We start from the raw sequence: 57671 nt of genomic DNA on the forward strand, positions 1-57671 counted from the left end.
CTGACCACAGAAGAGTACCAGACAGGGGCCACCGTGACCGAGCCGGCGGCGGCCCCGCCGCATGACCTCGCATGACTTCGCGGAATGCTTGGGCTGCTCAGGCGTTGCATCGTAGAGACGTCACCGGCGACGCATCCGCTCAGGCGCCGGTGGCAGCGATCCCGTTGGATCCCCTCGTTTCGATGGCCCGCCGCGGGCGCCGTCCGACTACCAAGGAGAAACCATGTCTGCACCGCGAACCCGCATCGGCTCATCGGACCTCGAGGTCTTCCCGCTGTCGCTCGGCGGCAATGTGTTCGGCTGGACGGCCGACGAACAACACTCCTTCGCGGTGCTCGACGGCTACGCGGATGCCGGCGGCAACTTCATCGACACCGCCGACGGCTACTCGGCCTGGGTGCCAGGCAATCACGGCGGCGAGAGCGAGCGCGTGATCGGACGCTGGCTGGCGCATCGCTCCGACCGCGACCAGTTCGTGATCGCGACGAAGGTGAGCACGCATCCCGAGTTCAAGGGCCTCGCTCCTGCCAACATCAAGGCTGCGGCGGATGCCTCGCTCGGCCGTCTGCAGGTCGACCACCTCGACCTGTACTACGCCCACTTCGACGACACGACCATTCCGATCGCCGACACCGTCGGCGCCCTGTCGGAGCTCGTGGACGCCGGCAAGGTGCGCGCGATCGGCATCTCGAACTACAGCCCTGAGCGCATCGACGAGTGGTTCGACGCGACGGAGCGCAACGGGCTGCACCGCGCGGTCGCCCTGCAGCCGCACTACAACCTGGTCGAGCGCGACTTCGAGAGCGGGCTGCGGGAGCGTGCGAAGCGCTTCGGCCTCGGTGTTGTTCCCTACTACGCACTCGCGAGCGGATTCCTCACGGGCAAGTACCGCGAGGGCGTCGATGTCGACAGCCCGCGGGCGGGCGGCGCCGCGAAGTACCTCGACGAGCGGGGCAGCCGCGTGCTCGCGACGCTCGACGAGGTGGCAGAGGCGCACGGGGCATCCGTCGCCGCGGTGGCTCTCGCCTGGTTGCGCGAGCAGCCGACCGTGGTGGCACCGCTGGCGAGCGCACGCACCGTCGAGCAACTGCCCTCGCTGATCGAGTCGGTCGCGCTGCAGCTGACCGACGACGAGGTGGCCGCGCTGAGCGAGGCATCCGCCGTCGAGGAGGACGCCGCAGCCTAGCGCCCGGCTTCGCGTCCGTCGGTGACGGGCCCGGCCTGACCGGTGCCCGTCCCGGCTGCCGCTGCGCCGAGATTGCGCTTCTGCCACGGCCAGGCGCCGGAGATCTCGAGCTCGAGCGACCAGCTCAGGAACGTTCGGATGAGCACGATGCCCGCGAGCACCGCGACCGACTCGAGCGTCGGCGTTATGGCGACCGTGCGGATGATGTCGGCCGCCACGAGCAGTTCGAGCCCGAGCAGGATCGCGCGGCCCAGCTGCCGGCGGAAGGTGCGATAGACGTCTGGATCGCGCCGTCGCAGTCCGGGAACGGTCAGCGCTCCCGCGGCGACGGCCCCGATCACGATGACCGCGACTCCGACCGCATCGATCACTTTTCCGACGGTCTCGATGATCTCCGCGAACAGCACAGGCACCTCGTTCCGCTCTGCGCCGCGGCCTCGTGCGCTGGCCGAACACCAATCGCGGTGGTTGCGGACTCTACCGTGCTGGCCGGCCTGCCGTGGTGAGGCGCACCCACCCGACTCATGACCGCCGGCCGGATCGGCGTCTAGGTGCGGAGCACGACGTTGAGCGGCGGCTCGCCTGCGAGCATCCGCTCGATCTGACGGCGTAGCAGCCGGGCCATGCGCGGCATCATTGCGCTGGTGGCACCGCCGACGTGCGGCGAGATGAGCACGTTCGGCAACGCATACAGCGGATGCCCCTGCGGCAGTGGCTCGGGATCCGTCACGTCGAGCGCGAACCGCAAGCGGCCGGCCGCCGCATGCTTCAGCACGGCGTCCGTGTCGGCGACCGCGCCACGCGCCACGTTCACCACGAGGGCGCCGGCGGGGAGTGCGGAGAGGAACTCGTCGTCGACGAGGTGACGCGTGGCATCCGTCAGCGGGGTGCCGATCACGACGATGTCGGCATCGGGCAGCAGCTGCGGCAACTCGTCGATGCCGTGGATGCGCAGGTCGCCCTCGTCACGGGCGCGAGAGGCGACGCGCGTGATCTCGACCTCGAACCCGGCAAGGCGTTCTTCGACGGCCTTTCCGACACCGCCGTAGCCCACGATCAGCACCCGGCGGTCGGCGACGCTCTCGTATCGAGCGGGCGCCCACTCGCCTCGCTCGGAGGCGCGCACGAAGTCAGGAATGCCGCGCTGCGCCGCCAGCATGAGCGCGAGCGCCAGCTCGGCCGTCGACGTCTCGTGAACGCTCGAGGCGTTGGCGAACACCATCCCGGCCGGCAGCGCGGCCGCAACGCCGTCGTAGCCGATCGACTGGCTCTGCACGAGTCGCGCCCGAACGCCGGCCAGGCCGCCGAGCACCTTGGGACCGCCCATGTACGGGGGCACCACGATGTCGAATTCGTCGCGCGGCGGCGGCGACTTCAGGTCCCACTGCACGAATTCGACGTTCTGCGGCGCCGCCCCCGGGAGCGACTCGTATGCCTCAAGCAGGGCGGATCCGGGGATGCTCACGACGATGCTCACGGATTCGACCCTATTCGGTGGCGCAGCGCGGCATCGACCTTGTGCCGTGCAGGCGCGACGTGCGGCGGAAACCGCCGGGCAACGTGCGCGCAATGTCGCGGGCATACCGTCTGGACGTGGGCGACCTTTTCGACGGATACACGGCGGTGAAGCGCCGCAGCGCTGCCTCCGCGTGGGACGAGATGTTCGCCGACCCGGATGCCTCGCCCGGCCTCCCCCGCGACACCTATGCGGACGTGCACTCCGCGCTGGCCCGCATGACGCAGGACGAGCTGCGCGGGCGCACCGAATCCCTCGCAAGCTCGTACCTCGCACAGGGCGTCACGTTCGACTTCGCGGGCGAGGAGCGCCCATTCCCGCTGGATGCCGTTCCGCGCGTCATCGACGCCGACGAATGGCGACTGGTCGAGGCCGGCGTGAAGCAGCGGGTTCGGGCCCTCGAAGCGTTCCTCGACGACGCGTACGGCGAGCAGCGGTGCGTTCGCGACGGGGTGGTGCCTGCATCCGTCATCGGATCCTCGACGAACTTCCATCGCCAGGCGTATGGCATCAGAAGCGCAAACGGCGTACGCATCCAGGTGTCGGGCATCGACCTCATCCGCGACGAGAACGGCGTCATGCGCGTGCTCGAAGACAACGTGCGCGTTCCGAGCGGCGTGAGCTACGTCATCTCCAACCGCAGGGTGATGGCGCAGACTCTGCCCGAGCTGTTCGTGAGCATGCGCGTGCGACCCGTGGGGGAGTATCCATATCGGCTCCTGGGTGCCTTGCGCGCTGCGGCACCCGCCGGCGCCGTCGACCCGACGATCGTGGTGCTCACGCCCGGTGTGCACAACTCCGCCTACTACGAGCACGCGCTGCTCGCCCGTCTGATGGGCGTCGAGCTCGTCGAGGGCCGCGACCTGTTCTGCGCCGACGGCTACGTCTGGATGCGCACGACGAACGGCCGCGCGAGGGTCGACGTCATCTACCGCAGGGTGGACGACGAATACCTCGACCCGCTGCAGTTCAGGGCCGACTCGGTGCTCGGGGCACCCGGGCTGCTCGCAGCCGCGCGCAGGGGCAACGTCACGATCGCGAACGCAGTGGGAAACGGTGTCGCAGACGACAAGCTGACCTACACCTACCTGCCCGAACTGATCAGGTACTACCTCGCCGAGGATGCCCTGCTCCCCAACGTGCACACCTGGCGCCTCGAAGACCCGGATTCTCTCGAAGAGGTGCTCGACCGCCTCGACGAGCTCGTGGTGAAGCCCGTTGACGGCTCGGGCGGCAAGGGCCTGGTCGTCGGGCCGGATGCCTCGGCATCCGAACTCGCCGACCTGCGCGATCGGCTGCGTCGCCACCCGCGCGGCTGGATCGCCCAGCCCGTCGTTCAACTCTCGACGATCCCGACGCTCGTCGACGACGGCATCCGCCCGCGGCACTCGGACCTGAGGCCGTTCGCGGTGAACGACGGAACGGATGTCTGGGTGCTGCCAGGCGGCCTCACCCGCGTCGCGCTTCCCGCAGGCCAACTCGTCGTGAACTCCTCCCAGGGCGGGGGATCGAAGGACACGTGGGTTCTCGACCATCCGGACGAGACACGTGGAGCATCTCGCCTTGGCTTCCTCGACGAAGCCCACCGGGTTCCCGACCTCGTGGCAGCGCAGACGGCGCCGGGAGGCGAGCCCCGGCCGCAACTCGGCGTCTCGCAGTACGACCAGGAGCAGCAACAGCAGCAGACGCGATCATCGGATGCCCAGAGCCGCCCGGGCGCGGCGCCTCGGCCCGCCGCCACGACCGTGGTTCCGAACTCGCCTCTGCGGAGCTCCCGTACCGACGAGGAAGCGGGGGAATGATGCTGAGCCGGATAGCGGAATCCCTGTTCTGGATCGGCCGCTATCTCGAGCGCGCGGACGGCACGGCGCGCATCCTCGACGCCCACCTTCAGCTGCTGCTCGAAGACCCCTGGATCGACGAAGACAATGCGTGCAGATCGCTGCTCGCCGTGATGGGCGCAGAGGCGCCCGAGGCGGGGCTGTCGGTCGGCCGAGCGGATGCGCTGCGGCTTCTCGCCGTCGATCGGTCAGGGCCGTCGTCGATCGCCTTCAGCCTCTGGTCGGCACGCGAGAACGCCCGTCGTGCCCGTGAGATCGTCTCGACCGAGCTCTGGGAGACGCTGAACACGACTGCTGCCGGCATGCCGCGACGCGTCACTCCCGAAAAGGTGCACGGATTCCTGCACTGGGTGCGCGACAGGGTGGCGCTCGCCGTCGGTGTGAACGAGTCGCTCATGGGGCGCGACGACGCCTGGCACTTCTACCGACTGGGCCGCAATCTGGAGCGGGCCGACATGACGGCCCGACTGCTGGAGACGCGCTCCCTCACACAGGCGATCGGGCTGAGCTGGACGACCATCCTGCGCTCGTGCAGTGCGTACGAGGCCTACCTGCGCACCTACCGGGGCGTGGCATCCGCTCGCAACGCCGCGGAGTTCCTGCTGCTCGACAGGCTGTTCCCGCGCTCGATCATGTACTCCGTCTCGCATGCGCTCTACGCGGTGCGCGACCTCGAGCCCCCGACCGCCCGCGCCGGCGTGCCCGGCCGCGCAACTCTGCTGCTCGGACAGGTGATCAGCGGGCTCGAATACCGATCGATCGGAGAGATCGTGGACGACCTACCGGCGAACATGGCGGCCGTGCAGCGTGCGACGAGCGCGACGAGCGAGGCGATCCGCAGCAGGTACTTCCCGGCCAACGCGCTGCCGGTCTGGGTGGGGGAGTCCTCGTGAAGCGGCTGAAGGTGGTGCACACCACCGGGTTCAGGTACGCAGGCGACGTGACGGCGTCGTACAACGAAGCACGCATGCTTCCCATCGGCGGCGACGGGCAACTGGTGCTCTCTGCCCAGCTGGATGTGACGCCTGGCGGCAAGCAGTTCGGATACGTCGACTACTGGGGCACGCAGGTGACCGCATTCGAGGTCATCACGCCGCATGACGAACTCACGCTCACGGCGACGAGCTTCGTCGAGGTCGCCCCGCGCATGCGACCGGCCTCTCCGGCAGACTGGCGCACCGTCGCCCGTGCTGGTGCGATGGCGGTGGCGTACGCCGAACAGACCAGGCAGACCCCGCGTACGCTGCCAGACGACGACCTGCTGGAGCTGGCGCGGGAGGTGACGAAGCGCACCCATGCACCTGATCCCGCGGCGCTGCTCATCTGCGACAGCATCAGCGAGGCGATGGAGTACCTGCCCGGCTCGACCGGTGTGTACTCGACGGCGGCCGAGGCGTGGGAGAAACGCAGCGGTGTCTGCCAGGACATCGCTCACGTCGCGCTCGGGGCCCTGCGATCGGTCGGCATTCCGGCCCGCTACGTCTCCGGGTACCTGCACCCGGATCCCGACCCGGTGATCGGCAAGACGGTCACCGGCGAGTCTCACGCATGGGTGGAGTGGTTCTGCGGCTCCTGGCGCGGCTACGACCCCACGAACCGCATCGAGATCGGCGACCGCCACGTGCTCGTCGGCAGGGGCAGGGACTACGACGATGTCGCGCCGATCAGGGGTGTCTACGCCGGCCCGAGCGAGTCGGAGCAGTTCGTGTCGGTGGAGATCACGCGCGTGAGTTGAGGCGCTCCGGGCGCTCGATTCTCGGTCGATTGTCGTTCACCGTGCGGCTCCGAGGCCGCGGGGCTTCGTCACGTGACACGACGTCAACGATATCGAAATCACAGACCGTCGCGAAGCACCAGTCCCAAAAAGGTTGACAACGCCGAGGGGCGCTCGTAATACTGGGCTCCACCGGAAAGCGTTTACCGAACAGTCTTGCGCCTTTCCGGCGGAATGTCGAAGAGGACGAGGGGGTGACGGTGATGTCGCGCATCGAGACGAGAAGAACTCATCCCCTCCCAACCCGTGGCGTGCAGTCCCTCTCTGGCGCGACGACGGTGTGGGCCCTTCGCATCGGCGAGACGGTCACCTGGATCGCGAAGGTCAATCTCGCCTGGATGCTCGTCACGGTCTTGGGTGGGGTCGTGCTCGGCTTCGCGCCCGCGGCGTTCGCCACTGCCGAGCTGTGCCGCAGCCGGCTCCGCAGCGGACACGACGCGCGGCTCAGGGACTTCATCACCGCAGGCCGTCGCCAGTTCTGGCGGGCCAACGCGATTCTGCTGCCCGTTGTCGTCGTCGACGTGCTCCTCGCGACCGCCCTCACGCTTGCGGCACAGTCCGGTTCGGTCCTCGCGGCGATGGCTGTCGGAATCGTCGTGCTGATCGCGGTGCTCGCCACCGTGCTGCTGCCGGTGCTCTACGCCAACTACGACATCCCTCTGGCTCGGTACGTGCCGACCGCCACGCGCTTCGTGCTCGCCAACCCGGTGTCCATGCTTCTGCTCGCGCTCACCTGCGCGGCGGTCGCACTGGCATCCGCGCTCCTGCCCGCACTCGTTCCGTTCGTGTCGGTCGGGGCATGGATGCAGTTCAGCTCAGCGCTGTGCCTTTCGTTCTTCCACGCCAACGACCAACGTGTCGCCGCCACTGCCGAGGAGGACGGCGGCAGCTGACCCTGCGCGACCGACGACCGGCGCATCCCACACCAACCTCGAAAGACAAAGGAGTTTTCGTGTCCATCACTTTGAAACGATTCATGACGGGAACCGTCGTCGTGAGCCTGGCAGCGCTCGCGCTCGTCGGGTGCACGTCGCAGCCGAAGGCATCCGACAGTTCCACGTCGGCCAAGCTCGACACGCTCACCATCCAGGCACCCTACTTGTCCGCCGAGCCACCCACTGCAGACAATCCGATCGGGCAGCAGCTGAACAAGCTCCTCGGTACGAACGTCGAGGTCAACTGGGTGCCCAATTCGTCGTACGCGGACAAGACCAACATCACTCTTGCGGGAAGCGACATCCCGGATGCCATGGTCATCCAGGGCAAGGACCCGGGCTTCGTCAAGAACGCCAATGCAGGAGCGTTCTGGGATCTGACCGGCTACCTGAAGGACTACCCCAACCTCGTCTCCACCAGCCCTGCCATCGAGAAGGCGGCGAGCGTGAACGGAAAGATCTTCGGCATCTACCGGCCGCGGGATCAGATGCGCACGGCGGTGATCATCCGCAAGGACTGGCTCCAGAAGCTCGGGCTCTCGCTGCCCAAGACCACCGACGACCTGTACAAGATCGCCAAGGCGTTCACCGAGGACGACCCCGACGGCGACGGCAAGAAGGACACCTACGGGCTCATCGTGCCGAAGTGGCCAGGCTCGGTCGGCTCGAACAGCCCGTGGGACGCCATCGAGACGTGGTACGGCTCGGGCAACGTGTGGACGCAGCAGAACGGCAAGCTCGAGCAGAGCTTCACGACGCCCGCGTGGAAGAAGGCGCTCGCCTTCGAGAAGAAGATCGTCTCGAACGGCTACATCAACCCGGACTACGCCACCATGGACTCCGTCGACTGGAACACGCCGTTCATCAACGGCCAGGGCGGCATCATCATCGACACCTACTCCAGGGTGCGGCAGATCAACTCCCTGTTCGAGAAGTCCGACCCGAACGACTACCAGAAGTACGTGGCCTGGACCGGGAACCTCGAAGGCCCTGACGGCAAGCTGCATGCGTTGCCCACGGCCGGTTACTCCGGCTTCATCGCAATCCCGAAGTCGTCGGTGAAGACGGAGGCGAAGCTGCGTCAGGTGCTGTCGGTGCTGAACAAGCTGAACACGAAGCAGGCGCAGATCCTGATCAACAACGGCATCGAGGGCAAGAACTTCACCGTGGTCGACGGCCGCGCCCAGGCGATCACGCCGCCCACCACGGAGTCGACGGCCCTCACGAACGACGTCGCGTCGTACTCCCAGCTCGGCATCTCGGTGAACGGCAACAAGTTCTACCTGCCCGCACAGCCGAACGCCTACGACCAGGCGCAGTACGACGCCCAGCTGAAGACGATCGCGGCAGACACCAAGTCCGCAGTGTTCAACCCGGCAGCCGCCTACGTCTCGAACACCTACGTGCTCAACGGAGCCACGCTCGACAACGTCATCTCGGACGCCCGCATCAAGTACGACGCAGGGCAGCTCGACGACGCCGGGCTCGCGGCAGCGCTGCAGCAGTGGAAGAGCAGCGGAGGTGCGCAGGTGACCGCCGAGATCAACAAGCTCTACAAGGCGGACAAGAACAAGTAGTCGCTGTGGAGGGCGGATGTCTTTCATCCGCCCTCCACGCCCGAACCGTAAGCAGGTGCAGTGATGTCGACGCCGACCGTCACGCAGAACGCCCCGATAGCAGAGCTCGTCACCGAGACGGAACTGGTCGAGGTCGCCTCCCGTCGGGGACGCAGGAACAAGCTGTGGGCCCGCATCGTCCGCTACCGCTGGCTGTATCTCTTGCTGCTGCCGGGCGTCATCTACTTCGCGCTGTTCAAGTACGCACCCATGTACGGCGCGATCATCGCGTTCAAGGACTACGTGCCGTTCCTCGGCATCGGCGGCAGCCAATGGGTCGGGCTGGCGCAGTTCGAGCAGTTCTTCAACAATCCGGACTTCGTGCGGCTGCTCGGCAACACGCTGATCCTCGCCGCGCTCAGCCTCGTGATCGCGTTTCCGGTCACGATCGTGATGGCGCTCATGCTGAACGAGATGCGCCTCATGGTGCTCAAACGCACGGTGCAGACGCTCATCTACATTCCGCACTTCCTCGCGTGGACGGTCGTGGCATCCCTCACGTACCTGCTCTTCGCACAAGGGGCAGGACCGTTGTTCGGCTTTCTGAACGGCGTCTTCGGCACGCACGTCGACTTTCTCACCGACCCGGCCTGGTTCCGGCCGCTCATCGTGCTGCAGGACATCTGGAAGAACACCGGATGGGGAACGATCATCTTCCTTGCCGCGCTGGCCACTGTTGACCAGGAGCAGTACGAGGCAGCCATCATCGACGGGGCCGGCCGGTTCCATCGGGTGTGGCACGTGACCCTGCCCTCCATTCGCCCAACGATCATCGTGATGCTGATCCTGCAGATGGGGCAGATCCTCAATACCGGGTTCGAGCAGATCTACCTCATGACCAACTCCCTCAACCGGCAGGTGGCCGACGTCTTCGACACCTACGTCTACTTCGTCGGCATCACGCAGGGCGCTTACAGCTACTCGACTGCCGTCGGTCTGTTCAAGGCGGTCGTCGGGGTCGTGCTCATCCTCGGCGCCAACTGGCTCGCCAAGCGCTTCAACCAGCAGGGGATCTTCTGATGACGCAGACATCGCAGCTGCCCGCCGTGCGGGGCACGCTTCGCAGGGAGAGCCGGATGCGCGGCGACCGCTTCAACACGCGCGCCGGCCGCGCGTTCGACATCCTCAACGTGGTCTTCCTCGCGGCCGTGGGGCTGCTCGCGCTTGCCCCGTTCCTGTTCGTGCTCGCGAGGTCATTCGCCTCGGAGACGGAGCTGACGCAGCGGCCCTTCTTCTTCTGGCCCGACCACGTCGACTTCTCCGCCTACGCCGCGATCTTCCAGACCCCGTCGTTCACGCGCGCCGTCATCACGACTGTGCTCGTCACCGCGGTGGGCACGGTGATCCAGCTGCTGCTCACAGTCACGATGGCGTACCCCCTGGCGAAGAAGGACCTCCCGGGACGCAACATCGTGCTCACCGCGGTCGTCGTCACGCTGGTGTTCTCAGGCGGCATGATCCCGACGTTCCTCATCGTGAAGCAGCTCGGTCTGCTCAACACGTACTGGGCTCTGATCCTGCCGCTGGCCATCAACCCCTTCAGCCTCATCATCGTGAAGAACTTCTTCCAGAACCTGCCTGACGAGCTGGAGGAGTCAGCAAAGGTCGACGGCGCGACGGAGCTCCAGGTGCTGTGGCGCATCGTGTTGCCTCTGTCGAAGCCGATCCTCGCCACGTTCGCGTTGTTCTACGCCGTAGGCATTTGGAACGACTTCATGTCGCCGCTCCTCTACCTCAACAACAGCTCCATGTGGACGCTCCAGATGTTCCTGCAGCAGGTGACCGCGGCGACCGATCTGACGACAGCGCAGCAGGCCGATCCGTCGTACATCCCGCCGTCGCAGGGCATCAAATACGCGGTGATCGTGGTCGCCACCATTCCGGTGCTGATTTTCTACCCGTTCCTGCAGAAGCACTTCGCGAAGGGCATGCTCATCGGGGCGGTGAAGGGATGACCATCCACCTCGCAGGCGACTCGACTGTCGCCCCGGCCAAGCCGGAAGAGCACCCGCTGAGCGGTTGGGGGCACTACCTGCGCGATCAGGTGGCCGAGCATGTGGCCAACCACGCCGTCGGAGGCGCGACGACCGAGTCGTTCATCACCGAGGGAAGATGGGCCGAACTCATCGGCGACCTGCAAGCCGACGACACCGTGATCATCCAATTCGGCCACAACGACCAGAAGGCCAGGCCGCTCGCGGATGCCATGGCCGCGTACCGCGAGCGGCTCGCCGGGTTCATCGCCGACGTTCGCCGTCGGGGTGCGACACCCGTGCTGGCGACATCGCCGGAGCGCAGACTCTTCTCCGACGAAGGCTTGCGGTGGTCGCATGGACCATTCCCGCAGATCGTGCGCGATCTCGGTCGCGCCGAGGACGTGCCGGTCATCGACCTGAACGCGTTCACGCGCTGGTTCTACACCTGGCTGGGCCGGGACGACGCGAGGTGCCTCTTCGTGCATTTCGAGCCGGGGGAGTCCGAGCATTGGCCCCACGGTGTGCACGACGACACGCACTTCAACGACCACGGGGCGAGAGCGCTCGCCGCGTTCGTCGCTCATTCGCTGGATGCCATGCGGCGGGTCGGCGAAGAGCTCGAACCGGCAGGACGATGGGGCGTGCAACCGTGACGCTGCTCTACAGCAACACGCTGCGCACGCCGTCCGACATCTCGGGCTGGATCGCGGAAGGGCCCATGCGTGCCACGGAGGGCGGAGAAGGGCTCGAACTGGAGAGCACCGCAGACGAGGAGGTCGTCGGCGACCATGCGCACTTCACGCTGTGGTGCCCGACCGAGTTCCCCGACGGCATCCGGATCTCGTGGTCGTTCCGGCCCCTGACCGACGAGGGCCTGGCGATGGTGTTCTTCGCGGCCTCCGGAATCGGTGCCGATCTGTTCGCGCCGGAGCTCGCCGCTCGCACGGGGCACTACCCGCAGTACCACTCGGGAGACATCAGCACCCTGCACGCCTCGTACTACCGGCGCAAGTGGCCGACCGAGCGCCGCTTCACGACCTGCAACCTGCGCAAATCGCCAGGGTTCCTGCTCGTGGCGCAGGGCGCGGACCCCTTGCCGGCCATCGCCGATGTGGATGGCTTCTACCGAGTGCACGTCGAGAAGGACGGCCCGTCCGTTCGATTCGGCGTCGACGACCTGACCCTGTTCGCCTGGTGCGACGAGAGCGACGAGGTTCTCGGCGCCGGACGCATCGGGTTCCGCCAGATGGCGCCGCTGCGTGCCGCATACCGAGATCTCGAGGTGACTTCACTGCATGACTGACACGATGAACGACGCGACCGCCGCAATCGAGGAGACGGGGTCCGACGGACTCCGCGTCTCCTGGCTGGGCGGTACGCCGCCGACGGCGCTGGAGACAGCCGCGGCGTTCGGTGCTCCGCTGCCCAGGGGATGGGCGGCATCCGTCGACGAGCTTGCGATCTTCGACACGTGCTCCCACCAGGTGGCGGCGCAGCTCTGGCCGATGGCGACGTGGCCGGACGGGTCGGTGAAGTGGGCGGGTGTCGCGACCGCCGAGCCGCGCGACGGGTACCGGGTGGTGCAGGCATCCGTCCTCTCGGCGCCCGTCGAGTCGGCGCCCGCCGATCGCTCAGGCGCGACGGATGCGGTTCCGGACGTCGTGCGGGTGGCCCGCGCCGACGACGGCGTGCGTGTCGACACCGGCGCAGTGACCCTCGTCGTGCCCGTCTCCGGCCCTGCCCTCATGAAGGACGTGCGGATCGCCGGCCGTCAGGTGGTCGGCGACGTGCGGCTGGTGAGCGTTCTGCAGACCACGCAGCCCGAGGCTGAGACCCATCGCGAACGCATCGGTTTCGAGAGCGACGTGACGGCGGTCGAGGTCGAGCAGCACGGGCCGGTGCGCGCCGTCGTGCGCGTCGAGGGCAGCCATCGCGCGGTCGGGGACGACCGCAGCTGGCTGCCGTTCACCGTGCGGCTGTACTTCACGGCCGGACGCCCGGGCATCCGTATCGTGCACTCGTTCGTCTGGGACGGGGATGCCGAGAACGACTTTCTAGCCGGCCTCGGCCTGAGGGTCGCAGTGCCCTTACGGGCCGCGTTGCACAACAGGCACGTGCGCATCGCGGGCGCCGACGGCGGCGTCTTCGCCGAGGCGGTACGCGGGGTGACGGGGCTGCGCCGCGATCCGGGTGAGGCGGTTCGCACCGCCCAGGTGCGTGGCATCCCGACGCCGCCGGTCGAGGAGTGGGCGCCTGAGGTCTCCAGGCGGCTCGAGCTCATTCCGGCATGGAACGACGTCACGCTGGCCCAGACCACCCCCGACGGCTTCACGCTGCGCAAGCGCACGGCCGCGGGGCGCGGCTGGGTCGGGATCACCGCAGGAACCCGCGCGGGCGGATACGCGTACCTGGGCGACATCGCAGGCGGCGTCGGCGTCGGCGTGCGCGACTTCTGGCAGTCCTACCCGGCGCAGCTGGACGTTCGGGGCGCCGCCTCCGACGAGGCATCGGTTACCGCGTGGCTGCACTCCCCGGAGGCGGAGCCGATGGACATGCGGTTCTACCACGACGGACTCGGCCAGGACGACTACGAGACCCAGCTCGAGGGCCTGGAGATCACGTACGAGGACTACGAGCCGGGCTTCGGCGACGCCCACGGCATCGGCAGGACGCATGAGCTGTGGCTGCGCCCGTACGAGGCGACACCCGCGACACCGGTATTCGCAGAGCACGCCCGGCTCGTGGCAGACCCGCCGCAGCTTTCGGTCGCGCCGGCGAGCATCCGTGCTGCCCGCGTGTTCGGCGACTGGTCGCTCCCCGACCGGAGCACGGCTCAGAAGGCGCGGCTCGAAGACCAGCTCGATGCGCTGTTCGCGTTCTACCGCGACCAGGTCGATCAGCGCAGGTGGTACGGGTTCTGGAACTTCGGCGACATCATGCACACGTACGACCCGGACCGGCACGTCTGGCGGTACGACGTCGGTGGCTACGCCTGGGACAACTCCGAGCTCTCGCCCGATCTGTGGCTCTGGTACGCATTTCTGCGCACCGGACGCAAAGACGTGTTCCGCATGGCCGAGGCCATGACGCGGCATACGGGGGAGGTGGACACGTACCACCTCGGGCGGTTCAAGGGCCTCGGATCGAGGCACAACGTTCAGCACTGGGGATGCAGTGCGAAGCAGCTGCGCATCAGCAATCCCGCGTACCGCCGCTTCTTCTACTACCTCACAACGGACGAGCGCACGGGCGACCTGCTGCACGAGCTGCGTGACAGCGACCGCACCTTCCTCGCGCTGGACCCGACGCGCAAGGTGCGCACGGATGCCGCCACCTACCGTCCTGACCAGCACGCGCTCGCCATCGGGCTCGGCACGGACTGGGGAGCCCTCGCCGCGACCTGGCTCACCGAGTGGGAACGGTTCGGCGATGCCTGGTCGCGCGATCGGCTCTTGGGCACGATGGCCGATATCGGGGAGCTCGACTACGGCTTCCTCACCGGCGAAGCGCTCTACGACATCACGACGGGCCGTTTCGACACGAGCCGCTCACGCATCGCCGTGTCGCATCTGAGCGCCGTCTTCGGTCTGGTCGAGATGTGCAGCGAGCTCATCGACCTCGTCGACGTTCCCGGCTTCCAGGATGCCTGGCTGCAGTACTGCCGCCTCTTCCTGGCGACCGAGGAGGAGCAGGTGGCCGAGGTCGGGCAGGTGCTCACGGGCACCAACCTCACCCAGGCGCACAGCAGGCTCCTCGCCTACGCCGCGCACCACTCGGGTGACGACGAGCTCGCACGACGCGTGTGGCGCGCGTTCGATGCGAGCGGCGAGTTCCTGGCGCGCGGCGACTTCCACGACGCGGACGCCGCGTTGCACGTGCACGAAGTGCTTCCTCCCGAGGTGCTCGCCCCCGTGCAGGAGGCCGACGGCGTCTCCACCAACGCCGCCGCGCAGTTCGGGCTGGCGGCCATTCAGAACCTGGCGTTGGTCGGGGATGCCGTCCCCGCCGTCGACCCATCCCGCCCCTGATCGCCTGCTCCGGCAATCGGAGCGGCTCGGCAACACCACCACATTCAAAGGAGAAAGTGCTCTTGAGAAGCGCCAAACGGATAGCAATCGCCGGCACGTGCGTCGCCGGACTTCTACTCACCCCCCTCGCGGCGCATGCCGCCGCGGCGACCCCTGCCGGCCTGCCACAGGATTCCGCCCTGTCCGTGCTGAAGGTCCTGTCGAATACGGCGTCGCCCGGGTCCCACGCGTACTACATCTCGCCGACGGGTGACGACAGCAATGCGGGAACGAAGGATGCTCCGTTCAAGACCCTGATGCGGGCGCAGGCAGCGGCGTCTCCCGGCGACGTCGTCTACATCCGGGGAGGCGTGTACAACGACTTCACGATTCCCGAGACGGACAACCCGTTCGAGGACGTGTACCACTACGTGAATCCCATCTATAAGAGCGGTATCACCTACGAGGCGTACCCAGGCGACCCGCGGCCGGTGTTCGACTTCAGCAACGTTCCGACGGATCAGCGGGTCGCTGCCTTCTACATTCAGACGAACGTCACCGACGTCAACTTCGTGGGGTTCGATGTGACCGGAGTGAAGGTGGGCGCGCAGAAGCAGTCGGAAGCGTTCCGCATCTCCGGAGGCGCCAACTTCGTCGACATGGCCGCATACGGCAACCAGGCCAATGGTTTCTACTTCACGATGGACGGCACGGGGGTCGTGCTCAACAGCGACTCGCACGACAACATCGGACCGACGGCAACTGCGGCGGGCAACACGGACGGGTTCGGTGCGCACGCCAAGAACGTGTGGTTCATCGGCGACCGCTCCTGGCACAACAGCGACGACGGGTTCGACAGCATCACCTCGCACGGCCGGGTCGCCTACATCGACGACTGGTCGTTCGGGCAGCACGGAAATCAGAACGGCATCGGAGACCAGAACGGATTCAAGGTCGGCGGATACGCCTACGCGACGAGCGGCCTTCCCGATCCGATTCCGCTGCACACGGTCATCGATTCCCTCGCGGCCGACAACGGCGCCAACAACTTCTACGCGAATCACCAGCCCGCCCAGTCGGCGTACTGGACCAACAACACCGGTTACCAGGCCGGCTACGGCGCCGACTTCAACATGCTGGAGCGCGTGAGCCCGACGAGCCCGGACAACATCGCCGGGTTCCGCGAGGTGTTGCGCAACAATCTGGCGTTCGCGGGAACCCTGACGCTGAACGACAACACTCCGGCGGCGAACGAGACGAACAACTCGTGGAACGCCGGCGGGCCTGCACTCAGCGCGGCGGACTTCGAGAGCGTCGACATGCAGCAACTCACGGCGCCGAGAAAGGCGGACGGCAGCCTTCCCGACGTCGACTTCCTGAAGCCCGTCGACGGCAGCGCCGCCCAGAAGGCCGGCATGGGCTATCTCGCCGACAAGGGCGACGTCTACGCAACGCTCCAGAAGCTCGTCGCGGAATACGCGCAGTCCGGTGACATCGACAACCAGGGCATCGCCGACAGCCTCACCGCGAAGCTCCAGAGCCACGAGCTCGGTGCGTTCACGAACGAGCTCGGCGCGCAATCCACGAAGCATGTCAGCGCGTACGCAGCGGAGACGCTCGTTCTGGTGGCGGCCGCGCTCACCGCGTAGCGCTTCCATCCTCCCGCCCAGCCCTGTTCATGACTGCGGTCGGCGACCGAGAACCATGGTCGCCGACCGCAGTCATGAACGCGGTTCGTACCTCGTCGTCGGCTGGGTGGCGGTGACGAGTGCTCGCAGGTTCGCCAGCGAGCCACCGATCGCGCCGGCGGCGCGCGCCTGCACGAGAACGTTGCCCAGCGCGGTCGCCTCCACCGGCCCCGCGATCACGGGAACGCCCGCGCGGTCCGCGGTGGCCCGGCAGAGGAGCTCGTTCCTCGCACCGCCACCCACGATGTTGATGGCCGCAAGCGGTGTGCCTGCGAGAGCGGATGCCTGCGCAGCGGCGCGCGCGAAGGCATCTGCGAGCGACTCGACGATGCTGCGCACGAACTCGGGCCTGCTGAAGGGCACATCGCCGCCGGCTTCGCGGCAGAGCTCGGCGACGCGGGCGGGCATGTCGCCAGGCGGCATGAGCCGCGGATCGTCGATGTCGAACAGCGTGAATCGCACATCGGGGGCGGCGGCCGCCCGCAGCAGCTCGGTGAGATCGGCGTCGCGCCAGGCGCGCAGGCACTCGTTGAGCACCCAGAGGCCCATCACGTTGTGCAGCAGGCGCGTGGTTCCGTCGACGCCGCGCTCGTTCGTGAAGCCGGCATCCCTCGCCTGGGAAGTGAGAACGGGCGTCGGCGTCTCCACGCCAACAAGTCCCCACGTGCCGCACGAGACGAACACCGAGCCGTCCGTCGAGAACGGGGTCGCGACCACTGCGGATGCCGTGTCGTGCGATCCGACCGCGACGACCGGGGTCGAGGCGGGAAGGCCGGTCCGGGCCGCTGCCTCAGGCGTCAACGTGCCGATGACCGATCCAGGGCGCACGAGGGGCGGCAGGATGCCTGCAGGCAGCCCGATCCGCCGCGCGAGTTCGGTGTCCCAGCGCGGCGCAGGTTCCGCCGCAGGCACGAGACCCGTCGTGGACGCGTTGGTCTCTTCGGCCACCCGGATGCCCGTGAGCCAGTACGAGAAGAGGTCAGGGATCAAGAGGATGCCTTCGGTGGTGTTCCGCGCCACCTCGTCCGCAGCCAGCTGGTACAGCGTGTTGAACGGCAGGAACTGCAGCCCATTGCGTGCGTACAACTCCTCGAACGGAACGACGGAGTGCACCGCTTGCACGCCCGACTCGTTGCGCGCATCCCGGTAGTGGAACGGCTCGGCCGCGAGCTCCCCGTCGCGCAGAATGCCGTAGTCAACGGCCCAGGAGTCGATGCCGATCGACGCGATGCGTTCTCCGGCCCGCGCGGCGCGAGCGCCGGCATCCTTCAGGCCGTTCAACACGGATTCGCGCAGCGTGGCGATGTCCCAGTGCAGACCGTCCTCGCGCTGCACAGGCTCGTTCGGGAACCGGGCGACCTCTTCGAGCTCCAGCCGGCCTGACGCCGCATCGGTCGGTGCGGCCACCCGAGCGAGCATCACGCGCCCGCTCGTGGCTCCCAGGTCGATCGCCGCGACGACGATCGGCTCTCCGGGATGCCCGGCACCGCCATCCGCGCTCATCGCAGGAACGCGGCCGCCACCCCGGCGTCGACGGGGATGTGCAGACCGGTCGTGTGGTCGAGGTCGCTCGCGCACAGCACGTAGACGGCGTTGGCGACGTTCTCGGGCAGCACCTCGCGCCCCAGAAGCGTGCGCTGCGCGTAGTACTCGCCGAGCTTCTCCTCCGGCACGCCATAGACGGCGGCACGCTTGGCGCCCCAGCCACCGGCGAAGATGCCCGAGCCGCGCACGACGCCGTCCGGGTTGATGCCGTTGACCTTGATGCCGTGCTCGCCCAACTCGGCCGCGAGCAGCCGAACCTGGTGCGCCTGATCTGCCTTCGTCGCCGAGTACGCGATGTTGTTCGGGCCGGCGAACACGCTGTTCTTCGACGAGATGTAGACGATGTCGCCGCCGAGTCCCTGGTCGATCATGACCTTCGCCGCCGCACGGGAGACGAGGAATGACCCCTTCGCCATGACGTTGTGCTGCAGATCCCAGTCCGCGACCGTCGTCTCGAGCAGCGACTTCGACAGCGAGAGGCCCGCATTGTTGACCACGAGGTCGAGCCCGCCGAATGCCAGCATGGCCGCGTCGACAGCCGCCTGGACCGCAGCCTCGTCGGTGACGTCGGCCTGCACGCCCACCGCAACATCCGTCGATCCGATCTCGGCCGCCGCAGCGCTCGCCTTCCCGAGGTCGAGGTCGGCGATCACGACGCACGCGCCCTCCGCCGCCAGCCGCTCGGCCGTGGCCTTTCCGATGCCGGATGCCGCACCGGTCACCAGTGCGATTCGCGTGGCGAGCGGCTTCGGCTTGGGTCGGCGCTGCAGCTTGGCCTCCTCGAGCGCCCAATACTCGATGCGGAACTTCTCCGACTCGTCGATGGGAGCGTAGGAGGAGATGGCCTCGGCGCCGCGCATCACGTTGATGGCGTTGACGTAGAACTCGCCTGCCACACGCGCCGTCTGCTTGTCGGCCCCGTAGCTGAACATGCCTACGCCGGGAATGAGCACGATGGCCGGGTCGGCGCCGCGCATCGCGGGCGGCTCCTCGCCCCTGGCACGGGCGGCCGCCGCGCCGCGCTCGTAGTACGCCGTGTTGTCCGCGCGGTACTCCTCGTGCAGCTCGCGCAGGCGGGCGATCGAGTCCTCGACGGAGGCATCGGCGGGCAGGTCGAGCACGAGAGGCTTCACCTTCGTGCGCAGGAAATGATCCGGGCAGCTCGTGCCGAGTGCGGCCAGTCGCGGATGCTCCGTGCTCGCGGTGAAATCGAGCACGGCGTCGCTGTCGGTGAAGTGCCCGACCACTGGGTGGTCCGTCGACGCCAGCCCACGCAGCACGGGCGCCAGCGCTGCCGCCTTCGCACGGCGCTCGGCCGGGGCAAGGGCCTCGTAACCGGGAAGGACGCCGCCGAACGGCTCGCCGCGTCCGTGCTCGGCGATGTAGGCAGCGGCGGTTTCGATGATCCAGAGCGAGTTCGCCTCTGCCTCCTCGGACGTGGCTCCCCACGCGGTGATGCCGTGCCCGCCGAGGATGCAGCCGATCGCATCCGGGTTGCCGCGCTTCACCGCCGCGATGTCCAGCCCGAGCTGGAAGCCGGGGCGGCGCCACGGGACCCACACGACGCGGCCGCCGAAGGCATCCTGCGTGAGGCGCTCTCCATCGGCCGCCGTGGCGAAGGCGATGCCGGAGTCCGGATGCAGGTGGTCGACGTGTGCGGCATCCACCAGCGCGTGCATGGCCGTGTCGATCGACGGCGCAGCGCCTCCCTTGCCGTGCAGGCAGTAGTCGAAGGCCGCCACCATGTCGTCTTCGCGGTCTTCGCCTGGGTAGACGCCGGTCAGTGCACGAAGGCGGTCGAGCCGAAGTACCGCCAGGCCCTTCTCGGTCAGCGTTCCCAGGTCTCCGCCCGACCCCTTCACCCACAGCAGCTCGACCTCTGCGCCCGTGACCGGGTCGGTCTCCGCACCCTTGGCGGACGTGTTGCCGCCCGCGTAGTTGGTGTTGCGCGGGTCTGCGCCGAGCCGGTTGCTCCGGGCGATGAGGTCGGCGACGGCTTGGTTGGTCATGTTCTTCTCCAGAAGCGGGATTCGAGTTGCGGCTGGGCGCGCTCAGACGGGTGCTGTCGAGCCGGGTCAGCGAGGCCGCGCGAGTGCGTTGATGCGCTCGGCGAAGCGGTCGAGTGAAGCGGATGCCGCTGCCTCGGAAGGGCGATTGAGGTGGCCGTGCTGCGTTCCCGGCTCTGTCGAGGCGTCGACCTCGACGCCTGCAGAGCGCAAGGATGCCGCGAACGCCTCCCCGGAGACGCGCAGCTCGTCGACCTCGTCGTTGATCATGATGGTCGGAGGGAATGACCGCAGTTGTTCGACGCCTGCCAGACCGGGCACCGCGTAAACCGGGAGGTCCTCGCCGGGTGCGGCATCCAGGGGCGCGCCGAGGTAGTTCTGGTACATGCGAGCGACGGCCGCTGCGAAGAACTTGTTCGCCTCCGGCTTTGCATCCAGCGCTGCGCGCAACTCTGCATCCGGCTGCCGCTGCACAGCCAGCAGCGTCGGGTAGGCGAGCACGACGAGGGCGGGAACCGTTCCACCTTTGTGCACCAGCCGCAGCGCCGTACCGGTGGCGATATTGCCACCCGCACTCGCGCCGCCCAGCGCCCATGGACCGTCGGCAAGCCCGGATTCCACCGCCCAACGGAACGCGTGTACTGCTTCATCCACCGGCACCGGGTAGTGCACGCCCTCAGCCGCAGCGGCAGGCACGTCGCCGTTCGCTGGAGCTGTGGGGTCCTGAAGTGTCGGGGCCAGCCGGTAATCCACCGACACCACGCTGATGCCGCGGCGCGCGAACTCGGTCGACACCCAGTCGCCCTCCGGCATGTCGAGGCTGCCGCCGTGGAAGCCGCCGCCGTGCAACCACACGAGGCCGGGACCGATGGGTCGCGCTGCCCGGTAGATGCGAAGCCGCAGCGGACCGTGCGGGCCTTCGAGCGCCCGATCCTCGACGGCCGGGTCGGATGCGAGGGCATCCCCGCCCTGCACACTCGCGGACATCGAACTCACGCTCCCCATCCCGCCTGGGTTCCCCCGACCCGCTCCTCCTCGATGCGTTCCTGGTATCCGGATGCCGCGTACGCCGCCATCGGGTCGGCAGGAAGTCCGCGGGACTCCCGCCACTCGGCCAGTGCGGGGCGCACATCCGTGTAGAAGGCATCCATCACGATGCCGTTCGCCCCGAGCACGTCGCCGGCGTTCTGGGCAGCGGTGAGCGCGGCCCTGTCGACCAGCAGCGCCCTTGCGGTCATCTCCTGCACGTTGAGCACCGACCTGATCTGACCGGGAACCTTCTTCTCGATGTTGTGGCACTGGTCGAGCATGAATGCCACGTCCGGGTTGGCGTAGCCACCGCCGCGGATCACCTCGAGGAGGATGCGGAACAGCTGGAACGGATCCGCCGCCCCGACGATGAGGTCGTCGTCGGCGTAGAAGCGAGAGTTGAAGTCGAAGGACCCGAGCTTTCCGAGCCGCAGCAGCTGCATGACGATGAACTCGATGTTGGTGCCGGGCGCGTGATGGCCCGTGTCAAGGCAGACGACCGCGCGGTCGCCCAGCGCACTCACCTGGGCGTACGAGGTGCCCCAGTCGGGAACATCCGTGTGGTAGAACGCGGGCTCGAAGAACTTGTACTCGAGAACCAGCCGCTGCCCTTCGCCGATTCGCTCGTAGATCTTCGACAGCGAGTCGTGCAGGCGGTCCTGACGTGCCCGCATGTCGTCCTGCCCCGGGTAGTTCGTGCCGTCGGCCAGCCAGATCTTGAGGTCGCGGCTGCCCGTCTCGTTCATGATGTCGATGCACTCGAAGTGGTGATCGATCGCCTTCTGCCTGATCGCCGGGTCGGAGTGCGTGACCGAGCCGAGCTTGTAGTCGTCGTCCTGGAACGTGTTCGAGTTGACCGTGCCGAGCGTTACGCCGTTGTCTTCGGCGTGCTTCTTCAGATCCGCGTACGACGGCACCTTGTCCCAGGGGATGTGGAGCGCCACGGAGGGCGCCAGGCCGGTATGCTTGTGCACCTGTGCGGCATCCGAGATCTTCTCGAACGGGTCGCGCGGTGTGCCAGGCGAGCCGAAGACCTTGAACCGGGTGCCGGAGTTGCCGAACGCCCAGCTGGGCAGTTCGATTGCCTGGCGGGCGAGGAGGTCGAGAGTCTCTGACGCGAGGGTCATGCTGATGTTGCCTTTCTTGCGGTGCCCACGACGTCGTGGGTCGTCGTGCTATTTCGAAGTCGTGTTCGTCGGTTGCTCTTGTGCGGTCAGTAGGTCTTCGAGGTTGAACACCTCGGTCAGGCGCTCGGATGCCTGATCCGCGCGCCCCTCGAGTGCGACGAAGAAGCGCGCCATGTCCGCCTCCCAGCGAGCCGCCACCGGTGACTCGGCGAGGTAGCGCTCGCTCGCCTCGATGTCGTCCGTTTCGAAGTATCCGACGAGTTCACCGTCATCGGCGAGGAACAGCGAGTAATTGCGCCTTCCGGATGCCTCTATCTCGCGCAGCATCTCGGGCCACACGGTTGCATGCCGGCTGCGGTACTCGTCGAGCAGCTCCGGCCGCACCTTGAGGCGGAAGCACACACGGTGCGTCGACGTCATCGGCAGTCCCTTTCGTACCGTTGAATCGTTTCATAAACACGCTATGCTCGCAAGCGAATCACGCGTCGGAAAGCGTTATCCTTCAGGCGAGCCCAGGCGGCGCCTAGTCGATTCGCTTTACGCAAAGGGCCAAGCGGTTGTGGGACTGGCAACACGTTGCCGTTGTCGGCAGCGCGAGAGCGCGATGCAACGCCGCCGGCTTCCCATCGCGTGAGATGATTCGTTTCACCCACGAGCGTGGCGCACCGCCGGAGGACTGGAGGCGCGCAGCGCCTGGCGCATCAGGAGGGTTTCCATGGTCAGTGTGCGCGACGTCGCCATCGCGGCCGGCGTCTCTGTCGGCACCGTCTCGAACGTCCTCAACCGGCCGGATCGAGTCGCCGCGGCCACGGTCGAGCGTGTGAACGCGGCGATCGCAGAGCTCGGCTTCGTGCGCAACGACGCGGCACGGCAGCTGCGCGCGGGACGCAGCAGGAGCATCGGACTCATCGTGCTCGACGTGGGCAACCCGTTCTTCACGGATGTCGCACGGGGTGCAGAGCAACGCGCCGCAGAAGACGGCTTCTCCGTGCTCCTGGGCAACAGCGATGAATCGTCGTTGCGCGAGAGCGGATACCTCGACCTGTTCGAGGAGCAGAGGGTGCACGGTGTGCTGATCAGCCCGGTGACCGACGACCTCCCGAGGTTGCGGAAGACGAGAGATCGCGGCATCCCCGTCGTGCTCGTCGACCGGGAGGCCGCTGACCGGAGCTTCTCGTCGGTCGCCGTCGACGACGTGGCGGGCGGCCGCACCGCAATGGAGCACTTGATCGAGACCGGTCGACGACGGATCGCCTTCGTCGGCGGTCCTTCATCCATCAGGCAGGTGGCCGACCGCCTCTCCGGCGCGCGAATCGCTGCATCCGAACGAGCAGGGGTTGCCCTCGAGTACGTCCCGACGTCGTCGCTCACCGTTCGGGCCGGGGCCGAGGCTGCCGCGGAACTGATGTCGCGGGATCCGGCAAGCCGTCCGGACGCGATTCTGGCCGCGAACGACCTGGTCTCGATCGGGGCGCTTCAGGCGGCGATCGCTGCCGGGAGGCGGCCGCCAGAGGACCTGGCCATCATCGGGTACGACGACATCGACTTCGCGGCTGCCGCTACCGTGCCGTTGAGCTCGATGCGGCAGCCTGCGGCCCTCATCGGTCACACTGCACTCGAGCTGCTGCTCGGCGAGGCCGAGCAGGGCGAAGGCTTCGAGCCGAAGCAGATCGTGTATCAACCCGAGCTCGTCGTTCGACAGTCGACGGCTGGTTGATGTTCGGCGCCGCGTCTGCGCCCGTAACCGTTGCCGAAGATCCGTGGAGGTTCCGTGGAGCACCATGAGCTGGCGACCCCTTCGCTCGCACGTCGACGTCAAGGAGCGGTTGCCTGATGCAGCTCGACCCGCGTCGTCAGGCGGCCGGTAGTGCCACCTTCGTCGCCGTTCGTCCACCGCTGAGCGCCTGATCCTCGGCGCCAGGCAGTCGTAGGACGCCGTCCACGCCGTCCGGCAGCTCCGCCTCGACCGTGAGTTCGCCGTCGTTCACCTTCCACCGCACCGACACCCGGCCGTGCGGGGTCTCCAGGGCGGTGTCCGCGTGCGTCAGTCCGCCGCCTGGCTGAGGTGCGACGAGAACGGATGCGTACCCAGGCTCGAGCGGTGCGATTCCGCCGACGACGCGGTGCATCCAATCCGCCACGGCGCCGAGCGCGTAGTGGTTGAAGCTCGTCATCTGACCCGGGTTGATCGTGCCGTCGGGCAGCATGGAGTCCCAACGCTCCCACACGGTGGTCGCACCCATGGTGACCGGGTAGAGCCACGAGGGACATTCCCGCTCGAGCAGCAGGCGGTACGCGGCGTCCACGTGTCCGGTCTTGGTGAGAGCATCCGTGATGAACGGCGTGCCCGCGAAGCCGGTCGAGACGCGATACCCGGCCTCCTCGGCGAGCTGCGCGAGTCGGCGGCCTGCGAACTGCTCGTGCTCTGGACTGAGCAGCCCGAACACGATGGCGAGCGAGTAGACGGTGGTGCAGTCGCTCTTCACCGTGCCGTCGGCATCCACGTAGTTGGCATTGAACGCCCGGCAGAGTTCCGTCGCGATGGCGTCGAATTCGGCCTGCTCGTCGGCGAGTCCCAGCAGCTCGGCGACGTCGGCGACGATGCGTGCCGAGCGGTAGATGGAGGCCGTTGCGACCACGCCTTTGTCGGCCTTGGCGAGCGCGGGGTCGTCCGGCGGAGCATCCGGGTCGAGCCAGTCTCCGAATTGGAAGCTGGTGTCCCAAACTCCGGAAGGCGAGAGCAGACCTTGCACGTGCCGAACGTGCGAGGCCATGGAGCCGAACTGGCGCCGTAGAACGTCGGTGTCGCCATACGCCTGGTACAGGGTCCACGGCACCCAGACCGCGGCATCGCTCCAGATCGCGGTCGAGTCGATGGGCCTGCCGAGATCGCTCGAGCCCTCGCTATCGATGTACTTCAAGACGTCGGGAACGACGAACCCGACGATGCCGTCGTGATGCTGCTGCTCCAGGTCGAGGTCGACGAGCCAGTCGGATAGGAACGAGTCGACGTCGAACAGGAACGCGGCAGTGGGGGCGAAGGCAGCGATGTCGCCGGTCCAGCCGAGTCTCTCGTCGCGCTGCGGGCAATCCGTCGGCACGTCGACGAAGTTCCCTCGCATGCCCCACACGACGTTCTCGTGGAACCGGTTGAGCAGGGGGTCCGACGTCGTCATGGTGCCGATGCGCGTCAGCTCGGACCCGATGACGACGGCCGTCGCGGCAGCAGGGTCGAACTCACCTGGCCAGCCGCTGATCTCCGCATAACGGAAGCCGTGGAACGTGAACGTCGGTTCGAACTCGTCGTCGCCGCCGCTCAGGATGAAGCGGTCCGTGGCCTTCGCGGTGCGCAGCGGTCGCGTGCCGAGCTCGCGGTACTCCAGAACCTCCGCGTGCCGCACTGTGATCTCGGTTCCGGCGGGCCCTTGTACTCGGATCCGCAGCCATCCCACGAGGTTCTGTCCGAAGTCGAGGAGTGTCTTGCCCGTCGGGGACGTGATCACCTCGGACACCGGAAGGGTGTTCCACCGTGTGACGCGCGAACCGATGTATGGGGCGAGTGTGCCCGTGTCGAACTCGACGGTGTGCACGCCACGCCACTGCTCGGAAGAGAAGCCGGGAAGCAGCCAGGCGTCGTCGATTCGGCGCGCATCGATCGTCTCGCCGTCGTAGAGGTCGTCGGCAAGGATGGCACTCGGCCCGCTCTTCCAGTCGTCGTCGGTGCCCACGAGTTGGCGAGAGCCGTCGGCGAACTCGATCTCGAGCTGGGCGAAAGCCGCCAGTTCCGGGCCGTAGAACGAGCTCTTGCCCGTCCAGCCCAGGCGGCCGCCGAACCAGCCTTTGCCGAGAGCGAGTCCGAGAACGCTGCGCTCATCCAACAGGTCGGTCACGTCGTACGTGGCGTAGCGCAGGCGCCACTCGTAGCTGCTCCACCCGGGGGTCAGCACGTCGTCCGAGACCGGGTTGCCGTTCAGCCACGCCTCCACGATCCCGTGAGCGGTCAGGCTGAGGGTGGCGCGGGCGACGGCGCCATGCCCTTTCTCGAGCTCGAACTCGCCGCGCAACAGCGGCGCAGAATCGAACGAGGAGTCCGGGGCGATCATCTTGGCATGCCACGTCATTGTGTCTTCGCTCTCTGAGTACTACGAATCGCGGCCACGGATCCGCGGCTGCGAATGGGTACGAATTGAAACGCTTCAATCGAAGCGTCTCAACCGAACGTAGAAGGTGTCCCCTGACCTGTCAAGAACGAAACGGCGGCCTAAACGACCGTCTGTTGTGACGATTCAATGCGTGAATCACGCCGCCCAGGCATCAGCGTTCGGGTGCGGCCCCTGTGGATCCCCGCGGCACGACGTGCGGCGCGAACGTCAGATCCTGCGCAGGCTCGTCACCCTCCAGCAGCGCCCACATGCGCCGCCAGGCCTGCTCGCCGAGCTCGGCCACCGGAATGGCCACGGTCGTAAGAGGTGGTGTGGTGTAGCGCGCGAACGGGATGTCGTCGAATCCCGTGACGGAGACATCCTGCGGCACCCGCACACCGCGTTCGCCGAGTGCGCTCAGCAGCCCCATGGCCACGAGGTCGTTGAAGGCGAGCACTGCGGTCGCGCCCGAGTCGAGTACCACCTGCGCGCCGGCGTAGCCGTCTTCGAACCCCACCCCGCACGCACTCGTCGTCACGCGGGCGTCACCGTGCGATCGCTGGAACTCCTCGATGGCCGCGAGTCGGTTGAGGTTGGACGCCGCCTGTCGGCTGCCAGCCAGGTAGAGCAGCTCGCGGTGTCCCAAGCCATGGAGGTGCTCGAGCAGGCCGGTCAGGCCCGCTTTGTAGTCCGCCACGACGGACGGAACGTGTGCACCCTGCACCTCGGGAACCGCGGGTGGCAGACGGTTGATGACGACCACGGGTGCGAGCAGCGGCAGCACGGCTGCCAGCTCATCGGCGAGCATCCGTGGCGCGCACAGCACGATGCCGTCGCAGCGCCTGCGGGCATCCAATGCGAGTTCGCGCTCTTCGCCGGCCTGCTCGTGCGAGTCGGCGACCAGCACGTGGTACCCCTGCTCGGATGCCCCGTCGCTGAGGCCGCGCAGCGCACCTTGGAACGTGGGGTTGCCCAGGTCGGGCACCACCACCGCGATGGTCTGCGTCTTGCCCAGCACGAGGCTGCGAGCCAACGGGCTCGCCGAGTAGCCGAGGGATGCAGCTGCTGCTCGCACACGTTCCGTCATGGCCGCATCGACCGTCGTGCTGCCGTTCATGACCCGCGACACGGTGGAGAGCGACACCCCGGCGAGCGATGCGACGTCGGCGATCGTCGGACCACTGCGCGGTGCGCCCGACTTGGATCTGGCCACTACCACTCCCGTTCTAGCCGCCGCCGACCTGCCCAACGGGCGCCCGGCGACGGTCTGACGATATCGTGTATCGTGACAGAAAGCGTTTTCTGAGGTCGGCAACGACACTCGGAAAGAGCGTCGCCGTTCGCGCCGGTTCCGCGATCGAGTGCCCGCAGACAGAGCTCAAGGGCCCAGGTCGCACTCGCCACGGGCTGGCCAGTACGACGCGCTTCGTACGAGCCGACAGTGAAGTCGCTGCCGAGCCCGAGCCAATGAAGACCGGCGCTGAAGACCGGCCAGAAAGGAACACCGTGCCGCACCGCACCAGGTATGCCATTGTCGGAACCGGCTCTCGCGCCCAGATGTACATCGACGCGATCATCGGCGAGCACGCCGGGGTAGCCGAACTCATCGCCCTGCTCGATCCGAACCAGGGCCGGCTCGATCACTACGTCGACCACATCTCGCGCACGGCGCCGGATGCAGGCCGCCCGGTGACGGCGCAGCCCGACGAACTCGAGCGAGTGATTCGCGACGAGCGGGTCGAGCGGGTCATCGTCACCTCACCCGACTTCACCCATGCCGAGTACGTCTCGCGGGCTCTGCGCGCAGGCGCACGAGTGGTCGTGGAGAAGCCGCTGACCATCGACGAGGCGGGCAGCAGGCGCATCGTCGAGGCCGTGCGCGAGAGCGATGGCGACGTCGTGATGACGTTCAACTACCGCTATGCGCCGCGCAACAGCGCGTTCAAGCGGGTGATCTCTTCTGGCGCGATCGGGCGTCCGCTCTCGGTGCACTTCGAGTGGGTGCTCGACACGTCGCACGGCGCGGACTACTTCCGGCGGTGGCACAGGCAGAAGGCCAACTCGGGGGGCCTGCTCATCCACAAGGCGTCGCATCACTTCGACCTCGTGAACTGGTGGATCGCCGACGTTCCGTCCCGTGTCTACGCTTCGGGCGGCCTGCGCTTCTACGGCGAGGAGAACTGGCGTGCACGCGGGGGCGCCCCGCGCCCCGAGCGAGGCACGGATGCCTGGAACTCAGACCCCTTCGCCCTCGATCAGAACCGCGACGAGCGGCTGCGCGACCTGTACCTGCGCAACGAGGGTTACGACGGCTACCGGCGAGACCAGGATGTCTTCGATCCGGGCATCACGATCGAGGACAACCTCTCGCTCGTCGTCGACTACGCGAGCGGGGCGAGCATGAGCTACTCGCTGAACGCGCACAGCCCGTGGGAGGGTTACCGCATCGCGGTCAACGGCACCGAGGGACGCGTCGAGCTCGACGTGGTGGAGCGCAGCGATGTCAGCCTGGATGCCGGCGGCCGCATCATCGACCCGTCGGCCGTGGTCGATTCGAGGTCGGCGTCGCTTCGCCCAAGGGGTGAACGTATCTTGCTGCAGCGGCACTGGGAGACGCCGCAGGAGGTCGAGATCCCTGAGGGGGAGGGCGGCCACGGCGGTGGCGACGCCATCCTGCTGCGCGACGTCTTCGTCGGCAGGGGCGAGGGCGACCAGGCCGACGAGCTGGGGCGCGCTGCCGACTATCTGGACGGCATCCGTGCCATTGCGGTCGGGATAGCGGGCAACAGATCGCTGGCGACGGGGCTACCCGTGTGTGTCGATGAGCTCGACCTCGGTGTGCGGCTCGGTCAGCCCGTTGCCTCGCAGTCGAGGCCGCCGACCGAGCGAGCCACAGCGCAGCCCGGCTCGCAGCCCGCAGAGGCGGCGCGATGAGTCGCATTCTCGTCACGGGCAGCTCGGGGCGGCTGGGACGAAGCGTCGTCGCGGTGCTCGGCGAGGTCGGGCACGAGGTCGTCGAGGTCGATCTCTCCGTTCCGGCGGATCGGGCGAACGTGATCGCCGCCGACCTCACCGAGGCGGGCACGGCATCCAGAGTGATCGCCGAAGCGAGAGTGGATGCCGTCATCCACCTCGCCGCCATCGCCGTTCCGTTCAGTGCACCGGAGCAGCAGATCCTGCGCACCAACGCGTCGCTCGCGTACAACGTGATGCAGGCGGCTGTCGACGCCGGAGTGCGCAAGATCGTGACAGCATCCAGCCCGACGGTCTTCGGGTACGGATCGCCGGCCGGGTGGGTTCCCGAACGGCTTCCCCTGGACGAGGATGTCGAGCCGCGGCCGTGGAACGCGTATGCACTCTCGAAGCTCGTCGCCGAGCGCACCATGCAGATGTTCGCTGCGCAGAAGGGCGACGAGGTGCGGCTCGCCGCATTCCGCCCCTGCTACGTGATTGCGCCGGAGGAGTGGCGGGGTGCGCCCACCCAGCAGGGGCACACCATCGTCGAACGACTCGACGACCCGGCGTTGTCCGCGCCGGCGCTGTTCAACTACGTGGATGCCCGCGACGTCGGCGTGTTCCTCGACACGCTCCTCGACGGCATCGACGACATCCCGAACGCGCAGACCTTCATCGTCGGTGCGGCGGATGCCCTCGCCCGGCGGCCCCTCGCAGAACTCCTGCCGCAGTTCGTGCCTTCGGCCGCAGATGCCGCCCTCGAGCTCACGGGCACGACACCCGCGTTCTCGATCGACAAAGCGCGACGGCTGCTCGGCTGGACGCCTGAACATGACTGGCGCACAGAGCTTGAGAGTGTGCCAGACGACGTTATGACCGGAGGTGCCTGATGGCCCAGAGACAAGCAGAGCTGCGATTCGACGGCGTTCTGTTCTTTCCGATCACGGCTTTCGCGGCCGACGGATCGGTGGATGCCGGTCTCACGGCCGAGCACGTCGCCTCGCGTATGGATTTCGCGCCGGGCGGCGTGTTTCCCGCCTGCGGCACGGGTGAATTCCATGCGCTGGGTGCGGCGGAGGTGGGCGAGGTCGTGGCTGCCACGGTGCGGGAGGTCGCCGGCCGGGTGCCCGTGGTTGCGGGCGCGGGCGGCCCGCTGGGGCACGCCATCGAGTGCGCGCGCCGCGCAGCGGACGCCGGTGCGGACGCGCTGCTCGTCCTTCCCCCGTACCTGGTCGGCAGCACCACCGCAGGGGCTCTCGCCTACATCGAGGCCGTGCTGGCGGCATCCGATCTGCCGGTCATCGTCTACCACCGCGGATCTGCTCGCCTGAACGAGGATGCGGCCACCCGGCTCGCGAACAACCCGCGAGTGCTCGGTTTCAAGGACGGCGTCGGTGATCTCGGCGTCGCGCAACAGCTGGTTCGCGCCGTCGCCGCCACCGGACGCGAGAACTTCGCGTTCTTCAACGGGCTGCCAACGGCAGAACTCACGCAGCAGGCGTACCGGGCCATCGGCATCCCGCTGTATTCGTCCGCGGCGTTCGCGATGGCACCGCCTGTGGCGAAGGCGTTCTACGAGGCGTACGAGTCGGGCGACGATGCCAGGCGGCTGGAGATTTTGGATGCGTTCTACCTGCCGCTCGTACGGCTGCGTGACGAGGTGCCCGGGTTCGCGGTGTCGCTGGTGAAGGCGGGTGTGCGTCTTGGGTTCGGAGGTGCGGAAGGCCTGTCGGTGGGCGGTGTTCGACCTCCACTCGTGGATTTGGACGAACGCCAGCTCGCCGAGTTGCGGCGCATCCTCGCGATAGGCGACGAACTGGTCGGCGCGTCGCGATGAGCCAGCTACCGGGCGCCTCTGGCGAGGGTACGACTACCTCGACGGGCGTAGGGCACGTGGACGGGCCGGATGATGAACCCGACAACGAACGCGACCACGAACCCCATCTCGGTCGGATCACCTGGCTGCGAACGCGTCTGATCGACGCTCCGCTGCTGCGCCCATGGGGACCCGATGTCACGCGTCTCCACGTCATCGAGGTGCTGGTCGCCACCGAGTCGGGCGTCGTGGGTCACGGGTTCAGCTGGACGCCGTCCATCGGTGCTCACGCGGTGCGGGCCATGCTCGACCACGACATCCGGGACTTCGCGATCGGTCGTCCAGCGGATGCCCGAAGCCTCTGGACCCCGCTCTGGCAGCACCTGCACGAGGCGGGTTCGGGTGGCGTGACGACGATCGCTATGGCGGGTCTCGACCTCGCGTTGTGGGATGCCGCGGGGCGGGCCGCGCGCGCATCGGTGAGCGATCTGCTCGGCGTGAGGCGGGCATCCGTCGGTGTGTACGGCAGCGGAGTCAACCGGCACTACCCCATCGATGAGCTCGTGGCGCAGGCGAAGCGCTGGAAGGATGCCGGGTACCCGTTCGTCAAGATCAAGGTGGGTGGGCATCCGCTCGCCGAAGACGTCGACAGGGTCGCTGCCGTTCGCGAAGCCATAGGTTCGGAAATCGGTCTTGCCATCGATGCGAACCAGCACTGGACCCTCGATGAGGCCGAGCGGGCGATCGGTGAGTTGAGCCGGTACGACCTGCGGTGGATCGAGGAGCCGTTGCGGGCCGACGATCTGGTCGGTCACGCGACGCTCCGTTCGCGCATCGACGTGCCGGTGGCGCTCGGCGAGAACCTGCACACGGTGTACCGGTTCCGCGAGGCGATCGAGGGCGGGGCCGCCGACATCGTGCAGCCGAATGCGATCCGGGTGGGTGGCATCACGCCGTTCCTCGACATCGCCGACAGCGCGGATGCCGCGGGCGTTGCGCTGTACCCGCACCTGCTGCCTGAACTGTCGGCCCAACTCGCGGTGACGCTGCGGCGTCCCACTCTTGTCGAGGACGTCGAGGATGCCGGCTTCGACCAGCTGGGACTGCTCGCAGAGCCATCGCCGATTGCTCTCGAGAACGCGACGGCGGCGCCTCGGGGACGGCACGGTCTCGGCATCGTGTTCGCGTAGGTGGTGCGGTTGCGATCGCACGCCGCACGCCGCACGCCGCACGCCGAACACGATCGCGGCGTACGCGCTGACGTCTGGTACGACGCGGGCATGCGCCGAACTCGGATATCAGGTCGATGCAGCGCTGAGCTTGGGTAAGGCGCTCGCGTTGCGTGCCGCGGCTGAATCGTGCACGCGTTGTGTTCGCACGTGTGTCTTGTGTGTCCGATCAGGTGCGCATGACGGCTCCGGTGGTCTTCTTTCCGGGTGGTGTGAGGGGTCGGGATTTGGTGGTGCGTCGCCATTGTCGTGTCTGGTCGATCCAGACGGGTGGTCGTACGTAGGGGATGCCGTTTCGGATGGTGATCTGCCATCCGGAGGTGTCGATGGTGTGGTGGTGGTACCAGCACAGCAGCACCCCGTTGTCGGTGTGGGTGGGTCCGCCGCGGGACCATTCTTGGACGTGGTGGATTTCGCACCATCCGGCGGGAATGGTGCAGCCGGGGATGGTGCAGCCGCCGTCGCGGAGGCTGATGCCGCGGCGTTGTTGTGGGGTGAACCCGCGTTCCGGGGACCCTAACGCGATCAGGCGTCCGCCCGGGGTGAAGTACCCTTTCTGCACCCCGCCGGTGCAGATGAACTGCTTCACCGTACCTAGGGAGACGGGTTCTTCCACCCCGTCGATCCACCCGGCACCGGTGCCGGCCTCCAACTCGTCTGCGGATACGGACACCAGCACCGTGGGGGCAGCACCGCCGATCGTGGGCATGTCGGCACTGCGGGAGGCGGCATCCAGGATGCTGATCAACGCGTCATGCCGTTGCTGCGCCGGACTCCGGGTGTCCCCGGACACGAGCGCTTCGGCGTGTTGTTCGGGGGTGAGGAAGCGGCCGGTGGTTTTCGGGGACAGGAACGCATCCAACAACCGATCCAGTCTTCCGGCCAGTTCCGGAATCGCCGCCAACCGGTACACCGACACCTCCCCCCGGGTCCCGGTCTTGCTGAACCCGCGCTGCAGCATCGCTGCCGCCTCCCGCGGTGCCACACCATCCGGATCCAGAGCAACCTGCCATTGCAGGGCCTGCACCCGCGTCTGATCCGCCGTGAACGGGGTAACACGCTCCCCGGTAGCCGTGTCCACCCCGAGCACACACCCCACCAGGGCTCGTTCGGCCGCCTCGAGAAGGACTGGTTCGGCCCGGTTCTCCACCGGGCTCAACGCGCTCATGATCGCCGACACAGCATCCACCCCGACCTGCCCGGCACCCACCGCCTCCGCCACAGCCGGAAACCGGGGTGGGAGCACCTCCCCGGTCAGCGCGTGCCGGCCGCGAACCCCAGCCCCGATCCGGCACCGTTGCACGGCGGTGCGTTCGGCGACCTGCGTGACCCGGGCGATCAACTCGTACGCGGTGCGGCACCCATGCTTGGCCGACAACCGGTCCGACCCGAGTACCCGTCGGGAGCGTTCTGCTGCTTCGGCCGCCACCGCCACCCGCAGCGCATCCACGGTGCGACCGAGGTTCTCGATCGCCGCCATCGCCGCCACCAACGCATCATCACCGAGGGCGGGAACCTCGTCAACGGTCACCGCGGCACGGGCAGCAGCAGTGGCCGCTTCCAGCTGTTCGGTGATCTCGTTCATGGTCCCACCCAACCACCACCCACCGACAATCCCGCAAACAAACCCCAGATCAGCACCCCTTTCCTGTGGACAACGACGCGAGAGGTAAGGATGGGGAGGACAAGACGATACGCAGCAAGTGAGTAACGGCTGTCGGCCACATGTCGTGTGCTGATCAGAGAGCACGATCGGGCGCGGCAGGCTAACTGCGAGCGCTGCGTCCAGGTAGGGCGACCGGCCGAACTCCGTCACCAACATGTCGACGACTAGCCGATGCAGACAAGCCCCTAAGCGATGCGGACAATGCTGGATGACACGCAGTTCCAGCCCGCCCGGCGCACCGCCACAATGACGCTGGCCCAGCCGGCCGCGCCGCCCCAGCCGGCCTCGCGGCCCCACCGCGTCGGCCTAGCCACGGCCGGCCCAGTCACGCCCAGCACGCTGCCGTCACCGCTCCAGCGTCACCGGCCGTTCCAGCCCGTTGACCACAGCCACCGGCCACCGCTCATCCACCGTGATCGGCTCGACGTACGAAGACTCTGGCGTCCCGGCCAGCAGCACCGTGTCCTCCACCTTGGCGCCCGGCACCCACGGGTTCCACGTGAACGCCTGCCCCAGCCGCACGACATCCCTGGTCGAAGGCGTCGCACGCGGATCCCGCCCCGCGTACCCGGCCGCGCCACCCTGATGGTGCCGGCGCCACTGCTCCTCGTCGAAGCCGTTCGCGGGGTACGCCACGGCGATGGCATCCAGCACCTCACTCAGCACCGCCCCTGGCCGCATCGCCTCGAATGCCGCAGCCTCCACCTGCAGGATGCGCCGCTCGGCATCCCGCTCGGCATCGGTCAGCGGGCCGAACGACACCCACCGCGTGAGGTTGACGATGAGGCCGTCCCTGCGCGCACATACGACGACCATCGCGCGGCGGCCGAGCGTGGCATCCGTTGGCAGCGGATGCGGAAGGGATGCCCGCGACTCGCCTGCGACGAGCAGCACGAGCGGGTCGGCCCCGACCGCGATCAGACGACCCGCCGCCTCGGCGGCCACCCTCCGCTCCGACCATCCCGGCTCGGCCTCGAGCAGCACGTCAGTAACGGCACGAGCCGCATCCGCACCGAGCTCCTTGAAGCGCTGTCGCTCTCCGGGAAGCAGGACCGCCCGCGCGGCCCGCAATTCGGCCTCGACCTGCTGCTCCCGAAGCGGCCCCGGGACATCCGGAAGATCAAGGGTTGCGTGCCACGGCCGGTCTCGCACCACGACGCCGACCGGCAACTCCTCCTCCAGCAGCCGGGCGGTCTCGTTGGAGGTGGTGAACACCTCGTCGAGATCACGCCCGACCCGGGCGGCGACGATCGGATCCGCAGCCAAACTCACGTGCTGCCTGCCTCCGTCGAGATACCAGGCGACGGCTGCGGCACTCGTCAGCAGCACCGAATCGGCGCCCGCGCGATCGAGGATCTCCAGCACCCTGGCCCGCTTGACCGCCCGATCGGATGCCCGTTGCGCGGCGACTTCAGCAGCACCCGCGGCCGTGCCCGCAGCAGCCGTACTGCCGGCACTGCCCGCACCCGCGGCACTGCCCCCGCCCGCGACCGTGCCCGCACCCGCGGCACTGCCCGCACCCGCGGCACTGCCCGCCGTGTCCGACTCCGTCATGTCGTTAGCTCCTGGTTGCGACTCTCGTGTTGGCTATTCCCGTCAAGCTGCGCCCGTCGCTGTGCCTGCGCTCATCCGCGACGCAGGATCGCGGCCAGCTCAGCGGCATCCGCCGAGGACACGCGGCCGTCCACGACGGCTGCGCGGTAGGTGCGGGTGAGTCCTTGCACGGGGACACGAGTCGGGGCATCCCACGCCACGGCCGATCCGATTCCGGGATAGTCGCGCACGCGAACGAACCACGGGTCAGCGGCCGTGAGGTCGTCTCCCGCCGCCAGCACGACGGATGCCTCCCCGTTCTGCTCGGGTCCGGCCAGGAACCCAGCGGTGAAGGCCAGCCACGCGCCGACCGTACCGTTGACGGTGTCCTCACCTACGGCATCCGGTGTGAACACGTTCACGTCGGTGCAGTCCGGAAACCGCCAGAAGAAGCCGCCGTAGCCGGCGTTGACCCGGCCCTTGCTGCCAGGGCTGCCGAGCCAAACCTCAGCTTCTACCGGTATCAGCCGAACGTCGAACTCCAGCGCCCAGGCGCTCTGGTCCTGCCAGAAGACGAGAGGACGCCAGCGGATGTTCCGCTCCTCCCGCAGCACCACCTTCCCGTCCGGCCCCCGCCAGGCGAGCTCGTGCCGAACCTGGTCCGGCGATTCGCTCGTGCTGACCACATCGATGCGGCCGTGGTCGTCGAGCGATACGTACCCGCGATCGCGCACGTAGGTGCGGCCACCCCAGAAGTTGATGCCAGAGGCATCCTGCACCGTGAACGAGACGCCGGTGTGCCAGTCGTGATCCGCCGGGTGGCTGGCGGTCACGGTGACCCCCGCGAGCGTACGCACCGGGTGTAGATAGGGGTGCGGGCTGGAGAAGGGTATGGTGCCGCCGCCGTCGACCTCGCGCGCCACGAACCCGCCATCGATTCGGGCGGTCGCGAGTGCGACGTCCGTGCCGGCATGCGCCCACGGCACGCCGAGCTCGCTGAACAGCGCTCCGCGTTCCGCCGCCGCACGAACGGTGGCCACGATGTCATCGACGACGGGATGCTCGTTGCCGTCCTCACCGCTCCAGGTCACGTATTTCGGGTCGATCGTGATGGGGTCCGGCGCGAGCCGCACAGCCTCCACGACACGCATGAAGGCACCCGTCGACGCCAGCGGAACGATCAAGGCCGCGCCGCTTCGCCTGTGCTCGATGAGGTTCTCGAGCAGATCGGCACGATCGAAGGTGGCGGGGAGTTCGTCCAGGGCACGGCTCTCGTCTGGCGAACCGCTGTCAGCACTGGCAGTGCGTGCGGAGGTGACGACACTGGCAGTGCGTGCGGAGCTGACGACATCCGTCGTGTAGGAGAACGAAGCGGATGCCCTTGCTCCCCTGATCTGCACGGTCGCGGCGCGGTCGGGCGCATCGTGCAGCTCAGGTGGAGCGCACAGGGTGAGGGCGCACGTGACGGCAGGGCGACCGGCACCTGTCACACGGATGACGGACGTGTCGTCGGCCTGGATCGCATTCGCCCTGAAGAGCTCCACCTCGACACTGTCGACCGAGTCCGCGGTGTCGTAGCCGGCGATGCACAGAGCGGTGGCGACCGCATGGGCCAGCGGATTCGTGGCGACGCCGTCCACGACGGCGTGACCGTCGAGCGTGCGGCGGCCGGCCCAGCGTGCACGTGACCAGTAGGACTTCGCTCGGCTCCACAGGCCGGTCGCGCTGACCGCCCGCATTTGGCCGAGGCCGAGGTCGTCACGCCTGAGAGCCGGGATGGCCGCGGAGCCGAGGCTCTGGAATCCCACCTGCACGGCGCGGCCGGTCTCCCTCTGGACGGCGAGCAGACGTTCGAACGAAGCCATGGTGGGAACGGGCGGCTTCTCCAAGAGAACGTCGGCGCCCGCGCGCATGGCGATCTCCGCCAGCGCTTCGTGCGTGTCGAGCGGTGTCGCCACGATCACGATGTCTGCGCCGTGCTTTGCGAGGGCATCCTCGAGATCTGCGTAGATCGGGATGCCGCCGTCGTGGTCGCGCTGAGCAGCGACGGCGGGATCAACCAGGGCCGCGATCTGAAGCCGTCCCTCGTCACGCAGCCGCTTGGCGTTCTGGAGATGCAGCCGGCCGTAACCGCCGACACCGGTGATCACGAGCCGAGGCACGGCATGAGCAATCGGCTGGTCCCGCGTCGTGGTCGAACTCTGTGTCATGGACCGGTCACCTCGCTGTGCTTGTGATACTCCCATCATGCCAGAAAGCGCTTTCCGGTACGAAGGCCAGGGCGTCAGGTACGAGGCCAGAGCGTCAGGGGCGAGGGTGCCTCGCGCACGAGCCGGGCCGAGCATCATCGACTTCAGCCGCCATGGTCACTCGCCCTGTCGAAATCGGGCGGCCGTGTTCGACGTCTCCACGTATCCGCGCGCGAATGGGGTGCGCGAATGCCGGAGGAGGGACCGATGTACGACACGTACCGGTACAGCAGCCCTGGTGCGGCAGCACCTGAGTTACGACGTGCCCGCGTGGCCGTGTGCCTGGTGTTCGCGACCACGGGATTCCTGGTGGGCATGTGGTCCGGCAGCATTCCGCTGGTGGCGAGGGGTGCCGGGCTGTCCGTCGGGGGACTGGGTGTCGTCATCCTGGTCAGCTCGGTCGGCATCGTGGCGGGCGCGAATGTAGGGGGACGCCTGCAGGCGAGGACGGGGAGCATCCCGCTGTGCATCGCAGGCCTGGGCACCGCCTCGTTCGGCCTGGTGGCCATGGGAGTCTCGGGAGACGCGATCGTGCTGACCTGCGCGATCACGATCATGAACTTCGGAATGGGGCTCAACGACGTCGGCATGAACATGCAGGCGGTCTGGGTGGAGCGCTCGTACGGGCGACCCATCATGTCCGCATTCCACGCGTTCTTCTCGCTGGGCGGCGTCGCAGGAGCGCTCGCGGTGCTCGGCACCGCCGCCCTGCGCTGGACCGTCGTACCGCAGCTCGGCATGGCCGCCGTTCTGGCCGCGGTGAGCGTCTGCGTCGCGGCCGGCTGGCTGGTCCGGCCCGCTGATGAGACGGCGGATGCCGGCAACGCGTCAGATAAAGCGGTCGGAACGGCATCCTGGCCGGCGTCCGACGTGGTCATCGCTCCCGCGGGCTGGCCGGAGTTGGCCGCCGACGTTGCCGCACCCGTTGTGCGTGTGCCGCGCATCCGGGTGCGCTGGACCCGGCTCGCATGGATGCTCGGAGCCTGCGCCCTCCTGCTGATGTTCACGGAGGGAGTCGTCACAGACTGGAGCGCCCTGCAGCTCACGCAGGCGTTCGGCGCGGCGACCGGCGTCGCCGCGTTCGGCTATGGAGCGTTCTCGTTCACCATGACGTGCGGCAGGCTCGTCATCGATCGCGCCGTTGCAGCCATCGGACCGGTCGCCGTGGTGCGGCTCGGCGCGCTGACGGGTGCCGCGGGCATCCTCGCGGTCATGTTCGCACCATCCGTCTGGATCGCGCTCGCCGGCTGGGCTCTGCTCGGCATCGGTCTCTGCGGATGCGTGCCCCAGGTGTTCAGTTCCGCCGGAAACCAGCAGCACGGGTCAGTCGTGCTGTCGCGCGTGCTCGCGTTCGGCTACGTGGGCATCTTCGGCGGACCGGCTCTGTTCGGACTCGCCGCCAACGCCACGAGCGTCACGGTCGCATTGCTGGTGCCCCTTGCCGCGCTGGCGTGCGCCGCAGTGCTGGCGGGAGCAGTGCGCCGCGGCCCATCGCATGTGCAGGCTCGCTCGTTCGAGCTCCCGGAACCCTCAGCTCAGTGAAAGGGTGGAGCGTGTCCGCTTCGTGAGCCGAAATGGGCCAGACGGATGCGCCGACAGCCGTTATGCAGCCCACGCACTCAGGCCTTTTGGGCCGATGCCTCGTCGCCCCGCATCTCAGCAACGGCCATGCCGCGACTGGGCTGCGCGAAGGTGAACCGCAGCCTGCGCTCGGCGATGGCCAGGCGCATGCCACGGTAACGAACCATGTAGTAGATGCCCACGGCGGCGGCTGCCACACCGGATGCCCCACCCACCACGAGCGCCCACCTCGGCCCGAACGCGTCGGCCACCCAGCCGACGATGGGGGCTCCGATCGGCGTGCCGCCCATGAAGATCGCCATGTAGATGGCCATCACGCGGCCGCGCACGAGCGGATCCGTCGAGAGCTGCACGACCCCGTTGGCGGTCGTGTTGAAGGTCTGGGATGCCACCCCCACCACCGCGAGCATCGCACCGAAGATCCAGTACCCGGGGGCGGCGGCCGCTGCCAGGCATCCGATCGCGAAGATGATTGCCGCGACGGCGAGGAGCGACGCCCTGGGTTTCTCGCGGCGGGCGGCGAGCAGAGCCCCGACGACGGAGCCCACGGCCATCACAGACGAGAGGATGCCGTACTCACCGGCTCCCTTGTGGAACACGGTGCTGGCCATGCTCGCCACGAAGATGGGGAAGTTCAGCCCGAACGTGCCGATGAGGAACACCATGGTGAAGATGGCGATGAGGTCGGGGCGGCCGCGAACGTAGCGGAATCCCTCGACGAGGCTGCCGCGGGTTCTTGCGGCGCGCTTCGATGCGTGCAGGCGCTCGAGCCGCATGAAGTTCAGCGACGCCAGCACCGCGGCGAAGCTCGCGGCGTTGATCAGGAACACCCAGCCGGCGCCAACGGCCGCTGTGAGAAGACCGGCGACGGCCGGTCCGATGAGCCGGGCGGCGTTGAACGACGCCGAGTTGAGGGCGACCGCGTTGCCCAGCAGCTTCGGACCGACGAGGTCGCCGACGAACGTCTGCCGCGCAGGGGCGTCGAACGCCGCGACCACGCCGAGCAGCAGCGCGAACAGGTACACGTGCCAGAGCTGCACGATGCCCGTCACCGTCATGATGCCCAGGCCGAGACCGAGCAGGCCCATGGCGGCCTGCGTCGCCATGAGCAGTTTGCGACGATCGAAGCGGTCGGCCGCATAGCCCGTGACGGGCAGCAGCACGAGCTGCGGGCCGAACTGCAGTGCCATCACGATGCCGACGGCCAGGGCGTCGTTGTGCGTGAGCTGGGTCAGCACGATCCAGTCCTGCGCGGTGCGCTGCATCCACGTGCCCACGTTCGAGACGAGAGCACCGGCGAACCAGATGCGGTAGTTCACCGCCGAGAGCGATCGGAACATGGCGTTCATGAGTCGGCCAGCTCCCTGATCACGGCTGCGGCGTCGGCGAGCAGCGCCCGGGTCTGCGGCGGCAATTTCGCCAGCCGGCGGTCGAGCCACGCGTCTCGACGCCTGCGCGTCTCTTTGACGAGCTCACGGCCGGCATCCGTCGGCACGAAGAGCACCTTGCGGCGGTCGTCCGCGGATGCCTGCCGCACGACGTATCCCGCTGCCTCCAGCTTGTTGACCGTGCGGTTCATCGACGGCGGTGTCACGCGCTCGTGGTCGCTGAGCTCGCCCAGCGTCTTCGGCCCCTCCCTGAAGAGCAGGGCGAGCACGCTGAACAGGCCGTCGGCGAGGTCTCCGTCGGCCTTCTCGGCGCGGAGTCGCCGCGATAGTCGCGCAACCGCTACTCGCAAGTCGCTCGACAGCTCGTGCGTCACGATGCGCCGCGATGGCGGCTCGGCCTTGGTCTCTGCCGGGGGGCCGGCGATAGTCGTTGGCGCCGCGGATGCGCGCGAGGCGCGCTCGCGGCGGGCAGACGCGACGGCGGGGGCGGCGATCGGAGTCTGCGAGGTCATGATGTTTAGGGTAGCAAATTAGCCATGCTAACTATTCCGTCCGGCGTCGTCCGGCGGAAGTCGGTTGTGGAGGGCCGCTTCTCGGCACCCGACGGCTCCGGGACTGTACTGAGGGTCCCGGGCGTGCGACCCTGAGGATGCGCGAGGTGGCGCTCCGGCGGATCGACGGCTCACGCGGCGACGACGTGACGACGAAAGGGATCCTCATGGCCATCGGCAGCGCCCGCGGACGCATCACCATCGACCTCTTCACCACGCTCGACGGCGTTCAGCAGGCGCCGGGCGGCCCCGACGAGGATCCGTCGGACGGATTCAGGTTCGGCGGGTGGCAGGCACCGCTGAGCGACGTGATGGTGGGAGAGGAGGTCATGACGGGCATGGAAGGCATGGATGCCCTCCTGCTCGGCCGCCGCACCTACGACATCTTCGCCGGGTACTGGCCTCTGCACACTCGAGGTGAAGATGGCGAGATCGGTCAGCTCTTCGACAGCATCCCCAAGTACGTGGCCTCGAGGGGAACGCCCCGGCTGGACTGGCGCGGGTCGTCGCAGCTCGGACCGGACGTGCTGGCCGACGCCGACGCGCTGCGCGACAGGCACCGCAATGTGCACGTCATCGGCAGCATCGACTTCGCGCGCACGCTGTTCGATGCACAGCTCTTCGACGAGTTGAAGCTGTGGGTCTACCCGATCGTGCTCGGCTCCGGCAAGAAGCTGTTCGGCGAGGGCACGGTCCCGGCGAAGTTGCGCATGGTCGAAGCGCCGGTGACCTCGACGAACGGCGTCGTGCTGCTGCGGTACGCGCCGGACGGCGTGCCAGAGGTGGGCGACATGACGTCCGCCGCGGATTGAACGCCGCGGATTGAACGCCGCGGATTGAAGTAGCGCTTCGCGCATTGAACGCGGCGGATTGAAGTAGGGCTTCGCGCATTCAACGCGGCGGATCCAACAAGGGCGCCGCGCTTCCGACCTCGGCTCGAACCCCGCCCGACAGCGCGCGTGACAGAATCAGCCCGTGCCGAGCTTCGAAGACGAACAGGGCGTGACCGTCACCTACTACGTGTGGCGGGTGGAGCATCCTCGTGCCGTCGTGCACCTCGTGCACGGCCTCGGCGAATACGCGACACGGTACGAACAGCTCGTCGGTGTGCTGAACCAGAACGGGTTCTCGGTCTACGCAGCCGACCAACGCGGCCACGGCCAGACCGGCCTCGACCAATGGGGAGGGGACCATTCGAAGCTGGGGCGGCTGGGACCTGGCGGGCTACGGGCGGCCGTTGAAGACATCCGGATGCTCGACCGCATCGTCCGCGCCGAGAACCCGGGTGTGCCCCTCGTGCTGCTCGGGCACAGTTGGGGTTCCCTCATGGCCCAGATGCTCGTCAACAAGTACGCGGACGAGCTCGACGCGCTGGTGCTCACGGGCACCGCGTACCGGATGCCTGCACACATGGAGGCGGGCGACCTCAACAAGCGACATAAGACGCTGGGTACAACCGGGTACGAGTGGCTGAGCCGGGACGAGCGCGTGTCATCCGAGTTCGCGGCAGACCCCCTCACGTTCGACGCGAAGGTGCTGAAGCTGTTCGGCGTCGCGGATGGCCTACGGCTCTACGGGCGGCCGGCGCGGGGCATCCGGGATCTTCCGCTGCTCGTCATGATCGGCGAGGAGGACTCGCTGGGCGGACCTGCGAGCGCACGGATGCTCGTGCGCGCCTACCAGCGCCGCTCCGGGTTCACCGACACCACTCTGGTGATCTACCCAGGCGCCAGGCACGAGGTCTTCAACGAGACGAACCGCGACGAGGTCTTCGGCGACCTCGTGCGCTGGCTCGACGCCCGCTTCCCCCACCGCTTGTAGTGCGGGGCGCTACTCAACCTGCGGTCTGGTGCGGCGCAGCCCCGCTATTCAGCCAACCGTGTGGTCGCGGCGCAGCCCGCTACTCAAGCAACGGCGGCACCCCGCCCCCGCGGCGCCAAGCGTGACAGGGTGGAACCATGCACGGTGAGTACAAGGTTCCGGGCGGCAAGCTCGTGGTCGTCGACTTCGATGTGATCGATGGCGCAATCGCGAACTTCCACCTCGCTGGCGACTTCTTCCTTGAGCCGGACTCGGCTCTCGAAGCGATCGACGCGGCGGTCAACGGCCTCTCAGCCGAATCGGACTCCGCGGCCATGGCCGACGCCGTGCGTCGCGCGCTTCCCACGGATGCCGCGCTGCTCGGCTTCTCACCCGAGGCGGTCGCGGTCGCCGTCCGTCGCTCGCTCTCCAACGCCACCACCTGGCGCGACTACGACTGGACGATCGTGCACGCGAAGGCCGTCCCGCCTCGCCTGCACCTCGCCCTCGACGAAGCGCTCAGCAACTCCCTCGCGGCCGGCCATCGCGGGCCGACGTTGCGCATCTGGGAGTGGGACGAGTCAGCCGTGGTCATCGGCAGCTTCCAGTCAGTGAAGAACGAGGTAGATGCCGACGGCGCAGCGAGGTACGGCTTCGACGTGGTGCGACGCATCACGGGCGGCGGCGCCATGATGATGGAGAAGGGCAACGTCGTCACCTACTCGCTGTACGTGCCTGCCGACCTGGTCTCGGGCATGAGCTTCGCCGACAGCTACGCCTACCTGGACGACTGGGCGCTCGTCGCCCTTCGGTCCCTCGGAGTGGATGCCACGTACAAGCCGCTCAACGACATCGCGAGCCCGCAGGGCAAGATCGGCGGCGCAGCGCAGAAGCGCTTCAAGAACGGGGCCGTGCTGCATCACGTCACCATGAGCTACGACATGGACGGTCAGAAGATGACCGAGGTGTTGCGCATCGGCCGCGAGAAGATCAGCGACAAAGGCATCACGTCCGCCGCGAAGCGCGTCGATCCGCTCAAGGCGCAGAGCGGGCTGAGTCGAGCCGAGATCATCGAGCGCATGAAGCAGACGTTCACCGAGTTGTACGGCGCGAAGCCCGGCGACATCTCCGACACCGAGTACGAGGATGCCGAGCGCCTGGTTGCCGAGAAGTTCGGGACAGAGGAGTGGCTCTACCGCGTGCCCTGACCTGGATGATTGCCGGGCGGGACCCAGCAATCAAGCAGCGAGGCCGCGGTACAGTACCGCGCGTGGGTTGGTGGATAGTCCTCGGCGTCGTGGCCGCGTGCATCCTTCTCTACATCGCTCACCGTCTCGGCTGGATCGACCTCAGCGACAAGAGCCGCAAACCCGGACCGCACGGATCCTCGCACAGCGGCGGCATGCTGCTGATCGGCGACGAGGTGTTCGCTCCGGCGAAATATGAGGCCCAGCTCGAGCTCGATGAGCGCGCGCGCCTGCCGGTTCCCGCACCGGTGCCGGGAGACGGTGACAAGGGAATCTTCGGGGAAGGACCCGTGCGCATCCGGCTCGGACCGGACGGCAGGCCGCTGCCCTGACCTCCGGCGAATGCCGTCGCGGCGCTCGCTCGAGGGCTGGCCGACGATCGCACGCTCGGGGCAAGATGAGCGGATGGATGCCCAAGCCGCCCTGAACGAGATCGCCTTCCTGCTCGAGTACGACCTCGCACCGCGTTTCAAGGTGCAGGCGTTCCGCAAGGCATCCGCTGTCATCGACGGCATGACGGATGCCCAGCTTCGCGAACGCATCGCTGACGGCCGTCTGGCCCGCACCAACGGGATCGGCGACCGCACGTTCCAGGTGATCTCGCAGGCCGTGGACGGCGGCGTTCCCGACTATCTCACGGCGCTCCGAGACGGCCGGCCTCCGCAGCCGGAGTCGGCGCTCGCCGACCAGCTTCGCGGCGATTTGCACACGCACACGGAGTGGTCGGATGGCACTGTCCCGATCGCGAGCATGGCCGCGGCCGCCAATATGCTCGGACGGGAATACATCGCCGTCACCGACCACTCGCCGCATCTCACCGTCGCCAATGGGCTCAGCGTCGAGCGGCTGCAGAAGCAGCTGACCGACATCGAGGAGTGGAACGCGACGGAAGACGGTGTGACACTGCTCAAGGGAATCGAGGTGGACATCCTCGAAGACGGCTCGCTCGACCAGACGCGCGAGATGCTTGGGCGGCTCGACGTCGTGACGGCATCCGTCCATTCGAAGCTGCGAACGGATGCCCGCGCCATGACGGCCCGTATGCTCGGCGCCGTGCACGACCCCGCCACCAACGTGCTCGGGCACTGCACCGGGCGGTTGGTCAAGGGATCTCGCGGAACCCGGCCGCAGTCGGAGTTCGATGCCGAGAAGGTCTTCGCAGCGTGCGCGGCCGAGGGAATCGCGGTCGAGATCAACTCACGGCCGGAGCGGCAGGATCCGCCGGACGACCTCATCGCCGTCGCGCTCGAAGCCGGATGCCTGTTCTCGATCGACAGCGACGCTCACGCCCCCGGGCACCTGGCGTTCATCGCACTCGGCGCCGCTCGGGCAGAGGCGGCAGGCGTTCCCGCGGACCGGGTCGTCACGACATGGCCGCTGCCGCGCCTGCGCGAGTGGCTGACATCCCGCAGCTAACGCCCTGTGCAATTGCGCCACACCTCCGCTGTTGCGCCACCTTTCCTGGCGCAACAGCGGCAACCTGGCGCAATTGCCAGGCGAAGACCGCGGTCAGCCGGCGTCGGCGCGCGACGCCGACGACGCCGACTACGCCGACGACGCTGACGACGTCTGCAGGTCCTGGTACTCCGGATGCCGCGCGATCCACGACCGCACGTACGGGCACAGCGCGACCACGCGCAGCCCCGACCCCCGTACGTCGTCCAGAGCCGCCTGTACCAGCACGCTCGCCAGGCCTTCCCCTTGGTGCCCCTCGTCGACCTCCGTGTGGGTGAACACGATGTGGTCGTCGAACCGCTTGTAATACGCCGCGCCGACCATCTGGCCACCCAGCTCGATCACGTAGCGGGAGGCATCCCGGTCGTCGTGTACCTGTGCACTCATGTGGTCACCATAAGCACACGACGTCGTGGATGTCGGCGGTCGCGCCGAGGCGACCGAAATGCGCGCGGGGCGCCCCACCTCTCGAAGCGCCGGAACGGCGCCCGCCGACCTGCACAATGGAACAATGCCCGACTGGTCGCCCGAGAGCCCGAACACCGTGTTCCAGGCGGACAACATGTCGGTGCTGCCTGGGCTGCCGGATGCTTCGTTCACGCTGATCTACCTCGACCCTCCCTTCAATACCGGGCGCAGTCAGGAGCGTCGCACGGTGACAGCCGTTCGCAGCGAGGAATCCGGCTCGGTCGCCGGGTTCCAGGGCCGCAGCTACCAGCGCATCCGGGGCGATCTGCTGCGCTACGACGACCGGTTCGACGACTACTGGGAGTTCCTGGAGCCGCGTCTCATCGAGGCGTGGCGGCTGCTCGCAGACGACGGCACGCTGTACCTCCACCTCGACTACCGCGAGGCGCACTACGCGAAGGTGCTGCTCGACGCGTTGTTCGGGAGGGCATCCTTTCTCAACGAGATCATCTGGGCGTACGACTACGGCGGCAAGGCGAAGCGCCGCTGGCCCGCGAAGCACGACACGATCCTGGTGTATGTGAAGAATCCGCGCGGCTACCACTTCGACTCGGATGCCATCGACCGCGAACCCTACATGGCGCCAGGTCTCGTGACTCCCGAGAAGGCGTCGCGCGGAAAGCTCCCTACGGATGTCTGGTGGCACACGATCGTCACCACGAGCGGCCGCGAGAAGACGGGCTACCCGACGCAGAAGCCGGAGGGTGTCGTGCGGCGCATGGTGCAGGCATCCACTCGTGAAGGGGACTGGGTGCTCGACTTCTTCGCGGGCAGTGGCACGACCGGCGCGGTCGCGTCAGCCCTCGACCGCCGCTTCGTGCTCGTGGACAGCAACCCGGAGGCGATCGCGATCATGCGCAGGCGATTCGAGCGGATGCCGGCAGTCACCTTCCTCTGACCACCGCCGATCCCGGAGGCCGAGGCCGCGCTATCGGGCGGGCTATCGGACCGGGCTCAGCTGGACCCGCGCACGATGAGCCGGGTCTTGAGGATCGTGGCCCGTTCGACCTGCCTGCCCTCGATGACGTCGACGAGCTTCCCGGCCATCGCCGCCCCCATCTCCGTCATCGATTGACGCATGGTGGTCAACGCGGGCGCTGCCGCGGGAGCGAGTGCGTCGTCGTCGTATCCGACCACCGCGATGTCGTCCGGGATGCTCAGCCCCGCCTCGGTGATCGCCGTGTACGCACCGAGGGCCATCTGATCGTTGGCGACGAAGACGGCATCCAGTGGCACCTTGCGTGCAAGCAGTCGTCGCATGGCCATGGCACCCGACGCAGGCGTGAAGTCCCCCCACTCGATGAGCTTGGGTTCGAGCCCGGCGTCGGTCATGGCGCGGCGCCACCCGAGCTCCCGGTCGTAACCCGCAGGCATGTCGGCCGGCCCGGCGATGGTCGCGATGTTCTTGCGGCCGCGTTCGATGAGGTGCCGGGTGCCGGTGACGGCGCCGTGAATGTTGTCGACGTCGACGTAGTACGCCTCGCCGAGGCCCTCGCCGTAGTCGTGGAGCGGCCGACCGCCGAATACGACTGGCACGGTTCGGCCGAGACGGGCGTACGAGTGGTCGCCCGAGTGGTGCGAGACGACGAGGGCGCCGTCGACGTTGCCTCCAGTGAGGTATCGCCTGGTCTTGTCGGGATTCGCCTCGGATGCCACGAAGATGCCGAGCGTGTAATCCGTCGAGGCGAGGTACACGGCCACGCCCTGGATGATCATGGCGAAGAACGGATCGGCGAACACCCGCGATGTGGATTCCGGGATGACCAGCGCGATCGATTCCGTGCGACGGCTGGCCAGCGACCGGGCTGCACGATTCGGCACGTAGTTGAGCTCGGCGATGGCCGCGTTGACGGCGGTGATGAGTTCCGGCTTCACCTTGGGAGAGCCGTTCACCACTCGCGAAACGGTCGCGCGCGAAACGCCGGCTCGTGCCGCCACCATCTCCAGCGTCGGCGCCTGTGCCTCGGCTTTCACGCCCATGTCGTCCCTTCCTCGCCCGAACCTATCGCGATTCCGGCCCCGAGGCGACGCGGTGAGCGCAAAAATGAGCGCGCTCTCACGAACCACGTAGACACGGATGCCGCGAGCCGGTCCCAAGACCAGCCCGCGGCATCCACGAGATGGAACTGCCTACGACGTGGCGACCTCGCCCGGGCCGGCGATGTGCCTGCCGTGGCGACCGTTCTCGCTCAGCGGCTGGTGTGCATCCGCTGCGGCGTCGGTTGCGATGGCTGGCGCGGGGGCCGGCTCTACGGCGTGCCGGCCGTGCTCGGCAGACGAGGTCGATCCGGCCGACACGAGGTCCGGCTCCGCTGCCTCGTCCGGCAGTGCGAGCGCCCCGGTCTCCTCGGCAGCGGCCTTCGCGAGCAGTGCCTCGTCGTCGGCCGCCTCCTGCAGCGCGGACTTCGCGCGAAGCGGCGGTGTCTTGAAGAACAGCGTGAGGATGAACGCGGCGAGCACCACGAACATCGCGACCCAGTAGACGGTCACGGCCGAGTCGTTGAATCCGACGAGGAACGGCTTGGCAAGGCGCGGGTCCGCTCCCTTCAGGAACGACGTGTCGTTGATGGCGTTGCTGTTGACGCTCGTCGTGCTGCTCGACTTCTCGAGCTGCTTCTGGAAGGTCGGCACCACGGAGGCGACGAACTCATCGCGCTGCGACGCCGTGGAGAAGTCGAGCGAGACCTTTCCGCTCGCGTCGAGGCGAGCGACCGGCACCTTCTTCTGGATCTGCGTGAGCGCCGCTTGCTGCGCCTGCTGCACGGCCTGAGCCTCGGCAGCTGCCTGTGCCTGCACCGGAATGGTTCCGGCCTGAACGGCCTTGTCGACCGCGGCTTTGCCTGCGGCGCCCGCCTTATCGACGCCCGCCTGCAGCTCCTTGGTGGTGTTCGTCGTCACCTTGTCCACGATCGAGTTGTAGATCGTGCCCATGATGCCCTTGTTCTCGGGCGCCTTCGCGACCGATGGGTCGAACGCGGCGTCGAGCGCCGAGGTCAGGGTCGGCTTGTCGCTCAGGGAGCTCTGGATGTTCGCCGGCATCACCGAGAACAGCAGCGAGATGAGCACCGCCGTGCCGAGCGTTCCACCGATCTGCCTGAAGAACGTGGATGCACTCGTCGCCACACCCATGTCCCGAAGACCGACGGCGTTCTGGCTCGCGATGGTGAGCGTCTGCATCAATTGGCCGAGGCCGAGGCCGATGAGCAACATGGCGCCCGCGATGAACCAGTACGAGCCGTCGTAGTGCAGGAACGTCAGCCAGAAGAACCCGCCGGACAGCAGCAGGGTTCCGATGATCGGGAACTGCCGGTACCGGCCGGTCCTTGCGATGATCTGACCACTGGCGATCGACGCGATCATCAGCCCCAAGATCATCGGCAGCAGCTGGAGGCCGCTCTCGGTCGGGCTGGCACCCAGCACGAGCTGGAGGTACAGCGGCAGGGTCAGCATGGCGCCGAACATCCCGAAGCCGACGAACACGCCGATGATGGTGGCCATCGAGAACGTGTTCGAACGGAACAGCTTGAGCGGGATCAGGGCGTCGTCCTTCATGAGGATCTCGACGATGATGAACCCGACGATGCCGATGCCGCCGATCACGTAGCACGTGATGGCTGCCGCGCTGCCCCAGCCCCAGTCGCGGCCCTGCTCGGCGATCAGGAGGAGCGGCACGAGTGCGACGATCACGCCAGTCGCACCCCACCAGTCGATGCGCACCGAGTGGTGGTCGTGCCGCGGGATGTGCAGGAAGATCATCACGATGATCAGCGCGACGATGCCGATCGGCACGTTGATCAGGAAGACCCAGCGCCACCCGGCGATCCAGAGGATCTGATTAGCGCCTGCGAACAATCCGCCGATCAGCGGACCCGCCACGCTCGAGATGCCGAACACGGCGAGGAAGTAGCCCTGGTATTTCGCGCGCTCGCGCGGCGCCAGGATGTCGCCCATGATGGCCAGTGGCATCGACATCAGACCGCCGGCGCCGAGTCCCTGGATGGCGCGGAAGGCCGCCAGTTCGATCATCGACGTCGAGAACGACGCCAGCACGGAGCCGATCACGAAGACGACGATCGCGATGATGAACAACGGTCGGCGGCCGAAGATGTCGGACAGCTTGCCGTAGATGGGCGTGGCGATCGTCGAGACGATCAGGTAGGCGGTGGTCACCCACGCCTGCTGGCTCAGACCGTGCAGGTCGTCGCCGATGGTGCGGATGGCCGTGCCCACGACGGTCTGGTCGAGGGCGGAGAGGAACATGCCGGCCATGAGACCGAAGATCACGAAGAGGATCTGGCGGTGGCTCATGACGGCTGTTCTGGGCGCGGACTGCGCCGACGCTGACGTGGCGGCTTCTGACATGGATCCCCGTACGTTCTGCTGGAATTGCTGTGAGGCGCGAGAGCGAGGCACGCCGGACGGCGGGCTCGCCGTCGTTGGCATTGTCGAATGTGCGGCCGGAGACGAGCACAGACCTTGACAAGGTGACTCGCAAGGAAACGGCTCTCCCCAGCCGGTGAGAGAAAATTGCGGTGACTGCAAATTTACACCCGCCGAAAGGTCGGCGTCGAACCATAACAGCTCTCGGCTTCCCTTGGTTCGCGCTCGGCGAACATCCGCTCTTCGGGGCATCTCTTCCGAGGATCGCCCCGGAAGCACCGCATCGCCGGCGCCTCAGCTGCACACCGGAGATTCCAAGGCATCTCGGGTACCTTCGACCACGCTATGACATACCCCCCGAATGAGTCGCACAAGCGGCACGGCAGGACGCGCGCCATCGTGATCGCCGTGCTCGCGGCATCCGTGATCGCACTCACGGGATGCACATCGAGCGGTGCGGTCAAAGCGTCCGTGCAGAAGCCGGCTTCCGAGCGGACACCGGCCGCGGCACCGTCGGTGGCGGGGGTCTCGCCGGCGGAGGCTCCCGTGGTGGGGCAGCAGGTGACGATCACGGGCACCGACCTTCAGAACGTGAAGACCGTTGCGTTCGGATCCACCATCGTGCCCGTCGTCTCTGCCACGGCCGACAAGGTGGTCGCGGACGCTCCCGCCGCTGCCGACTACCAGCCGGCAACCGTTGGACTGAAGCTCATCAGCAAGACGGGCAAGACCGTGGCGACTAAGCCGAACGCCCTGGAGTACACGGCGACCGGCGGAGTGGCCGCGCAGCTGCAGTACGCGCTTGCGCACTGGCAGAACTACAACACGGCGCAGTACGGCGACCTCAATCCCGACGGCGGCGACTGTGCGAACTTCGTGAGCCAGACCCTGATCGCGCGCGGCTGGACCATGAACGACGACTGGTACAACCACGGTGCGGCAGCGGACTGGAGCGCGGCGTGGGGCTACGTTCCCGCCATGGACGAGTACTTCGCCGACAACGCCGAGAGCCTCGGGCTGCAGAAGCTGAGCTTCTCGCAGGCCGACCGCGCGCAGGTGGCGCTCGGCGACATCGCAGTGTTCGACTGGGACGGTGACGGATCGCCCGACCACGTCGAGGTGGTGGACCGCATCACCAAGGTGGACGGTCAGTACAAGATCGAGCTCGCGAGCCACAACGACGACTACGCGTTCCGCGATCTCGACGAGACGATCACCACCCAGCACCCGGGCGCAATCGGCCACTTCTGGCACCTGACGCGCTGAGCGCGTGGTTCCGCGGGGCGGGTTTCGGATACGCGTCGCCTGCGGCGGCGATACTCAACCGGCGGTGGTCAGTGCACGTAGACGTCGGTTCCGTCTGGCGTCCACTCATAGAGCTTCTCAGCCAGGCTTATCGGCATGCCGACGCATCCGTGGCTCATCGGGTGGCCGAAGTTGTTGTGCCAGTACACGCCGTGCAGCGCGTCGCCGTTGTCGTCGAAGTACATGACCCACGGCACGTTCGGCTCGACGTAGCCGTATTGCGTGCTCGACATGGTCTGCTCGCGAATGTGGACGTGCACGGTGAAGTGGCCGGTGGGGGTCGGCGTCGCGGCGCGCCCGGAGGAGATAGCCCAGGAGTCGACGATCGCACCGTTCTGGATCATGTAGAGGCGCTGGGCGCTCAGGTCCACCTCGATGCTGCGCTGGAGGTTCGTCGTCTGCATCGGCGTCTCGGCCACCGGCAACTGATAATCGGCCTTGCCCTCGCTGAGCTGCGTCGCGAACGCACTGGCTACGCCACTGGTGTCTCCCAGCGCACGCCCCGCCTGACCGGTCGTTTCCGCACGCAGCACCGCGCCCGCGGAATCGATGATGTTCTCCGCGTTCACCGGCTGCCGGTTCACCTGGCCGGGCAGCGCATCCACCGCGTTTTGGATCTTCTTCTGGTCCGCGGTGATCGAGAAGCTGCCGTTGCTCTCGTGCGGCGTCACCGTCAGCCAGGACGACGCCACGTCTGGCGCAATCGGCACCGTACGCTCGGTGCCCACGTAGAAGCCGATGGTGGCGAGCATGGTGTTGAGCTTGTCAGCGGTGGCACTCGCGGTAGTCGTGCTGATCGGCGCCAAAGCCTCGGCCCTGGTCGTCCGCACTGAGACGTGGTCACCGTCGCGGGAGAAGGATGCCTGCAGCCCTCGCGCGAGCGCTGCCGTATCGACCCGGATGCCCGAAGCGGCCGGCTTGACCGCGTACTTGCCGTTCGCGAACGTGACGGTGGCATCCGTCGCCTTCGTGTAGAGGGCCGGGAGCGCTTGCTGTAGAGCCTTGTCGACCTTGCCCGTCTCGAGCGTCACGGGTGCGTCGATCGGCTTGCCGAACCACGCTCCGACGTTCCACAGCGGCCGGTCGGCGAGCGCTGTGGCCGTCGTTGCGGCTGCATCCCCTTCGATGCCCAGCTCGCGCCCGGTCATCCTGACGCCGTTCACGCTGATGCTCGCCTCGTTCATCCTCTGCGAGACGAGGTTCGCCGCGATGCTCGGCGGCAGTCCGCCGACCTGCACACCGGCGACGGTCGTTCCCGGCGCGATCAGCAGTGTGAGCGCCGCAGCCGCCAGCACGACGAACGCGCCGAGGGCGATCGAGATCCATAGAAGGCGACGCCTGCGCTTCGGTTTGCGGGTGGCCGCGAGCGATTCGACCAGGCGCGCGCGCGTCGCGGCGGCGGCTTCCGGGTCGTTCGGGACGTCGTCCACGAGGGCATCGTGTGTCAGTTGATCCGTCACGCCAACCTCGTTCGCTCGGTGACCCCCCGCTGGGCGAAACGTCAACAGAGGATATGACGGCGCCGCGCAATCGGCAACTGGTCTGTCTATCCGGGCTTCCGAGAGCGCGGCTCAGTATCCCCTCACAGCGCAGCGGGTCGGGCTCGCGCACAGCCTCAGATCGATAACGTCGAATGCATGGTGCAGACGAGACGGCGAAGCAGATGGTGGCGTGTGGCATCCGCACTGTCGGTTGCCGCGGTCTTCGCGCTGGCCGGATGTTCGGCCGGACCCGCCCCGTTGCCCGCGCCGATCCAGAAGCAGTTGGACTACGCGCTCGCGCACTGGAACCACTACAACACCAAGGTGTACGGCGACCTCAACCCCGTCGGCGGGGACTGCGCGAACTTCGTGAGCCAAACGCTCATCGCCAGAGGCTGGAAGATGAACGACCAGTGGTACAACCATGACGCCGCGGCCGACTGGAGTCCGGCCTGGGGTTACGTGCCGGCGATGGACAAGTACTTCGCGGCGGACGCGAAGACACTAGGACTCACCCAGTACCCCTTCGACAAGCGATCGAAGATCGCAGTTGGCGACCTCGTCATGTTCGACTGGGACAACGACGGCTCGTACGACCACGTCGAGATCGTGAGCAAGGTGGTCGACACCACGGTCGACGGCAAGAAGCACGTCGACATCGAGATGGCGGGACATAACAGGGACACGAAGTACCGCGACCTGGACTACGTGCTCGACAAGGAATACCCGGGCGCAGCCGGTCACTTCTGGCACATCGCGCTGCCGTCCACGGCTTCGCCTTCCCCTTCGAGCTAACGCCTGACACCACGTGGTGTCACTTGTTTCAACTAGCTGCTTGACGCGACACCACTGTGGTGTCACTATGGTGTCATGCAATTGGAAACGTACGTCGAGGAACTCCAACGCCAACTCGTTGCAGCAGCCGCTGCAGGCGGCGACGAGACGCGCGAGACCGCACAGCGCCTGAGCACGGCGCTGGACGCGGCCGCACGCTTGATGCTGCTCGAGGCACTCGGCGCAGCCGCAAGCGAGATCACCACCGAGCTGACTCCCGGGTCGGTCGACCTGCGCCTCCGCGGGCGCGAGCCCGAGTTCGTGGTGACCCAGGCACCGCATTGGGATGAACCGCAGGCGTCGGCCGAGCCGGCCGCCCCGGTAGCTCCTGCGGTCTTCGACGGCGAGGAAGGCGCGACCACGCGCACGACCTTGCGCCTGCCGGACGAACTCAAGACCCGTGTCGAGGCGGCAGCCGCCCGCGCGGGAGTGTCCGTCAACACGTGGCTGGTTCGAGCCATCGCATCAACGCTCGACGGCGGAACCCCAAGGGCCGCGCAGGAGACCAGCGGCAAGCGCGTCACGGGATGGGTTCGGTGAACGAGATGAGCAAGGCATCCGAGACAGCCGCTTCCATCGCATCCACCTCGAACGACCAGGGGAGACAGTTCATGAACACCGAATACGACACACCGCAGCCCATTCAGGTGGTGCTCGACATGCTCGTCGAGGTGATGCTCACCGTCACCGCGACGGACACGACCACGACGACCCTGTCCATCAAGGCGGGCGATCCCACCAAGAAGGATGACGTGCGCGCGCTCGGCGAGGTGAACGTCGACTTCGTGGACGGGGTACTCGGCGTGCGCATCGCACGCACGCTGCGCTACTACACCTGGTTCAGTGGCAGCCCACGGCTCATCGTCGACATCACCGTGCCGACCGGGTCGGACGTCGACGCGAAGCTCGGCGCGGGCAACGGCGCCACGGAAGGAATGCTCGGGGTGTGCTCAGTGCGCACGGGAGCCGGGGAGATCCGCATCGAGCACGCGGGCAGGACGACGCTGCACAGCGGCGCCGGATCCATCCAGGCCGGGCGAGTGGGCGGGCCGTTGCGCGTGACCAATGGCGCCGGATCCATTCGAATCGGAACGCTGGAGGGGGAGGGTGTCGTCAAGAACACAACGGGAGCTTCGGTGTTCGGCGAGGTCGAAGGACCCTTGACCGTGAAGTCCACCACCGGCGACGTCGTGATCGAGCAGCTGAACGGTTCGGCGGAGATCAAGTGCGCACACGGCGAGGTGCGCATCGATCGCGTCGGAACCGGCGAGGTGAAGATCGAGGGCGGCTACGGCTCGATCGAGGTCGGCGTGCCTGAGGGCACGGCCGCCTGGCTCGACGTCGCGTCGCGACACGGCCTGGTGCGCAACGAACTGGAGCAGGCATCCGCTCCCGTCGACGACGACCGCACGGTCGCCGTGACTGCACACGCCGACTACGCGTCGATCACCATCAGACGACCACTGGGCTGACCGGGCGGCGAGCGATGAGCTCGCCCTGGCCTGAACACCGCCACCGAAAGAGAACGCCTGAACAGAGGCGCTGTTCGTCGCGCCCGAAAACGAAACACCGGAAAGAAAACGAGAGAACGGAAGATCACCATGACAACCACCGCAGTCAGGTCCCCAGCGATCCACGTGAAGGGCCTTGTGAAGTCCTACGGCAAGCTGGAGGTGCTGCGCGGCGTCGACTTCGACGTGGCGCAGGGAAGCATCTTCGCGCTGCTCGGCTCCAACGGAGCAGGCAAGACGACGGCAATCCGCATCCTTTCCTCGCTGCTGCACGCCGACGGCGGAACAGCAACGGTCAACGGGTACGACGTGTTCAAGCACGGCGCCGACGTTCGCCGCTCGATCAGTCTGACGGGGCAGTTCGCGGCCGTGGATGACATCCTCAGCGGGCGCGAGAACCTCGTGCTGATCGCACAGCTCCGCCACGTGAAGAACCCGGGTGCCGTCGCCGACGGCCTGCTGGCGCGGTTCTCGCTCACCGAAGCGGGCTCCCGCAAGGTGTCGACGTACTCAGGAGGCATGCGGCGCCGGCTCGACATCGCCATGAGTCTCATAGGCAACCCGCCGGTCGTCTTCCTCGACGAGCCGACCACGGGTCTCGACCCCGAGGCACGGATCGAGGTGTGGGATGCCGTCAAGGAGCTCGCTGCAGGCGGAACGACCGTGCTGCTCACGACTCAGTACCTCGATGAGGCCGAGCAGCTGGCCGACCGCATCGCCATCCTGCACAAGGGCCGGATCATCGTCGACGGCACGCTCGCCGAGCTGAAGGCCATGCTGCCGCCGGCGAAAGTCGAATACGTCGAGAAGCAGCCGAGCCTCGAAGACGTCTTCTTCGCAATCGTCGGCGACAAGGGCGACGAGACGGCGGATGCCGCCACCACAAGCGACCAGAACAAGTCCGGCCTCCGCGCCGGCGCGAACCAGAAGTAGGCGAGGACCATGACAACGACGACGACTCAGATCTCGACCGGAACGCACACGTCGACCGGAACGCACTTCTTCGGCGACACGGCAGTGCTCACCGGCCGAACGGTCAAGCACATCACCCGCAGCCTCGACACGATCATCACGACCTGCATCATGCCCATCGGATTTCTGCTGCTGTTCGTGTATGTGCTGGGCGGGGCGATCAACACCGGGACGAACACGTCATACGTGAACTACCTGCTGCCAGGCATCCTGCTCATCACGGTGGCCTCCGGCATCTCGTACACGGCCTACCGGCTGTTCCTCGACATGCAGGGCGGCATCTTCGAACGGTTCCAGTCCATGCCGATCGCACGATCGTCGGTGCTTTGGGCGCACGTGCTCACCTCGATGATCGCGAACGTGGTCTCGATGGTCGTGGTTGTGGGAGTCGCGCTCCTCATGGGCTTCCGAACCGGGGCGAGCCTGCTGGACTGGCTGGCCGTTGCGGGCATCCTGCTGCTCTTCACGCTCGCCCTGACCTGGATCGCGGTGATCCCCGGCCTGAGCGCCAAGAGCGTGGACGGCGCGAGCGCGTTCTCGTACCCGCTCATCTTCCTGCCGTTCATCAGCTCGGCATTCGTGCCGACGGAGTCCATGCCAGGTCCCGTCGCCTGGTTCGCGCAGTACCAGCCGGTGACGCCGATCGTGAACTCGATCCGCGACCTGTTCCTCGGGCGGCCCGTCGGTTCAGATATCTGGATCGCGCTGGCCTGGTTGGTGGGAATCCTGGTCGTTGCGTATATCGCGGCCCAGAGCATCTATCGCAAGAAGATCTCCTAGGCCACCGGCCATCGCCTTTCGTACGCAGCTTCATTCGAGTACAGGCAGATCCCGCCAGAACAGGCAGGATCTGCCTGTTCTC

Annotated in this window: 49 protein-coding genes; 31 read left to right on the forward strand and 18 right to left on the reverse strand. The window is 67.5% G+C overall.

Annotated elements, in window-relative coordinates; all coding sequences use genetic code 11:
* Positions 1-223 precede the first annotated feature (223 nt).
* Complete coding sequence (locus ACO2Q7_RS11480; protein WP_423355735.1) at positions 224-1186, forward strand: aldo/keto reductase; 963 nt, start codon at positions 224-226, stop codon at positions 1184-1186.
* On the opposite strand, the gene ACO2Q7_RS11485 is transcribed toward ACO2Q7_RS11480, so the two are convergent.
* Positions 1183-1593, reverse strand: a complete 411-nt coding sequence (locus tag ACO2Q7_RS11485; RefSeq protein WP_423355736.1) for a DUF1622 domain-containing protein — start codon at positions 1591-1593, stop codon at positions 1183-1185. The two genes, ACO2Q7_RS11480 and ACO2Q7_RS11485, sit on opposite strands and share 4 nt — an antisense overlap.
* Positions 1594-1733: 140 nt before the next feature.
* The gene (locus ACO2Q7_RS11490) at positions 1734-2663 is read right to left on the reverse strand and encodes a 2-hydroxyacid dehydrogenase (protein WP_423355737.1); all 930 of its coding nucleotides are present in this window, start codon (positions 2661-2663) and stop codon (positions 1734-1736) included.
* 116 nt (positions 2664-2779) lie between these two features.
* On the opposite strand from ACO2Q7_RS11490, the gene ACO2Q7_RS11495 reads away from it, so the two are divergent.
* The 11 genes from ACO2Q7_RS11495 to ACO2Q7_RS11545 all read left to right on the forward strand — a co-directional run bounded on the left by ACO2Q7_RS11495 (position 2780) and on the right by ACO2Q7_RS11545 (position 16500).
* Positions 2780-4504 (forward strand): circularly permuted type 2 ATP-grasp protein, encoded by a 1725-nt coding sequence (locus ACO2Q7_RS11495; RefSeq protein ID WP_423355738.1) that lies wholly within the window; start codon positions 2780-2782, stop codon positions 4502-4504.
* Positions 4504-5436: an alpha-E domain-containing protein gene (locus tag ACO2Q7_RS11500; RefSeq protein WP_423356015.1), complete on the forward strand. Its 933-nt coding sequence runs from the start codon at positions 4504-4506 to the stop codon at positions 5434-5436. Before ACO2Q7_RS11495 ends, ACO2Q7_RS11500 begins: the two co-directional genes overlap by 1 nt.
* Entirely contained in the window at positions 5433-6278 is an 846-nt protein-coding gene (locus ACO2Q7_RS11505) for a transglutaminase family protein (RefSeq protein WP_423355739.1), read from the forward strand. Before ACO2Q7_RS11500 ends, ACO2Q7_RS11505 begins: the two co-directional genes overlap by 4 nt.
* 242 nt (positions 6279-6520) lie before the next feature.
* Positions 6521-7210: a DUF624 domain-containing protein gene (locus tag ACO2Q7_RS11510; RefSeq protein WP_423356016.1), complete on the forward strand. Its 690-nt coding sequence runs from the start codon at positions 6521-6523 to the stop codon at positions 7208-7210.
* Positions 7211-7269: 59 nt separating this feature from the next.
* Positions 7270-8829: an extracellular solute-binding protein gene (locus ACO2Q7_RS11515; RefSeq protein ID WP_423355740.1), complete on the forward strand. Its 1560-nt coding sequence runs from the start codon at positions 7270-7272 to the stop codon at positions 8827-8829.
* Between the two features lie 63 nt (positions 8830-8892).
* Entirely contained in the window at positions 8893-9888 is a 996-nt protein-coding gene (locus tag ACO2Q7_RS11520) for an ABC transporter permease (protein ID WP_423355741.1), read from the forward strand.
* A complete protein-coding gene (locus ACO2Q7_RS11525; RefSeq protein WP_423355742.1) occupies positions 9888-10823 on the forward strand; it encodes a carbohydrate ABC transporter permease in 936 nt (311 codons plus the stop codon). Before ACO2Q7_RS11520 ends, ACO2Q7_RS11525 begins: the two co-directional genes overlap by 1 nt.
* The gene (locus ACO2Q7_RS11530; RefSeq protein WP_423355743.1) at positions 10820-11497 is read left to right on the forward strand and encodes a rhamnogalacturonan acetylesterase; all 678 of its coding nucleotides are present in this window, start codon (positions 10820-10822) and stop codon (positions 11495-11497) included. The genes ACO2Q7_RS11525 and ACO2Q7_RS11530 overlap by 4 nt, the downstream gene beginning before the upstream one ends.
* Complete coding sequence (locus ACO2Q7_RS11535; protein WP_423355744.1) at positions 11479-12147, forward strand: DUF1961 family protein; 669 nt, start codon at positions 11479-11481, stop codon at positions 12145-12147. Before ACO2Q7_RS11530 ends, ACO2Q7_RS11535 begins: the two co-directional genes overlap by 19 nt.
* Positions 12140-14872 (forward strand): Tat pathway signal sequence domain protein, encoded by a 2733-nt coding sequence (locus tag ACO2Q7_RS11540; RefSeq protein WP_423355745.1) that lies wholly within the window; start codon positions 12140-12142, stop codon positions 14870-14872. Before ACO2Q7_RS11535 ends, ACO2Q7_RS11540 begins: the two co-directional genes overlap by 8 nt.
* Before the next feature lie 62 nt (positions 14873-14934).
* Positions 14935-16500 carry a right-handed parallel beta-helix repeat-containing protein gene (locus ACO2Q7_RS11545; protein WP_423355746.1) on the forward strand — a complete coding sequence of 522 codons (1566 nt, stop codon included), beginning with the start codon at positions 14935-14937 and terminating at the stop codon, positions 16498-16500.
* Positions 16501-16572: 72 nt separating this feature from the next.
* Here ACO2Q7_RS11545 and ACO2Q7_RS11550 read toward each other — a convergent pair whose 3' ends face one another.
* From ACO2Q7_RS11550 to ACO2Q7_RS11570, 5 genes are all read right to left on the reverse strand, one after another.
* Positions 16573-18042, reverse strand: coding sequence for a rhamnulokinase (locus tag ACO2Q7_RS11550; RefSeq protein WP_423355747.1), 1470 nt, complete (start codon positions 18040-18042; stop codon positions 16573-16575).
* Positions 18039-20093 (reverse strand): bifunctional aldolase/short-chain dehydrogenase, encoded by a 2055-nt coding sequence (locus ACO2Q7_RS11555; RefSeq protein WP_423355748.1) that lies wholly within the window; start codon positions 20091-20093, stop codon positions 18039-18041. Before ACO2Q7_RS11555 ends, ACO2Q7_RS11550 begins: the two co-directional genes overlap by 4 nt.
* 66 nt (positions 20094-20159) lie before the next feature.
* On the reverse strand, positions 20160-21077 hold the full coding sequence (locus ACO2Q7_RS11560; RefSeq protein ID WP_423355749.1) for an alpha/beta hydrolase fold domain-containing protein: 918 nt from the start codon (positions 21075-21077) through the stop codon (positions 20160-20162).
* Positions 21078-21082: 5 nt separating this feature from the next.
* Positions 21083-22246, reverse strand: a complete 1164-nt coding sequence (gene rhaI / locus ACO2Q7_RS11565) for an L-rhamnose isomerase (RefSeq protein ID WP_423355750.1) — start codon at positions 22244-22246, stop codon at positions 21083-21085.
* 48 nt (positions 22247-22294) lie between these two features.
* Positions 22295-22666 (reverse strand): L-rhamnose mutarotase, encoded by a 372-nt coding sequence (locus ACO2Q7_RS11570; protein ID WP_423355751.1) that lies wholly within the window; start codon positions 22664-22666, stop codon positions 22295-22297.
* A 295-nt stretch (positions 22667-22961) separates the two neighbouring features.
* Here ACO2Q7_RS11570 and ACO2Q7_RS11575 point away from each other — a divergent pair, with 295 nt between their 5' ends.
* Positions 22962-23963, forward strand: a complete 1002-nt coding sequence (locus tag ACO2Q7_RS11575; protein ID WP_423355752.1) for a LacI family DNA-binding transcriptional regulator — start codon at positions 22962-22964, stop codon at positions 23961-23963.
* Between the two features lie 136 nt (positions 23964-24099).
* Here the strand turns inward: ACO2Q7_RS11575 and ACO2Q7_RS11580 are convergent, their stop codons facing one another.
* Together ACO2Q7_RS11580 and ACO2Q7_RS11585 are read right to left on the reverse strand one after the other, a co-directional pair.
* Positions 24100-26367, reverse strand: a complete 2268-nt coding sequence (locus ACO2Q7_RS11580) for a family 78 glycoside hydrolase catalytic domain (RefSeq protein WP_423355753.1) — start codon at positions 26365-26367, stop codon at positions 24100-24102.
* A 193-nt stretch (positions 26368-26560) separates the two neighbouring features.
* Positions 26561-27505, reverse strand: coding sequence for a LacI family DNA-binding transcriptional regulator (locus tag ACO2Q7_RS11585; RefSeq protein ID WP_423356017.1), 945 nt, complete (start codon positions 27503-27505; stop codon positions 26561-26563).
* On the opposite strand from ACO2Q7_RS11585, the gene ACO2Q7_RS11590 reads away from it, so the two are divergent.
* The 5 genes from ACO2Q7_RS11590 to ACO2Q7_RS11610 all read left to right on the forward strand — a co-directional run bounded on the left by ACO2Q7_RS11590 (position 27474) and on the right by ACO2Q7_RS11610 (position 32349).
* On the forward strand, positions 27474-27659 hold the full coding sequence (locus ACO2Q7_RS11590) for a hypothetical protein (RefSeq protein WP_423356025.1): 186 nt from the start codon (positions 27474-27476) through the stop codon (positions 27657-27659). The genes ACO2Q7_RS11585 and ACO2Q7_RS11590 overlap by 32 nt on opposite strands.
* 196 nt (positions 27660-27855) lie before the next feature.
* Positions 27856-29322: a Gfo/Idh/MocA family protein gene (locus tag ACO2Q7_RS11595; protein ID WP_423355754.1), complete on the forward strand. Its 1467-nt coding sequence runs from the start codon at positions 27856-27858 to the stop codon at positions 29320-29322.
* Positions 29319-30233: an NAD-dependent epimerase/dehydratase family protein gene (locus tag ACO2Q7_RS11600; RefSeq protein WP_423355755.1), complete on the forward strand. Its 915-nt coding sequence runs from the start codon at positions 29319-29321 to the stop codon at positions 30231-30233. The genes ACO2Q7_RS11595 and ACO2Q7_RS11600 overlap by 4 nt, the downstream gene beginning before the upstream one ends.
* Positions 30233-31180, forward strand: coding sequence for a 5-dehydro-4-deoxyglucarate dehydratase (locus tag ACO2Q7_RS11605; RefSeq protein ID WP_423355756.1), 948 nt, complete (start codon positions 30233-30235; stop codon positions 31178-31180). Before ACO2Q7_RS11600 ends, ACO2Q7_RS11605 begins: the two co-directional genes overlap by 1 nt.
* Positions 31177-32349 carry a mandelate racemase/muconate lactonizing enzyme family protein gene (locus ACO2Q7_RS11610; protein ID WP_423355757.1) on the forward strand — a complete coding sequence of 391 codons (1173 nt, stop codon included), beginning with the start codon at positions 31177-31179 and terminating at the stop codon, positions 32347-32349. Before ACO2Q7_RS11605 ends, ACO2Q7_RS11610 begins: the two co-directional genes overlap by 4 nt.
* A 208-nt stretch (positions 32350-32557) precedes the next feature.
* Here ACO2Q7_RS11610 and ACO2Q7_RS11615 read toward each other — a convergent pair whose 3' ends face one another.
* The 3 genes from ACO2Q7_RS11615 to ACO2Q7_RS11625 form a co-directional block, all read right to left on the reverse strand.
* A complete protein-coding gene (locus ACO2Q7_RS11615; protein ID WP_423355758.1) occupies positions 32558-33973 on the reverse strand; it encodes a DUF222 domain-containing protein in 1416 nt (471 codons plus the stop codon).
* A 426-nt stretch (positions 33974-34399) separates the two neighbouring features.
* Positions 34400-35608 carry a M24 family metallopeptidase gene (locus tag ACO2Q7_RS11620; protein ID WP_423355759.1) on the reverse strand — a complete coding sequence of 403 codons (1209 nt, stop codon included), beginning with the start codon at positions 35606-35608 and terminating at the stop codon, positions 34400-34402.
* 71 nt (positions 35609-35679) lie between these two features.
* Positions 35680-37797: a DUF6807 family protein gene (locus tag ACO2Q7_RS11625; protein WP_423355760.1), complete on the reverse strand. Its 2118-nt coding sequence runs from the start codon at positions 37795-37797 to the stop codon at positions 35680-35682.
* 246 nt (positions 37798-38043) lie between these two features.
* On the opposite strand from ACO2Q7_RS11625, the gene ACO2Q7_RS11630 reads away from it, so the two are divergent.
* Positions 38044-39378, forward strand: coding sequence for an MFS transporter (locus ACO2Q7_RS11630; protein ID WP_423355761.1), 1335 nt, complete (start codon positions 38044-38046; stop codon positions 39376-39378).
* Positions 39379-39455: 77 nt separating this feature from the next.
* Here ACO2Q7_RS11630 and ACO2Q7_RS11635 read toward each other — a convergent pair whose 3' ends face one another.
* The gene (locus ACO2Q7_RS11635) at positions 39456-40766 is read right to left on the reverse strand and encodes an MFS transporter (RefSeq protein ID WP_423355762.1); all 1311 of its coding nucleotides are present in this window, start codon (positions 40764-40766) and stop codon (positions 39456-39458) included.
* Positions 40763-41317 (reverse strand): MarR family winged helix-turn-helix transcriptional regulator, encoded by a 555-nt coding sequence (locus ACO2Q7_RS11640; RefSeq protein WP_423355763.1) that lies wholly within the window; start codon positions 41315-41317, stop codon positions 40763-40765. Before ACO2Q7_RS11640 ends, ACO2Q7_RS11635 begins: the two co-directional genes overlap by 4 nt.
* A 206-nt stretch (positions 41318-41523) precedes the next feature.
* Here ACO2Q7_RS11640 and ACO2Q7_RS11645 point away from each other — a divergent pair, with 206 nt between their 5' ends.
* From ACO2Q7_RS11645 to ACO2Q7_RS11665, 5 genes are all read left to right on the forward strand, one after another.
* On the forward strand, positions 41524-42168 hold the full coding sequence (locus tag ACO2Q7_RS11645) for a dihydrofolate reductase family protein (RefSeq protein WP_423356018.1): 645 nt from the start codon (positions 41524-41526) through the stop codon (positions 42166-42168).
* Positions 42169-42331: 163 nt separating this feature from the next.
* Positions 42332-43177, forward strand: coding sequence for an alpha/beta fold hydrolase (locus ACO2Q7_RS11650; RefSeq protein ID WP_423355764.1), 846 nt, complete (start codon positions 42332-42334; stop codon positions 43175-43177).
* Positions 43178-43314: 137 nt separating this feature from the next.
* Complete coding sequence (locus tag ACO2Q7_RS11655; protein ID WP_423355765.1) at positions 43315-44364, forward strand: lipoate--protein ligase family protein; 1050 nt, start codon at positions 43315-43317, stop codon at positions 44362-44364.
* A 62-nt stretch (positions 44365-44426) separates the two neighbouring features.
* Positions 44427-44735, forward strand: a complete 309-nt coding sequence (locus tag ACO2Q7_RS11660; protein WP_423355766.1) for a hypothetical protein — start codon at positions 44427-44429, stop codon at positions 44733-44735.
* A 73-nt stretch (positions 44736-44808) separates the two neighbouring features.
* Complete coding sequence (locus ACO2Q7_RS11665) at positions 44809-45819, forward strand: PHP domain-containing protein (protein WP_423355767.1); 1011 nt, start codon at positions 44809-44811, stop codon at positions 45817-45819.
* Positions 45820-45948: 129 nt separating this feature from the next.
* Here ACO2Q7_RS11665 and ACO2Q7_RS11670 read toward each other — a convergent pair whose 3' ends face one another.
* Positions 45949-46245 carry a GNAT family N-acetyltransferase gene (locus ACO2Q7_RS11670; RefSeq protein ID WP_423355768.1) on the reverse strand — a complete coding sequence of 99 codons (297 nt, stop codon included), beginning with the start codon at positions 46243-46245 and terminating at the stop codon, positions 45949-45951.
* A gap of 124 nt (positions 46246-46369) precedes the next feature.
* On the opposite strand from ACO2Q7_RS11670, the gene ACO2Q7_RS11675 reads away from it, so the two are divergent.
* On the forward strand, positions 46370-47224 hold the full coding sequence (locus tag ACO2Q7_RS11675) for a DNA-methyltransferase (protein WP_423355769.1): 855 nt from the start codon (positions 46370-46372) through the stop codon (positions 47222-47224).
* Positions 47225-47280: 56 nt separating this feature from the next.
* Here the strand turns inward: ACO2Q7_RS11675 and ACO2Q7_RS11680 are convergent, their stop codons facing one another.
* Both ACO2Q7_RS11680 and ACO2Q7_RS11685 read right to left on the reverse strand, forming a co-directional pair.
* Entirely contained in the window at positions 47281-48306 is a 1026-nt protein-coding gene (locus tag ACO2Q7_RS11680; RefSeq protein ID WP_423355770.1) for a LacI family DNA-binding transcriptional regulator, read from the reverse strand.
* A 150-nt stretch (positions 48307-48456) separates the two neighbouring features.
* A complete protein-coding gene (locus ACO2Q7_RS11685; protein WP_423355771.1) occupies positions 48457-50634 on the reverse strand; it encodes an MDR family MFS transporter in 2178 nt (725 codons plus the stop codon).
* Between the two features lie 417 nt (positions 50635-51051).
* Here ACO2Q7_RS11685 and ACO2Q7_RS11690 point away from each other — a divergent pair, with 417 nt between their 5' ends.
* Positions 51052-51972, forward strand: a complete 921-nt coding sequence (locus tag ACO2Q7_RS11690; RefSeq protein WP_423355772.1) for an amidase domain-containing protein — start codon at positions 51052-51054, stop codon at positions 51970-51972.
* 68 nt (positions 51973-52040) lie between these two features.
* Here the strand turns inward: ACO2Q7_RS11690 and ACO2Q7_RS11695 are convergent, their stop codons facing one another.
* Positions 52041-53471, reverse strand: coding sequence for a L,D-transpeptidase family protein (locus ACO2Q7_RS11695; RefSeq protein ID WP_423355773.1), 1431 nt, complete (start codon positions 53469-53471; stop codon positions 52041-52043).
* Positions 53472-53648: 177 nt separating this feature from the next.
* On the opposite strand from ACO2Q7_RS11695, the gene ACO2Q7_RS11700 reads away from it, so the two are divergent.
* The 5 genes from ACO2Q7_RS11700 to ACO2Q7_RS11720 all read left to right on the forward strand — a co-directional run bounded on the left by ACO2Q7_RS11700 (position 53649) and on the right by ACO2Q7_RS11720 (position 57589).
* Positions 53649-54287: an amidase domain-containing protein gene (locus ACO2Q7_RS11700; protein ID WP_423355774.1), complete on the forward strand. Its 639-nt coding sequence runs from the start codon at positions 53649-53651 to the stop codon at positions 54285-54287.
* 75 nt (positions 54288-54362) lie between these two features.
* A complete protein-coding gene (locus ACO2Q7_RS11705; RefSeq protein ID WP_423355775.1) occupies positions 54363-54866 on the forward strand; it encodes a toxin-antitoxin system HicB family antitoxin in 504 nt (167 codons plus the stop codon).
* 5 nt (positions 54867-54871) lie between these two features.
* Positions 54872-55798: a DUF4097 family beta strand repeat-containing protein gene (locus ACO2Q7_RS11710; RefSeq protein ID WP_423356019.1), complete on the forward strand. Its 927-nt coding sequence runs from the start codon at positions 54872-54874 to the stop codon at positions 55796-55798.
* A gap of 129 nt (positions 55799-55927) precedes the next feature.
* The gene (locus tag ACO2Q7_RS11715) at positions 55928-56770 is read left to right on the forward strand and encodes an ABC transporter ATP-binding protein (RefSeq protein ID WP_423355776.1); all 843 of its coding nucleotides are present in this window, start codon (positions 55928-55930) and stop codon (positions 56768-56770) included.
* 9 nt (positions 56771-56779) lie between these two features.
* The gene (locus ACO2Q7_RS11720) at positions 56780-57589 is read left to right on the forward strand and encodes an ABC transporter permease (RefSeq protein ID WP_423355777.1); all 810 of its coding nucleotides are present in this window, start codon (positions 56780-56782) and stop codon (positions 57587-57589) included.
* Positions 57590-57671 lie beyond the last annotated feature (82 nt).

This window comes from Rathayibacter sp. KR2-224 (assembly GCF_049446075.1).
GTDB lineage: Bacteria > Actinomycetota > Actinomycetes > Actinomycetales > Microbacteriaceae > Humibacter.

Excerpts from the sequence above, each read along its gene's own strand:
- ACO2Q7_RS11480 (WP_423355735.1), top strand. The coding sequence starts at position 224 with ATGTCTGCACCGCGAACCCGCATCGGCTCATCGGACCTCGAGGTCTTC.
- ACO2Q7_RS11500 (WP_423356015.1), top strand. The coding sequence starts at position 4,504 with ATGCTGAGCCGGATAGCGGAATCCCTGTTCTGGATCGGCCGCTATCTC.
- ACO2Q7_RS11510 (WP_423356016.1), top strand. The coding sequence starts at position 6,521 with ATGTCGCGCATCGAGACGAGAAGAACTCATCCCCTCCCAACCCGTGGC.
- ACO2Q7_RS11520 (WP_423355741.1), top strand. The coding sequence starts at position 8,893 with ATGTCGACGCCGACCGTCACGCAGAACGCCCCGATAGCAGAGCTCGTC.
- ACO2Q7_RS11525 (WP_423355742.1), top strand. The coding sequence starts at position 9,888 with ATGACGCAGACATCGCAGCTGCCCGCCGTGCGGGGCACGCTTCGCAGG.
- ACO2Q7_RS11530 (WP_423355743.1), top strand. The coding sequence starts at position 10,820 with ATGACCATCCACCTCGCAGGCGACTCGACTGTCGCCCCGGCCAAGCCG.
- ACO2Q7_RS11535 (WP_423355744.1), top strand. The coding sequence starts at position 11,479 with ATGGGGCGTGCAACCGTGACGCTGCTCTACAGCAACACGCTGCGCACG.
- ACO2Q7_RS11540 (WP_423355745.1), top strand. The coding sequence starts at position 12,140 with ATGACTGACACGATGAACGACGCGACCGCCGCAATCGAGGAGACGGGG.
- ACO2Q7_RS11550 (WP_423355747.1), bottom strand. The coding sequence starts at position 18,042 with ATGAGCGCGGATGGCGGTGCCGGGCATCCCGGAGAGCCGATCGTCGTC.
- ACO2Q7_RS11555 (WP_423355748.1), bottom strand. The coding sequence starts at position 20,093 with ATGACCAACCAAGCCGTCGCCGACCTCATCGCCCGGAGCAACCGGCTC.
- ACO2Q7_RS11560 (WP_423355749.1), bottom strand. The coding sequence starts at position 21,077 with ATGTCCGCGAGTGTGCAGGGCGGGGATGCCCTCGCATCCGACCCGGCC.
- rhaI (WP_423355750.1), bottom strand. The coding sequence starts at position 22,246 with ATGACCCTCGCGTCAGAGACTCTCGACCTCCTCGCCCGCCAGGCAATC.
- ACO2Q7_RS11570 (WP_423355751.1), bottom strand. The coding sequence starts at position 22,666 with ATGACGTCGACGCACCGTGTGTGCTTCCGCCTCAAGGTGCGGCCGGAG.
- ACO2Q7_RS11575 (WP_423355752.1), top strand. The coding sequence starts at position 22,962 with ATGGTCAGTGTGCGCGACGTCGCCATCGCGGCCGGCGTCTCTGTCGGC.
- ACO2Q7_RS11580 (WP_423355753.1), bottom strand. The coding sequence starts at position 26,367 with ATGACGTGGCATGCCAAGATGATCGCCCCGGACTCCTCGTTCGATTCT.
- ACO2Q7_RS11590 (WP_423356025.1), top strand. The coding sequence starts at position 27,474 with ATGGCCGCATCGACCGTCGTGCTGCCGTTCATGACCCGCGACACGGTG.
- ACO2Q7_RS11585 (WP_423356017.1), bottom strand. The coding sequence starts at position 27,505 with ATGAACGGCAGCACGACGGTCGATGCGGCCATGACGGAACGTGTGCGA.
- ACO2Q7_RS11595 (WP_423355754.1), top strand. The coding sequence starts at position 27,856 with ATGAAGACCGGCGCTGAAGACCGGCCAGAAAGGAACACCGTGCCGCAC.
- ACO2Q7_RS11600 (WP_423355755.1), top strand. The coding sequence starts at position 29,319 with ATGAGTCGCATTCTCGTCACGGGCAGCTCGGGGCGGCTGGGACGAAGC.
- ACO2Q7_RS11605 (WP_423355756.1), top strand. The coding sequence starts at position 30,233 with ATGGCCCAGAGACAAGCAGAGCTGCGATTCGACGGCGTTCTGTTCTTT.
- ACO2Q7_RS11610 (WP_423355757.1), top strand. The coding sequence starts at position 31,177 with ATGAGCCAGCTACCGGGCGCCTCTGGCGAGGGTACGACTACCTCGACG.
- ACO2Q7_RS11615 (WP_423355758.1), bottom strand. The coding sequence starts at position 33,973 with ATGAACGAGATCACCGAACAGCTGGAAGCGGCCACTGCTGCTGCCCGT.
- ACO2Q7_RS11620 (WP_423355759.1), bottom strand. The coding sequence starts at position 35,608 with ATGACGGAGTCGGACACGGCGGGCAGTGCCGCGGGTGCGGGCAGTGCC.
- ACO2Q7_RS11625 (WP_423355760.1), bottom strand. The coding sequence starts at position 37,797 with ATGACACAGAGTTCGACCACGACGCGGGACCAGCCGATTGCTCATGCC.
- ACO2Q7_RS11630 (WP_423355761.1), top strand. The coding sequence starts at position 38,044 with ATGTACGACACGTACCGGTACAGCAGCCCTGGTGCGGCAGCACCTGAG.
- ACO2Q7_RS11635 (WP_423355762.1), bottom strand. The coding sequence starts at position 40,766 with ATGAACGCCATGTTCCGATCGCTCTCGGCGGTGAACTACCGCATCTGG.
- ACO2Q7_RS11640 (WP_423355763.1), bottom strand. The coding sequence starts at position 41,317 with ATGACCTCGCAGACTCCGATCGCCGCCCCCGCCGTCGCGTCTGCCCGC.
- ACO2Q7_RS11645 (WP_423356018.1), top strand. The coding sequence starts at position 41,524 with ATGGCCATCGGCAGCGCCCGCGGACGCATCACCATCGACCTCTTCACC.
- ACO2Q7_RS11655 (WP_423355765.1), top strand. The coding sequence starts at position 43,315 with ATGCACGGTGAGTACAAGGTTCCGGGCGGCAAGCTCGTGGTCGTCGAC.
- ACO2Q7_RS11665 (WP_423355767.1), top strand. The coding sequence starts at position 44,809 with ATGGATGCCCAAGCCGCCCTGAACGAGATCGCCTTCCTGCTCGAGTAC.
- ACO2Q7_RS11670 (WP_423355768.1), bottom strand. The coding sequence starts at position 46,245 with ATGAGTGCACAGGTACACGACGACCGGGATGCCTCCCGCTACGTGATC.
- ACO2Q7_RS11675 (WP_423355769.1), top strand. The coding sequence starts at position 46,370 with ATGCCCGACTGGTCGCCCGAGAGCCCGAACACCGTGTTCCAGGCGGAC.
- ACO2Q7_RS11680 (WP_423355770.1), bottom strand. The coding sequence starts at position 48,306 with ATGGGCGTGAAAGCCGAGGCACAGGCGCCGACGCTGGAGATGGTGGCG.
- ACO2Q7_RS11685 (WP_423355771.1), bottom strand. The coding sequence starts at position 50,634 with ATGAGCCACCGCCAGATCCTCTTCGTGATCTTCGGTCTCATGGCCGGC.
- ACO2Q7_RS11690 (WP_423355772.1), top strand. The coding sequence starts at position 51,052 with ATGACATACCCCCCGAATGAGTCGCACAAGCGGCACGGCAGGACGCGC.
- ACO2Q7_RS11700 (WP_423355774.1), top strand. The coding sequence starts at position 53,649 with ATGGTGCAGACGAGACGGCGAAGCAGATGGTGGCGTGTGGCATCCGCA.
- ACO2Q7_RS11705 (WP_423355775.1), top strand. The coding sequence starts at position 54,363 with ATGCAATTGGAAACGTACGTCGAGGAACTCCAACGCCAACTCGTTGCA.
- ACO2Q7_RS11710 (WP_423356019.1), top strand. The coding sequence starts at position 54,872 with ATGAGCAAGGCATCCGAGACAGCCGCTTCCATCGCATCCACCTCGAAC.
- ACO2Q7_RS11715 (WP_423355776.1), top strand. The coding sequence starts at position 55,928 with ATGACAACCACCGCAGTCAGGTCCCCAGCGATCCACGTGAAGGGCCTT.
- ACO2Q7_RS11720 (WP_423355777.1), top strand. The coding sequence starts at position 56,780 with ATGACAACGACGACGACTCAGATCTCGACCGGAACGCACACGTCGACC.